Here is a 57,671-nt window from a genome sequence, read left to right as displayed (position 1 = left end):
TCGTAGGGCCAGTCCCTCCGCCTCTCTTTATAAGAAGGTTTCATATTTATTTTTTAATAATAATTTCTTCCCTAACTTTACTCGCTTACAAAACAAAAGTCAATTATTTTTTGTATAGATTTTTTTGGTAATTATACAAAAATTTGAATACAATAATCATTTTAACTTTTTGATTTCTTCTTCCAATATTGAAATCCAATAAAATTCATTATTTTTTATTGCAGCTATAATCCACTTTGTAGTGTACCAAGCTAACTCATACTCTTCTTTTGTAACATCGCCACTTTTATAAGCATCCTCTAACTCATCTTCATCCAATACATAGATTTTACCATTCGGTAATAATACTACATCTAAATATAAATCATCAAAATACGGTAAACCACGCTCGTCTATTTCATAGTCTTTCGCCACATCGATATAATATTGCACTAATTCCTTTTGATCATCTAACATAGCAGTAATCGCAAAGTTTTTCTCGTCTATGAAATATTGAATCCACGTATACTGATTGCCAGCAATACATAGCTCTTTACCGTCATATTCTTTACAACTAGGTTCTCTCACCTTTTTTATTTCCAGTATTCCTAGCATTCCTTCTTCTATTTGCTTAACCGTATAATCCTTCTCTAGTAGTCGCTTCCACGAAGAACCGTCACCATATTTACGTTTCATTACGTCTGCTCCCCTTCTATATAGAAAAGCCCCCACATATTATGTGAGAGCTTGTTCAAATTATAATTAAGCTGCTTGCTTATTAGAAATTTCTTTCAAGTAGGCTTGTCCTTTTTCAGCGTCATATTGACCTTCCCATTTAGACATAACTACAGCTGCTAAAGAGTTACCTACAACGTTAACTGCTGTACGAGCCATATCTAGAATACGGTCAATACCTGCAATAAACGCTAAACCTTCAGGTGGAATACCTACTGTACCAAGTGTCGCTAATAATACAACGAACGATACGCCTGGTACACCTGCGATACCTTTTGATGTAACCATTAATACAAGCAATAATGTAATTTGTTGTGTAATGGATAAATCAATACCGTACATTTGCGCTAAGAAAATAGCCGCAATTGCTTGATATAAAGTTGATCCATCTAAGTTAAATGAATAACCTGTCGGAATAACGAAAGATGTAATTGCTTTCGGACAACCGAACTTCTCCATCTTCTCCATGATTTTCGGTAAAACTGTTTCTGAACTCGCTGTAGAATATGCTAAGATCAGCTCGTCTTTTAAAATCTTAAAGAATTGGAAAATGTTAATTCCAAATATTTTCGCTGTAAGTCCTAAGACAACTACAACGAAGAAAATCATTGCCCCGTATACTACAATTAATAATTTCCCTAATGGAATTAACGAAGCAAGACCAAATGTAGAAACTGTAACTCCAATTAGTGCAAACACACCAAATGGTGCAAATTTCATAACTTGATTTGTTACGTAAAACATCGCATCAGCTACACCTTGGAAAAATTGAAGAACCGGTCTTCCTCTTTCACCAATTGCTGCTACACCTAAACCAAATAATACAGAGAAGAAGATAATAGCAAGCATATCTCCGTCAGCTAATGACTTTACAATGTTTGTTGGAACAATATTTACAAATGTATCTGCAAACGAATGACTTTGTACTTGCTCTGTCGTATGTGTATATTTTGAAATATCTGTCTTTGTTAACTGCTCCATATTTACGCCTTTTCCTGGTTGGAAAATATTCGCAATTAATAGACCGACAATAATTGCAATTGTTGTAATAATTTCAAAGTAAATAATTGTTTTTCCGCCTAGTCGACCTAATTTTTTAACATCGCCAACACCAGCAACCCCAACAACAATACTTGCTACAACAATCGGTACTACAATCATTTTAATTAGTCGGATGAAAATATCACCAATTGGTTGTAAGTAACTCACCACTGCTGGATTGCCAAAGAAAATCGCACCAACCGCAATACCAAGCACAAGTCCTATTAATATTTGCCATGCAAGTCCTATTCTTTTCATATTTGTTGTAACCCCCTCTTCGATGTGTCACTCTACCTCTCATTCTATATCTATAAAACTTGAAATTAAGAGTATTACATATTATTCGACAATTCACTACATTTTGTCCCTGTTAAAAATCATAAATCAAAATTTAAAATCTGACAACAAAATAAGTTTGCCCGAACGCAAATAATTTTCTTGACAAAAATAAAACCCATGTCAGAAAACCTAACATGAGAACGATTCCTTACTAGTATTTTATTGAGTTTCCAAATTAAATTTCACTACATAAAATAGACCTATTTATTCCTTTATTTAACAAAACGTAATCCAGAACACACCTTTGTTACACAAATTAAGAAAGAGAATCACCATTACAATTACCGTAAAAAAATGATAAATTCCGACAAAACTTAGTAATTTTATAAAATTTTCTTTACATTATGGTTACAACGATAGACACTCTTCTTCTTATGATATATAACATTCATAGGGAAAGGAGCCAGACAACCATGAAAAAGAAATTTGTAGCGTTCAGCGTTTTAGCAGCAGGAACGATTTTTGCTTCCCCGTTACTTTCACCCGCATACGCTGAAACGAATCAAGATAAATTATCTAATATTCAATCTGAATTAGAAGGAAAACAAAATGACTTACAAAATAAATCAGCCGAGAAAGAACAAATAGAAAAAGAAATTCAAGAATTACAAAAGAAAATCGACGATTTAACTACTTCTATTAATAAAAACGAAGCTGAATTAAACGATACAAAAAAAGAAATTAGTAAGACACAACAAGTAATTACTGAAAAAAAGAAACATATAGAGCAATTACAAACAAACATAGATACGCGTCAGGAAGTTATTAAGCAACGACTGCAATCTATGCAAGAAAAACCTCGCACAAATATCATTACGGAAGTATTAACAAATTCTGCAAACATTGCTGATCTTGTTGATAATATGTACTCTGTCAGTTTAATTTTAAATAATGATACTGATATTGTGAAAAAACAAACAAATGACCAAGATGCTGTGACGAAAGAAAAAGAGGCTGTTGAGAAAAAAGAGCAACAACTGAAAGAATCCGAGCAAAAATTAGAACAAAAACAACAAGAATTACAAAACAACCAACAACAGCAACAAACTCTTATTAGCGATCTACATACGAAAGTAGCAAAAGTAGATTCAGAGATTGAAGGATTAGAAGAATCTAAAGGCATTTTAGAAAATCAGCGTCAAGCTGTTCAAAAGGCAATTGAAGAAGAAAAACGCGCAGAAGAAGCTCGTAAAGCTGAGGAAGCTCGCAAGGCGGAAGAAGCTCGTAAACAAGCTGCTACATCTGCTCAAACAGCTCAAGCGGCCCCAACACCACACGATACAAACATCGGAGGATTTATTAAACCAGCAGCTGGATCAAAAACTTCTGGTTTTGGCGTACGCTCTATAGATAACCATAAAGGAATCGATATCGCTGCTTCAGGAACTGTTCCAATTATTGCCGCTGCAGATGGCGTTGTTATTCGCTCAGAATTATCATCTAGTTACGGAAATGTTGTGTACTTATCTCACCGTATTAACGGAAAAACATATACAACAGTATATGCTCATATGAGTAGCCGTTCTGTATCAAATGGACAAACTGTAAAACAAGGAACTCAACTTGGATTTATGGGGAATACTGGCCAATCATACGGACAACATTTACACTTCGAACTTCATCTGGGAGAATGGAATGTCGGCAAGACAAACGCAGTTGATCCATCTCCTTATATAGGATTATAAAAAAAACTCGGTGCATACCGAGTTCTTTTATTTCCACTTCACACACTATAGGCATTCTACATAGACTATAACTAAATGCCTATAGTTTACGGGGTGAATTATATGAATACACAATTACAGCAAGAAATACAAGAAGCTAGAGAGACTTTTATTGGCCGGATATTTACATTTGGTGGCTCAGTTTTATTTTTAATCGGATCATTCCTCGCAGTCATCACAGCCTACAAAGCATATAATCGCTTACTAAATACACCTACAACATAATAAAAAGACGGAGATTTCTCCGTCTTTTTATTATGCAAACATTTTAAATACACCTATCACATTTAAAAATACAATAATTACAGTTACTGGAATAACATAACGAAGTAAGAAGAACCAAATATTAAATAATGTTTTCCCTTTCGTTTCCGTAACTTCTAATTCTTTCATTAACATTTCTTTACTCATTTTATTTGGTACGAATAGCGAAATAGCTAGTACCCCTAACGGCAGCAATACGTTACTTACTGAGAAGTCGACTAAGTCAAAGAATGTTTTCCCAAATATTTTCACATCACTCATAATACCAAACGATAACGCTGACGGAATTCCAACCGCAAAAATTAGAATACCAATTAATAATGATGCTGACGGACGCTTTTTCTCATTATCTTTCGCAACAGATGCTACTACAATTTCAAGCATGGAAATCGCAGATGTTAGCGTTGCAAAGAAGAATAACACCAAAAACATAATGAAGAAAAATTGTCCAAATGGTATTTTCGCAAATACCGCTGGAAGGACGATAAATAGTAACCCCGGTCCTTCAGTCGGCTTAACACCTAATGCGAAAATCGCTGGAAAAATCGCTAATCCTGCAAGTACTGTAATAAAAACAGTTAAACTTACAATAGATGTTGCTGATTTTGCTAAATGTTCTTCTTTCTTCAAATAAGAACTATACGTGACCATTACCGAGGCCCCAACTGTTAGCGAGAAGAATGATTGTCCCATCGCGTATAAAATCGTATCTGCTGTCAGCTTTGAAAAATCTGGTTTTAAGAAGAACTCTACCCCAGCAAAAGCACCATCCAGTGTTAACGCACGAACAATAATTGCAATAAACAAAATAAATAATAGCGGCATCATATACTTACTTGCTTTTTCTATCCCTTTCTCTACACCTTTACTTACAACAAAAATCGTACAAAGCATAAAGACAAATTGCGCTCCAATCGCGCTTACTGGATTTGAAATCGTCTCACCGAATAATTGCCCATAATCAGTCACTCCATTCCAGAAACTTCCTGTCACACTATAGTATAAGTAAAGTAAAATCCATCCACCTACAACACTATAAAAAGATAGTACACTAAAACAAGTAACAACTCCCATACGACCAATCCAAGGATATAACTTGCTATTTGGCACCAATACTTTATACGCTGTAACTGCCTCTTTTTGCGTACTACGTCCAATAACAAATTCAGCTAAAAGGAGTGGCATACCTATAAATAAAGTTAATAGTAAAAATACAAGGAAGAATGCGCCTCCCCCGCCATTACCTGCAACATATGGAAATTTCCATATTGCACCAAGACCTACTGCGGCTCCGGCTGCTGCGAGTACAAAGCCTATTTTCGACGTCCATTGCTGTGTTTCTTTCATCATAAATTCCCCTTTTCTGAATATTTAAACTTTTATCAATTATACACTTTCATTTCATACTCGCACACCTCCTTTAGAAAATAAAAAAGTCCCCTACACGCAAATATGCATGTAGAGGACGATATATGTAATGTTAATACCGTGGTACCACCTCAATTGGATTGATAAATCCCACTTGTTCAAGTACAGGAAAAACTCCGATACTCTATCCTTTTAACGGCGGAACCCGGGTTGCCTACTACAATGTTCAACATACCTCTCGCAAGCCCATTCTGTATATCTTATCGTACCGGGCTCACACCTTACCCCAGCTCTCTGAACGTATCAAATATACATACTCTTCTTGCTCATCGATTTCATCTATTGAAGTTACTTGTGATTATAAATTATATTTTTATAGTTGTAAAGTACAATTTACTCATTATCCTATATGAACTCTTCTCTCTAATTCTTGTAAAAACAATTCTCTTTTTTGTTCATTTTGAACATATATCGACTTCAATACCTCTTGCAACAATATATTTTTCTCTCTTTTCTCTATTTGTAATTCTTTCACCTTTATTCTAACTTCGTATAAAAAATCAAGATACGATTCATACGTCTCATCATATTTATTTGCGATATCATCTCGAATTTTTTTTGCAAGTTTTGGGCTCGCTCCGCCAGTAGAAACAGCCACATTCAGTAATCCACGATGAATCGCTGCCGGAAAATGAACATTACCACTTTCCGGATTCGTAATAACATTTACTAATTGATTCTCTGCGACATCTTCAGCAATTTGTTCATTCAATACAGCATCACTACTCGCTGCAACAACTAAAAAGGCGTCTTTAATATCACTTTTTTCATACTCCCTTTGATACCAACGAATTTTCTTTTCTTCTACAAGTTTCACTAAATTTGCATCCAATTCAGGACTTACCACGACTATATCTGCACCTTGTTTGAGTAAAGGAATAATTTTGAATCCCGCGACTTTCCCTCCACCAATGACAACAACACGTTTCTTCTCAACTCGCACTGTAAGTGGATACATATTGATCTCCCTTCAATAATTTCTTCGTTTTCTGAATTAACATATACTGAAACGCTTCATTCTTCCCTAAATATGGACTTATTTTTATCTCATCTAGCTCATATTGGCGTACTTCTTTTTCAATATGCTTCATAAGCAAACCTGTAAATAACAAGTAAGGCAGTACAACGATATTCTTTTCTTTTCGTTCTACAACTTCCTTTAACTTCTCCTCAAATTTCGGCTCGGCAGCTGCTAAATAACAAACTTCTACTTTTTTAATTTTCTCTTCCGTTTGAAATAAAGAAGCGATCCAGTTTATATCTTTTAGTACTTCAGGATCACTGCTCCCTCTTGCAACGAGAAGTAACGTCACTTCATTCTTATCTTCCTGTTCAATGCCACTTCCGCTATACACCGATTTAACAAGTGTTTCTGATACACCAAACGGATTACCATAGGTCACTTTAACATTCAAAAATTGATTAGTTAACTTTTCCAATTCAAACGGAATATCTTTTTTCACATGACCTGCCGCTAATAAAAAAACTGGAATAACAATAATCTCTGTAGCACCACGCTTCACACATGTACGGAACCCTTCATCAATAGTTGGACTCGCTAACTCTAAAAAACAAATTTCTTGAATACTTGCCTCTACACGGTTCATACATGACGTAATAAATGCAACCGCTTCTTCTTTCGCTGCTTTCAAGCGACTTCCATGACATATATATAAGATGGCTTTCATTTTATAACACTCCACTTACTTGATACGTACCTTCTGTCTGTTTCTCAAACCAATGAATTTTTTCTCTAAAACGGACGACTTCTCCAATTACAATCATGCTTGGATTTTGGATTTGTTCTTTTTTCGCAACATCTACAATTGTTCCTAACGTCCCAACAACTGTGCGCTGCATAGATGTCGTTCCCCGCTCAATAATAGCAGCAGGCGTACTTTTATCTTTTCCATGCTTTATCAGTTGCTCACATATGTAGGGTAAATTGCTAACCCCCATATATACAGCTAAAGTCTCTACACCTTTCGCTAAATTTTCCCACTTCACTTCCTCTTCAGCATCTTCTTTTCTATGCCCTGTCACAATAGCAAAACTTGCACTTGCATCACGATGTGTCACTGGAATACCAGCATAAGCAGGAGCAGCTATTCCAGCTGAAATACCAGGAACGATTTCAAACGGTACACCTTGCTTTGCTAACGCTTCAGCTTCTTCTCCTCCTCTACCAAATACAAATGGATCCCCACCTTTTAGCCTCGTTACAACTTTTCCTTTTTTCGCATATTTAATAAGAAACGTGTTAATTGTCTCTTGCTTCATCGTGTGATAATTTGGTAGTTTTCCGCAATAAATTAAATCCGCTTCAGGCTTTGCATAAGAAAGCAATTCTTTATTCACGAGACGGTCGTATAAAATAACATCTGCTTTCTCAATGCATTTCAATCCTTTTACAGTAATTAAATCTGGATCACCAGGGCCCGCTCCAACGATATATACTTTTCCCATCATCTCTCCTCATTTCTACTATTAAAGTGAAACTTCCATCCTTATATAGGAATGGAAGTTTTCATTTCTTCATATTTCAATGTTCCTTACTCATGAATAACAAAGGCTGCGCTTTTTCGAATCTTCTTTTTTTCAAATAAAGCAATCTCCTTTACTTCTGGTAACGGTAAAAAATGTTTTTCAAGTTCAATCTCCGCCATCTTAAATGCCTTTTCTTCACTTTCAGCAACAACAACAATTGGAACAATACTATTCTCTAATACAGCTTCAAATCGATATAAATCCATATTGTCCCTCCTAAGACGCTATTACTTCTTCTAACACGTTATTTAACGCTGTTTGTAATGTCTCTACACCAACACGGCCTACAAAATCATAAAACGTTTCAGCTGGTAATTTATTTTCTTTGAAATAACTTATAAATGATGCGAGTACATCAGGTAGATCCTCGCCATCTATTTTTCCTTTTAACTTTTGATTATAAGCACCACCATCTAACAACGTTCCACCTACATATATTTCAAAGGCTTCAACAATTCCTTTTTCCTTCGTTTTCATTTTTACACCTTGTAATCCAATGTCAGCAATTTGACGTTGACCACATGAATTCGGGCATCCTACCATATGAATACGAATCGGAACATCGAGTGCAATTTGCGTATCTAAGTATTCGGCAATTTTTCGTAATCTTTCTTTCGTTTCTACTAAAGCAAGATTGCAATATTCAATACCAGTACAAGAAACCGCGTGACCAATAAACGATTTCGGATTTGCTGATATCGCTTCAAACAACGGCTCATTTAGCAAGCCAGTTACATTTTCTGGCGGAACATTCGGAATAATGAAGTTTTGTGAATTACATGTACGAATTTGTCCATTTCCATATTGTTTAGCAATTCTTGCAATCTCAAACATTTCTTCTGCATGTAGGCGTCCTACCGGCACATTAAAACCTACATATTTTAGTCCTTCTTGTTTTTGGTCTTGGACACCATAAAAGTATCCCGCATTCCAGCCTTTAAGAGCACTTTCTCCTTTACTTTGTAATGGTCCTGTATATTCTATTAGTTTCTCTTTAAACTTCTCTGCTCCCCAGTCTGCAACAAGAAATTTCAAACGAGCTAAATGACGTTTTTCACGATATCCAAAATCACGGAATATCGTAGCAATTGCAATCGCTACCGCTTTGACTTCTTCTGGCAAAACGAATACATCTAATTCATCAGCTAAATATGGACGAGCCGATAACCCACCGCCTACTTTTATATGAAAACCAACTTTTTTCTCACCATCTATTTCTTTCGTAGCAGGTGTAAATGCAACACAGTTAATCTCTGCGTTTGCTGCGTTATAAATGTTAGAACTAATAGACATTTTAAATTTACGTGGTAAGTTAGAAAACTCTTCATTATGTTGGAAGTAGTCATATACCTCTTTCACAATATGCGTTGTATCAAATAATTCATTTGCATCAATGCCAGCAAGTGGATTTCCCGTAATATTACGCGTTATATCACCACACGCCCCAGCTGAAGATAACCCAACTCTTGCTAACCTTTTAAAAATATCTGGAATTTGATGAATTTCTAACCAATGAAACTGAATCGCCTGTCTTGTCGTAATATCGATTACGTCACGTCCATAATCCTCAGCGATAGAAGCAAGCACTTCTGCCTGTGCATTCGTAATAATTCCAGAAGGAATATTTACGCGCATCATAAAATAACCCGCTTCTTTCGGTCTTTGTAAATACAACCCTGCCCATTTGAATGCGTCCCACTCTTCTTTCGGAATAGATTCGAAGCCATTCTCTGCATAGTAAGGAATATCATTAAAGATTTCCAATCCATCTTTTTTTAATTTATTTTTCTCAGTTTGATTTAATTTTTCATTGTTAGCCCATACTTTTTCATAACTCATTTTTTATCCCCCTATATAAAACTACGCTCTTGTAAGTATTTCACGATTTGTTCTGCACATTCTTCAATAGAATACTTATTCGTTTCTACAATTAATTCCGCTTTTTCTGGTTCCTCATACGGTGAATCGATACCTGTAAAGTCTTTAATATCACCTTTTCTTGCTTTTTTATAAAGCCCTTTCGGATCACGTTTCTCACACTCTTCAATTGGACATTTTACAAACACTTCTATAAATTCATCTGCAGCTAATAGATCTCTAACTTGTTTTCGGTCTACTCGAAACGGTGAAATAAACGCTGTAAGAACAACAGTCCCTTGATCTACAAATAACTTCGCCACTTCGCCAATCCGTCTTATATTTTCCATACGATCACTTTCAGAAAAGCCTAAGTCTTTATTTAAACCGTGGCGTATATTATCTCCATCAAGTACATAGTTTCCAATATTCTTTTCAAATAGTTTACGAGCAACCGCGTTCGCTACTGTAGATTTACCCGAAGCTGATAAACCAGTAAACCAAATTACAAAACTATGATGCCCATTCTTCACTCTTCTCTCATCTTTTGAAACAGAAGTTGTATGCCAAGTAATATTCGTATCCATCTCATTCTCTCCCTATTCTGTTACTACTTCTTTTTTCAAACCTTTAATTAGTACCTCTACTACCTCTTTACGACTAAATGTACTTGGCGGAATCTCACCGTTTCTTAATAGTTCTCTTACTTTCGTACCCGATAAAATAACATGATCTTCTTTTCCATGCGGGCATGTTTTTGTCGAAGCCATCGCTTCACATTTCGTACAGTAAAAACTATGTTCAAAAAATAACGGTGTAATCCCTAACTCTTCCACTGTAAAGTTTGTAAAAATTTCTTGTGCTTCATAAGTTCCGTAATAATCTCCTACCCCAGCATGATCGCGCCCTACGATAAAGTGGGTACATCCAAAATTCTTTCTAACTAACGCATGGAATATTGCTTCCCTCGGTCCTGCGTAACGCATTGCCGCAGGAAATACACTTAAAAAGACACGATCTTTCGGATAATAGTTTTGAAGTAATACTTCATAGCTTTCCATCCTTACATCAGCTGGAATATCATCCGACTTCGTTTCCCCAACGAGTGGATTTAAAAAGAGTCCATCTACAATTTCAAGGGCAGATTTTTGAATGTATTCATGGGCACGATGCACCGGGTTCCTCGTTTGAAATCCTACTACTGTTTTCCAACCACGTTTTTTAAATTCTTCTCTCGTTTCAATTGGGTCTAAATGATAAGCAGGAAACGGATTATTTTCAAAGCGTTTCGTAAGAACAATAGCCCCACCGACATAAACGTTCGGTCGTTCATATAATTTTTTCACTCCCGGATGAGCCTCATCCGTCGTTTTATATACTAGTAACGCTTCTTTTTCCTTATCAGGCACAAAAATATCTTCTATTTGAATGACACCATATACATTTCCACCGTTAACAAGTTTTACTTCCTCTCCAACTTTTAGCGTCTCTGCTACTTCTTCTGTTACTGGTAATGTAATGGGTATACTCCAAACGCTCCCATTAGCTAAACGAAGCGTTTCTACAACCGAATCATAATCTTTCTTTCCTAAAAAACCAGTAAGCGGGCTATATCCCCCTGTCGCTAATAGTTCTAAATCACTTAACGCAATGTTATCTAGCCCAATTTCTTTTTCAATTTGTAATACGTCATATGTCTCGTCTACACGGTTTACTAATTCGTTTACTGTACTCATGTTCTATATCCCCTCTTAGTTTTATTTCAAGATTCATCTTATTGATAATGAAGACCACATTCAGTTTTCACTTTCCCAGCCCATCTACCATCTCTTGAATCGCCACCCTCTCCTACAGGCAACGTACACTTCTCACACCCAATACTTGGATATCCAATATCATGTAATGGGTTATACGGCAAGCTATGCTTGTATACATATCGCCATACCTCTTTCCACGTCCAATGAATGAGCGGACAAACTTTAATAGATTGAAAGCGATGATCTTGATTTATAAACTTTGTATGCTTACGCGTTTCTGATTGTTCCCTCCTCAACCCCGAGATCCACGCTTTTTCATTCGCTAATGATTCTTCTAACGGTAAAATTTTCCTGATCTTACAACAAAGATTAGGATTGCTTTCCCATAGCTTGTTACCATGCAAGTTAGCTTGTTCATCAAGTGTAAGTTTTGGCTGTTTTTCTATAATATTTAATGAAGGAAATCGTTCCCGCACTTTTTGAATTAATTCATACGTTTCTTGAAAATGTACGTTAGTATCTAAAAAAACAACTTTAGCAGATGGATTTACTTGGTTAATAAGATGCAGCAGTACCATCCCTTCCACTCCGAAGCTACATGCGTATACAATTTCATTTTCATATTCTTTATACGCCCAACTTAATACTGATAGCGCGCCTTTCGTTTCATCTTCTTCTGAAAATGAAACATCATTTTCTTCCCACGTTTCATACGTCAACATGTTTTTTCCCCCTGTAAAAGCAAAAAGACGGTTTTAACCTAAAAAAATAGGTTAAAACCGCCTCTAGTTTTTCTAGTCAGCGCTTTTTACTTTAAACGTACTTTTTCACTTTTCTCTAATTGAATGACTTTTCCATCTTGCACAACAATTGTAATTGAACCATATTTCATATCAGCAAGCATCGCTTCAATTTTCTCAGATACTTCCTCAAAATGTTCCCGTACGCTCACGCGAACAGCCCCCCTTTTTATTCATAAAAAAAATCTTTCCCATTTCGAAAAGACTGTTCGGTAATATATTTTACCTTATCTTTCAAAATGGATTCCATTTTGCTGGATTTAGCACCTTGCTTTCTATAAGCAGGTTGCCGAGCTTCGCCGGGCCAGTTCCCTCCGCTTCTCTTGATAAGCTTTGTATTTGTATTTTATCACAATTCTGATTTTTTTCAATCCTAGTTTTCCGATATATTTTAATTATTTTATTTTACAAAAAAGGAATTGCCCATCCGAACAACTCCTTTTTCCTCATTTAAACAAGTTCTTTAATACGTATGCGATCGTTCCCAATAATATTTTCATATGTTTCGCGCTCTACAACAATTTGTGATGTACCGCCTTTCACGAAGACGACAGCTGGTCTACGAATCCGATTATAATTATTCGCCATCGAGTACCCATATGCCCCTGTACAAGAAATCGCTAGTAAATCGGCAGAGGCAACTTTCGGTAAAGTAATATCCCAAATTAACATATCTCCACTCTCACAGCATTTCCCTGCAATCGAAACAACTTCCTCGTTCTCATCATTCCCTCGATTCGCTAACATCGCTTCATAACGAGCGTTATATAAAGCAGGTCTTAAATTATCAGTCATCCCACCATCCACTGATACATATTTCCGAATACCCGGAATGTCCTTCACAGATCCGACTGTATAAAGTGTCGTTCCAGCATCACCTACAATGCTACGACCTGGTTCAACCCATATTTCCGGTAGTGGATATTCACATACTGTAAATTGTTCTCTCACCGCACTTGTTACCGCTCGCACATATGTCTCAAGAGTTAATGGTGTATCGGACTCTGTGTAGCGTATTCCGAATCCTCCCCCTACATTTAGCACTTTTACTACATAGTTTGTTCGCTCTCTCACTGCTTCTAAAAATTGACGAAGAACTTCAATCGCTCGCACAAAGCCAGCCGTTTCAAATATTTGTGATCCGATATGTGAATGAATTCCTAACACGTTATAATTTGATTTTTGCAAAGCAAGCTCAATTGCCTGCATCGCTTGACCATTTGACACGCCAAATCCAAATTTTGAATCATCTTGACCTGTTGTAATATATTCATGTGTGTGCGCCTCTACTCCGGGCGTTACACGAATTAATATGTTCACAAATTTCCCATGTTGCACTGCTAAATCATGCAAAATTTCTAATTCTAAGAAGTTATCTACGACAAAACAACCAATATTCGCCTGAAGAGCCATCACAATTTCTTCATCTGTTTTGTTATTGCCATGAAAATGAATGCGCGATGCAGGAAATCCTGCTTGTAGTGCAGTATATAATTCTCCTCCAGAAACAACATCTAATGACATATTCTCTTCACGAGCTACTCGGCACATCTCCATGCACAAGAACGCCTTGCTTGCATATGCTACTTGATAAGAGAACCCACTTTCTTTAAAAGCACGATGAAACGCGCGGCACTTTCCTCGAATTGACTCTTCATCGTATACATAAAGTGGTGTTCCATATTGTTTTGCTAGCTGCGTCGTGTCGCACCCTCCAATTTCTAAGTGTCCTTGCCCATTGATTCGGCTTGTGCCGTGTAAATACATTTGAATTCCTCCCTTATTTCCTCTAAAACTCATAACCCCAATCTTCTATTCATTGCAGCACGCTTTTAGATAGACAAAAAACGCGCGGAACAATGTTCACACGCGTTTCTTATTAGGAAAAATATATATTGAAAAAATAAACGAGTTGTTATCTCCTCAAAATAAGAAACCGCATCAACATCTCCAAATAGCTCTCCATAAAATAAATCTTATGACAGTACTACATTTATTCAATGCAGTCCCAATATATGAATAAGATGGTTATTCTTATATTTCGGCAATAGTCCCTTTCAACCTATGATCACAGATTCCATTAAATCTCCCATAGCTTACTCTTTCCTATCGCGGCCTCTACCTTTGAGAGTAGATGAGGTAAGTCTATTTAATTTTCAAACATCTAATTGTTGCTATTAACAATACCAAAGGACCATTTTATTTGTCAAACAATTTTTTATATTGCTTTTTGACAGTTTAGTTTCGTATCGTTTGGTAAGCGCTTTACTGAAACCTTTGTCACTTCCCATTCACCTTCTTCGTTATTAAATGTAATCGTTACCTTCTCAAATGGTGGCGCAATTTTCCCTGCAACACGTTCATACTTAGTCACTTCAATACTCGCTTGAAATAAATATGTACCGCTATACACTTTTTTTAAACTAATAATTTTCGGGCATTGATAAGGCTTCAAGCTCCCATATTGTTTTTCGATTGCTTTATTTATTTTCGGAAATAACACAGAATAAAGGGCATCTTCCATAAGAGGTGCATCATACTCTGCTACCGACACACTTGGTGAAGCAAAAAGTATAACACTACTGCATACTATAAAATATAATAATTTTCGCATTATAACCTCCGTATTGTTACACGATTCTTTCCGCGCACGATAATAATCATACATAGACACTCCATTTTATTGTCTCCTACTGCCCTTTTTCTACTCAATTGTTATAAAAAAGTCCACAACTCTCTTTTATTTTCGTATAATGATACTCATAGTATAATAAACATAATAATAAAGGACTGTTCGTATATATAAAATGAGGCGCTAATCAAATAGGCCCACAAGAACCGTCATGCTTTTTAGGAGAGGAGTATATTATGCTACAACGTCTGTTTCCAAAACTGCGATTCGCACTCGTTGCAGTCGTTTTATTATGGATAAAAACATATATTGTGTACAAGCTAGCGTTTGATATTAAAATTGATAATTTCTTTGAAGAATTTATGCTTTTTATGAATCCACTAGCTGCGTTACTTTTATTTTTCGGTTTTGCATTATTTGCATCTAAACACCGAAATCGCATTATAGTTGGAATTAGTTTTATACTGTCATTCATTTTATTTGGAAATGCAATGTTTTATGGGTTTTATAACGATTTCGTTACGTTCCCAGTATTATTTCAAACAAATAATATGGCTGATTTAGGGACGAGTATAAAAGAACTCTTTACGTATAAAACATTACTGTTATTCGCAGATGCGATCATCTTAATGTTTCTTTCGCGTAAATTCCCATCATTTTGCGACAAAACGCCGCTTTCTCGCTCTGAGAAGAGAACTTTCTTTAGCGGTGTAACAGCTCTATTAGCACTACAAATTGTTGTTTCTGTTATTTATAAACCACAAATGTTCTCACGCTCATTCGATCGTCAAACTGTCGTGAAAAATTTAGGTTTATACACATATCATCTATTTGATATTACACTGCAATCAAAATCTTCAGCTGAACGTGTATTTGCAAGTGGGGACGGGTTCTCTGAAATTAAAAACTATACAGACTCAAAAGATAAGCAAGTTGATAAGAACTTATTTGGATCTGCAAAAGGTAAAAATGTCATTTTGATTTCAATGGAATCTACACAAAGTTTTGTTATTAATAAAAAAATAAATGGAAAAGAAATTACTCCATTTTTAAACGAATTTATTAAAGATAGTTTTTATTTCGATAACTTCTATCATCAAACAGGACAAGGTAAAACTTCTGATGCTGAATTTATCGTTGAAAATTCACTTTATCCGTTAGATCGCGGTTCTGTATTCTTTACTCACGCAACAAATGAATATACAGCTACACCCGAACAATTAAAAAAATACGGATATTCTTCTGCTGTCTTCCATTCAAACGATAAAGCGTTTTGGAATCGTGATGTAATGTATCCTGCACTTGGATATGATCGTTACTTTAATTTGAATGATTACGTAGGCACAGAACAAATGTCTGTCGGTTGGGGATTAAAAGATAAAGAGTTCTTTGAACAATCTATTCCAAAGTTAAAATCCTTACCACAGCCGTTCTATACAAAATTCATTACTTTAACAAATCATTTTCCATTTCTTCTAAATCCAGAAGATCAATATGTTGATGAGTTTAATTCGGAAAGTGGCGTTGTAAACCGTTACTTCCCAACCGTTCGTTATACGGATGAAGCTCTTAAACAATTTATTAAACAATTAAAAGCAGAAGGACTGTATGACAACTCTGTTATTGTCATTTACGGAGATCATTACGGTATTTCTGAAAACCATAACGCAGCTATGGCTCAGTTCCTTGGGAAAGACGCTATTACACCATTTGATTCTATGCAATTACAACGCGTCCCTCTCATTATTCATGTACCTGGCCAAGAAGGAAAAGTCATTTCTAAAGTGTCTGGTCAAATTGATATTAAACCAACGCTACTTCATTTACTTGGTATTAAAACAAATAAATCAGTTGAATTTGGAACTGACTTATTTATTAAAGAAGAAGATCCACTTATGGTAATGCGTGATGGTAGCTTCGTTTCGGAAGATTATGTGTATACAAAAAACATGTGCTATAAACGAAACACAGGTGAAGAAGCAGACATCTCATTATGTCAACCGAATATTGAAAAAGCAAAAACAGAATTGAAACTTTCCGACAAACTCATTTATGGAGATTTGTTACGTTTCGATCCTAACAATCGGTATAAAACTGGAACTATGATAACGAACTTTGAATAATACAAGAAGAGGCTGTCCCAAAAAGTGCTTTTTAGCCAAAATCGAATAAAAAGTGAAGGGCAGAAATGTTAATTTTATAACGTTTCTGCCTTTTCAATTTCATGTGATCTTACTTCGAAAGAGACTTATGAGACAGCCCCTTCTTTTTTCACTTATTTTTCAAATCATTCTGATATGAAATCTTTCACAAATTGGGAATTTCTTTCGTGTGAAGAAGAAATTTATGGTATGATAAAATAAGTAAACTTTCATACACTAATTAAGAATTTATTACAGAAAGCAAGGGATCAGATTTTGTATAGAGCAGCTATTCCAAACTTATTTACGCTCGGAAATTTATATAGTGGATTCTTGTCAATCGGCTATGCATCTTTAGGATATTATAAATCAGCTGCTATTTTAGTACTTATCGGGATGATGTTAGATAGTCTTGATGGGCGTGTTGCTCGTTTATTACGTGTTGATTCACAAATGGGAAAAGAGCTTGACTCGCTTGCGGATGTCGTAACATTTGGTGCAGCACCTGCTGTTCTCATGTATTACACATCTTTCTCTAATTATGGAATCATCGGACTATACATAGCGGGGCTATTCCCTCTTTTCGGAGCATATCGTTTAGCACGATTTAATGTAACACCATCTTCTACTTCAATGAAATATTTCACTGGGGTACCGATTACAGCAGCGGGAGGGCTTGTTGCTTTCTTAACATTATTTTCACATACCATTCCAAAAATCGTTCTTATTACAGTATTTGTAACGTTCGCATTTTTAATGGTGAGCCGCATTCGTATCCCAAGTTTAAAAGATGTACCAATTCCACGATATAGCATCATTATTACACTATTTTTAGTGGGCATCATTATCACAATGTACCAAACAGGGTTCGGTAATTTTTCTGTTTTCTTATTCATTGCTATTCCACTATATATTTTGTACATGCTATCTCAATTCCTTAGACAAAGACCATCAAAAAGAGCAAATAAAGAAAAATAAAAAGAAACCTTCCGATTCCGGAAGGTTTCTTTTTATTTTGTAACGAATACTTTTTGATTGACAGGCGTTACAGCTTCTTCGCCATTTAATACAGCTAAAATATTTCTTACCGCCGTTTCGGCCATCGCATCACGCGTTTCGAATGTTGCATTTCCTACGTGAGGAGCAAGTACCACATTCTTTAATCCTTTTAGCTCTTCAGTAATTTTCGGCTCAAATTCAAACACGTCAAGAGCTGCCCCTTCAATTTCATTTGTTTTTAAAGCATGAGCAAGTGCCGCTTCATGCATAATTGGTCCGCGTGAAGCATTTATAATATACGCTGTTTTCTTCATCATTTTGAACTGTTCTTCATCAATCATATGGTGCAATTTCGGATTATACGCACAGTTAATTGTAATAAAGTCTGCTGTTTGTAATAATTCTTCCAATGTTACATATGTTGCTTCCAGTTCACTTTCAGCTTCAGGCTTTCGATTTGGTCCTGTATATAAAACATTCATTCCAAACGCTTTCGCACGCTTTGCAACTGCCTTTCCGATTTCTCCAAGGCCGATAATTCCAATTGTCTTACCATGTACTTCGCGGCCTAAGAAAAATAACGGTGCCCATCCGTTAAATCCAGTTGTACGACATAGCGTATCACCTTCAGGAATTCTACGTGCCGCTGCTAAAAGAAGTGCAAATGTTAGTTCTGCAGTAGCTTCCGTTGATACTTTCGGTGTATTCGTTACCGCAATCCCTTTTTTTTCGGCATATGAGTAATCAATATTATCGTAACCAGCACCGTAGTTTGCAACAATCTTCAAATTAGGTGCCGCATCAATCACTTCTTTTGTCACCTTTGTAGAAAGTAGGCTTAACAATGCATCTTTGTCTTTTACACGCTCTGTTAATTCATCTAAAGAAATTAACTCCTCTTTATCGTACATTTCTACATCATGATCCTTTAATAGTTCTAATCCGATTGCTGGAATTTTCCCTGCTACTAATATTTTTGCCACTACTAACACCTCTTCTATAGAAAATAAGATCTCTCTTATCTTTCATTGTAAGAAATCCACATATAAAAACCAAGGAATTTGATTATAGTTTTGAAAATCGACACTTTTCCACAAAAAAAGAGGAGATGCAAGTCTCCCCCTCTTCTTATGCTTTTTCTTGCGATTGTTTTCCAAGCTTCACATCGATCGTTCCTTCTGCAACTGTATCACTAATTTGTTCCTCAATAACGGATTGAGATGTAGCATTCGTTTCAGAAGTATACGCTTGTTGCTGTGCACCTTGTACATTTTGTTTATTTTGCTGTTTCGACATTTCTTACCCTCCTTTTTATTCTTTCTTATTTTGAACAAAAAGATGGGTTTTCATCAAAAAATCGTGATCATTTTGAAATTGTTACTTCTTCTAGTAATCTCATCGTTCTAACTCGTTTCGTAAATGTAGCTAAGTGAGCAATATCATGATTACGTAACGTCTTTATATTCTCTTCCACATATTTTCCTAAATCATTCGGATAATGAGCATCTGAAGAGAGTGTAATCGGAACTTCGTGTTTAGCTAATACTTGTAAATATAGCGGACTCGGACACATTTCGCGCACAGGATAGCGATAGTACAATCCCGCATTTATTTCCGTTGCTGTATTTGTTTCTACTAATGCACGCGCAATTTTCTTATAATAAGAAAGTTGTTCATTCTCATCTAATCGATAATTAAATACTTTTATGTTGTCAAGATGAGCAATAATATCAAATAACTCAGAACGAACTGCGCACTCAACCGTTTTGAAAAACGTATCATATAAAACATATAAGTCATGTTCCTTAAAATATTCTTTCGTATCTGGATTATCAAATCCCCAGCCATTTAAAAAATGAACAGAACCAATTACATAATCAAAATCTCCTAATGCGAGTAAAGATTGTAATTGTTGTTCACCACCAATAAAATAATCTGCTTCAATTCCAAGTTTAAGCGTAACACCTCTTTTACTCCACCGTTCTTTCGCCTCTTCAATTGCCTTTGTAAAATCATGTAGTGAAGCTACCCTTACTTGGTCTAACCATTCCTTTTGTAAACGTCCAAGCCCCGAATCACTAATATCAACATATGTTTCATAGTATTCTTTCGCTTCATAAAAACGATATAAATGATCGACAATACCAACTTCTTTTATCCCTTTTCGCAAAGCTTCTTCTAAATATAAATCAATCCATTTCATTGTAAATGGCCCTTCATTCACACGTCTTTGCAGGCGTTCTTGTGTTTTCACAAGCCATTCCATAGAATGTTTTTCTTCTTTTAGCGGTTCATAATGTTGTAATGATTCATTTATTTTAGCTAGCCATCCTATTGAATATGGCCCTTCTTCTAAATGAATGTGATAATCCACCTTCATACATATTCCCCCTATAATGTATCTATTTCTCTTCTGTCCCCTACTCTCGAAAGCTTCCCATTTCTTTCTGTCACTTCCTCCATAATATCTTCTAATGATATATTTTTTTCGGCTAATAAAACGAAGCAGTGATACATTACATCAACCATTTCTTTCACTAGCTCTTCGTTATCATTATTTTTGGATGCAATAATTACTTCCGTACATTCCTCACCAATTTTCTTTAAAATTTTATCTTCTCCTTTTGAAAACAAGTAATTTGTATATGATTCAGAAAGTGGATTTCTCTTTCGTTCTTTAATTGTTTCGAATAGTAATGTAAAGGCGTTTTTCATATGTATCCCCCTATATAATTTTGTAATGAAAACATGTTTTTTCTCCCGTATGACATGCAGGCCCTACTTGCTTTACGACAACAACAATTGCATCTTGATCACAATCTAAATAAAGAGATTGCACATGTTGGACATTACCTGATGTTTCTCCTTTATTCCATAACGACCTTCTTGAACGAGAATAAAACCACGTTCTTTTCGTTTCTATTGTTTTTTCATACGCTTCTTCATTCATATAAGCTAGCATTAAAACTTCTTTTGTACCTTCTTCAATTACAATTGCTGGTAATAGTCCTTTTGAAAAGTTAGGTTTCATAGCCGCACCTCAACGTTTGCACTTCTTAACTTTCTCTTTACGTCCCCTATTGTCGCCTCACCGTAATGAAAGATTGATGCCGCTAATGCTGCATCAACTGTTGTCTTTTGAAATACTTCTATAATGTGATTAGCATGACCACATCCACCTGACGCGATGACTGGTACGGAAACACTTTTTGAAATTTCTTCTGTTAAACGAAGGTCATATCCGTTTTTCGTTCCGTCTGCATCCATACTCGTTAATAAAATTTCGCCTGCGCCTAGCTCTGTAACGCGCTTTGCCCACCTGATTGCATCCATTCCCGTATCAACTCTTCCGCCGTTCACATATACATTCCACTTATCCTCTGCTACTTTTCTAGCATCAATTGCTACAACAATACATTGTGAGCCAAAATGCTCTGCCCCTTCTTCGATTAATTTTGGATTTCGCACTGCTGCTGAGTTAATTGAAACTTTATCTGCTCCAGCTCTTAGTAAATTGTACATATCTTTCACACTTGAAATTCCTCCGCCAACTGTAAGAGGAATAAATACTTTTGAAGCCGTTTTTTCTACAACATCTATAATTGTTTTTCGTCCTTCATGCGTTGCCGTAATATCTAAAAATACTATTTCATCTGCTCCTGCATCATTATATAAAGCTGCTATTTCAACAGGATCCCCGACATCTTGTAGTCCTATAAAATTTACACCCTTTACGACTCGCCCTTCTTTCACATCTAGACATGGAATAATGCGTTTCGCTAACATAACTTTGTTACCTCTAGCACTTCTTCTAAATCAATCGTTTTCTCGTAAAGAGCCTTACCAATTATGACGCCGTATATGTTCATATCATTTAACTTTTTCACATCTTGTATAGATGCAATTCCTCCAGAAGCAATCAGTCGAGTAGAAACGCTTTTTTGTAGTAACTCCAATTGTTCTATATTCGGTCCTGCAAGTGTCCCGTCTTTCGAAATGTCTGTAAACACAATCGTTTGAACACCTATCTTCTCCATTTGTTTTGCTAAATCAATGTAAGAAATTTCAGACACATCAAGCCAGCCTCTCGTTGCTACGAAACCATTTTTCGCATCAATTCCGACGATGATTTTTTCTTTATATAGACGAACTGTCTCTTCTAAAAATGGCTTATCATAAAGAGCGGCTGTTCCTAAAATCACTTTATCTACCCCTACTGAAAATAATTTCTCTACGGATACAAGTGATCGAATTCCTCCGCCAACTTGCACTGGAATACGTACTGCCTTGCAAATTCTTTCAATGACGGACAAGTTTAACGACTCACCAGCAACTGCACCATCTAAATCAACAATGTGCAACCGTTTCGCTCCAAATGTTTCAAATATAATCGCTTGCGCAACTGGGTCTTCATTCATTACTGTTTCTTTACTAAATTCTCCTTGATACAGTCTAACGCATCTCCCTTCTTTTAAATCGATAGCTGGGAAGATTTCCATGTTTCTACCACTCCTTTAAAATTTTTCAACATTTGCATGCCAATGTCACCACTTTTTTCAGGATGAAACTGCGCACCGTATATATTTCCTTTTGCTACAAAACCAGGTACTTTCACTCCATATTCACTTATTCCATATACAATTTCATTTGGACAATCTGCGTAATAAGAGTGGACATAATATACGAAAGAACCGTCCTCTACTCCATTCCAAAGCGCTATTTCTCCTTCTTTCTTTAACTCATTCCATCCCATATGAGGAATTTTATAAGGAACCTTTAACTTTCGAATAACGCCTGGCAATAAACTTAACCCGTTACAGTCTTGTAGTTCCTCACTTTTTTCAAATAAAAGCTGCATTCCTAGGCAAATACCTAGAAGTGGTTTTCTGGAACGCCCAATTTCTTGTAACACACGTACTAAATCTTTTTCTTCCAATACATCCATCGCTTTTGGAAATGCACCTACTCCTGGTAAAATCACTCCATCACTTCTAAAAATCTCTTCTTTATCACTCGTTACGATATACGCTGCTCCAATATGCTTTAATGCTTGTTCTACACTACGAATGTTTCCCATTCCATAATCTATAATGGCAATCAATTACAACATCCCTTTCGTTGAATTTACACCAGTAATATTGGCATTTCTTTCGACTGCTTCTCTAAGCGCTCTACCAAACGCTTTAAATAACGCTTCAATTTTGTGATGTGTATTGCTTCCGTATAAAATACGAGCATGTAATGTAATATTGGCAGCATGAGCAACTGCTCTAAAAAATTCTTCCGTTAGTTCTGTATCAAAATCCCCAAGCTTCGGATTCGTTAATTCTCCTTGAAATACAATATATGAGCGTCCACTTATATCAATTGCAACAAAGCCTAAAGACTCATCCATCGGTACATATGCTGAGCCGTACCTGTTAATCCCCTCTTTACTGTGCAATGCTTCTTTCAAACAATTTCCGAGTACAATCCCAACATCCTCAACTGTATGATGTGCATCAACGAATACATCCCCTTCTGCCTCCACTTGCAAACCGAATCTTCCATGCCTTGCAAATAAAGTTAGCATATGATCAAAAAAACCAACTCCCGTTCGTACAGAAACGTTCTTCCCATCATCAAGCTGTAAACTTAATTTTATTTTTGTCTCTGTCGTCTCACGTATTTGACTAGACTCACGCATTATTCTTCCTCCTCAAATCTTATTTGAATTGCTCTCGCATGCGCATGTAACCCTTCTTTATTGGCAAGCTCTACAATATGATGTTGGACATCTCTTAATGCTTCCTCTGTATAAGACAGAAAGCTTGATTTTTTCACAAAATCATCGACTGATAACGGTGAGAAAAACCTTGCCGTTCCACTTGTCGGTAACACGTGATTCGGTCCTGCTAAATAATCCCCGAGCGGTTCTGGTGCATATGGTCCAAGAAAGATAGATCCTGCATGTTTCACATAAGCTAGAGCATTCATCGGTTCTTTTATATGTAACTCTAAATGTTCCGGGGCAATTTCATTCGATAACTTTAGCGCCTCCTCTAAAGAAGGAACGATAAAAATGGCCCCATTTCTCTTTATTGATTCACGTGCAATTTCGCTTCTTGGTAATGTTTCTAACTGCCTTTCTATCTCTTTTTCTACTTCTTTTGCTAACTCTATATTTGTTGTAATACAAATTGCTGTCGCTCTCTCGTCATGTTCTGCTTGTGATAATAAATCAGCAGCAATATATTTTGCATTGCCGGTTTCATCTGCAATAACTACAATTTCTGACGGTCCAGCAATCATATCAATATTTACTATTCCATATACTTCTCGTTTCGCTAGAGCGACGTACAAATTTCCTGGTCCAACTATTTTATCCACTTTCGGAATCGATTCCGTCCCGTATGCTAAAGCAGCAATTGCTTGCGCACCACCTATCGTATAAATTTCATCTACTCCTGCAAGACTTGCAGCAACTAAAATATGTGGATCAATTCCTCCTTCTCTTGGCGGTGTTGCCATTACAATCTTTTTCACACCAGCGAGTTTTGCTGGCAATACATTCATTAATACTGACGAAGGATACGAAGCAGTTCCGCCTGGCACATATACGCCTACATTCTCTAATGGCCGAATGATTTGTCCTCTCATGATGCCTTTACTCGCGCAATCGAACATCGATTGTCTTTTTTGCTTTTCATGGTACGAAATAATGTTTTTCTTCGCCTCTTGTAACGCTTCTAAAAATGAATTCTCTACAAACATACTCGCTCGTTTTATTTCTTCTTCACTTACACGAAACTCTTTCATCTTTACACCATCAAACTTTTTTGTATAAAAAGATAAGGCCTCATCCCTACTCTCCCTTACATTTTGAACGATTTCACTTACATTTCTTTGAACAGTTTCTTCTATTATATTAGCGTTTTCTCGTAGCAATTTTATTTTCGATAACGCCTTTTGAAAATCTTCAAAAACGATCTCCATTACAAGTCCCCCTATTTTCCTGACAAAATTTCTTGCTCCATCATATTTATAATACTGAATATTTCGTCTTTTTTAGTTTTTAATGCAGCCTTATTTACAATCATTCGAGCAGATATAGAATACATTTCCTCAAATACAATGAGTCCATTTTCTTGTAATGTTTTTCCTGTTTCAACAATATCAACAATCGCATCTGCCAATCCAAGAATAGGAGCAATTTCTACAGAACCTTCTATTTTAATAATTTCTACATCCTCTCCTTTATCATGAAAATAGTTAGAAGTAATATGTGGATATTTCGTCGCAATGCATTTCTTCCGGTAGCTCTTCGGATTATAAGTAGGAATAGAAGCGACACAAAACTTACACACGCCTACTCCTAAATCTAACATTTCATAAATATCTTTCTCGTTTTCCATTAAAATATCTTTTCCAACGACTCCGATATCCGCTACTCCATGTTCTACATAAGTAGCAACATCTACTGCTTTCACTAAAATAAATGAGATATCCGTATTTTTACTTTGAAAGACAAGTTTTCTTCCTTTATTTTTGAGCTCTGAACAATCAATTCCAATCTGCTCAAAGAGCGGAATCACATGTTTTTCTAATCTCCCTTTCGTTAACGCAATTTGAATGTTACGCATGAAGTTTCTCCTTCTTTCTGGACGACCCATTTCTCTTTCCATACATATTCCACTAATGATTCGTTCTTTGCCTCAACGACCGTTACAATTTGATTTTTTCTAGCAAATTGAAAAGTATCATTTAAATTAGAGAATAAAGATAGCGCTACTTTTTTCCCGTCCTTTTGAAGTAAATTTCGTAATCGTTCCGCTTCTGCTAATCTATTTAACTCGTAATGAATCATAATATCTATTCTCTTTCGTTCATATGGCTCTTGCTGCTCTTGCAGCGCCTTTACAATTTGATTAACTTGCACCGCGAGTCCAACAGCCGGTAACATTTCTCCAAAATTTCCAATTAACTCATCATATCTTCCGCCACTAACAATTTCTTCCCCAATTTCATATATATACCCTTTGAAAATAACACCTGTATAATAGTCCAAATGTTGAATCATACCTAAATCAATGGATATGTACAATCCATAGCCTAGTTTTTCAATTGCTTCATATATTTCTTTCACTCTTGTAATAGCCATTTTCATTTCATTACTTGAGGCGAGTTTTTCTGCTTCCTCAATCACTTCTAAATTCCCAAATAACCTCGGTAATTTCTCCAGTAACTTTACTGTTTCATCACATCGATCTAATTTCTTATCTCTAATAAAATTGGATAAAGCGGCATAATTTTTACTTTCAATATATGTTCTAAGAACTTTCTCTTCTTCCTCATGAATGGAGAGCTTTTTGACAATACATTTATATAACTGTACTTGCCCAATCTCTATTGTAAAAGATTGCACCTTCAACTTTTGAAGTGATTGAATGACGCTTATAACACATTCAATTTCAGCTCTTACATTATCAATACCGATAATTTCAATACCACTTTGCACGATCTCATTATATTTTCCAGTAAGGGACTCATTCGCTCGAAATACATTTCCGCTATACGTCACTTTAAGTGGTGTATCACACCTCTGCGTTCCGATCACTCTCGCTAAAGGAATTGTCATATCTGGACGCAATACGATAATCCTTCCCTTTTCATCAAAAAATTTATACATCTTTTCTTCATCTATCGGCCTGCTTTGAAAGGCGAACACATCATAAAATTCAATTGTTGGTGTCCTTATTTCTTCATAACCTCTCTCTAAAAAAGTACGCCTTAATTTTTGCTCCACTTCTTCAATTAACGTACATTCTTCGAATAAATAATCTCTCGTTCCATTTGGATTTGCCCGTTTCCATTTTGTCATCGAAATTCTCACACCTTTCCCTTTCTAATGTATGCTTATTTCATGCACCTAAACCGAAAATAAAAAGAGCCTTGTAGATAAAATATACCTACAAGGCTCTTTAGTAGCATGTAGGTACAACGGGAATAACCCTTGCACCTACACGTTTTCACGCTAGGTTCAAGGGCTTTATGTATGATGATGTAGTTGTGTAAGCATTTTAATAGATTGCATTGTTTTCATAATACTTACTCCCTTTCTCCTCTAATTTTTACATAGTATATAATACTTAATTCTGAATGTAAATACATTTTAAATATTCCGTTATCTTTTAATATGCAGCTATCCTTCTTTCATACTCTTTTATTTCTTGTTCATATTGCATTGTAATACTAATTTCATCTAAACCATTTAATAATTTCTCTTTCCACATTTTCTCGATTGTAAAATGAAACCTGTGCGTACTTGTTGTAATTACTTCATTCTCTAAATCTACTTCTATTTGTTCTCTTGCATCCGTTTTGGCAAGCTTTTCTCGCATTTCTTTATCCATTACAATTGGTAACATACCGTTCTTCATACAATTCATATAAAAGATATCTGCAAACCCTCCCGCGATAATTACGCGGAAACCATAATCAGCAAGTGCCCACGGTGCGTGTTCTCTTGAAGAACCACATCCAAAATTATCACCTGTAATTAATATACTTGCTCCTTTTCTATCTGGTGCATTTAGTGGGAAATTAGGGTTTTCGTGTCGTTCATTATCATATCGCCACTCATCAAATAAAAACTTTCCAAACCCAGTTCTTTCAATTCTCTTTAAATATTGCTTCGGAATAATTTGATCCGTATCAATGTTATTATTCATAAGTACTGCGGCAGTACCTTTATGAATACGAAATGGCTCCATCATAACTCTCCTTTCTTGTATCAACAAAATGACCATATAACGCAGCTGCTGCCGCCATTGCTGGGCTAACTAAATGCGTTCGTGCTCCTTTTCCTTGTCTTCCTTCAAAATTACGATTTGAAGTTGAAGCGCAATGCTCTCCTTCAGGTACTTGATCTGGATTCATTCCAAGACACATGGAACATCCAGGTTCTCTCCATTCAAATCCTGCTTCTTCAAATATGTGATGTAGTCCTTTTTGCATCGCCGCGTCCCTTACTCTTTTCGATCCAGGTACAACGAGTGCTCGCACACCTTCTTTTACCTTTCTCCCTTTCACAACAGCTGCAGCAATTTCTAAATCAGAGAGCCTGGAATTTGTACAAGATCCAATGAAAACATGCTGAACTGGAATATCATACGTACTTTGTCCAGGGCTTAATCCCATATAAGAAAATGCTCTTTCGTCATTTACATCATGTTTTTCTGGCAATTTCTCATCAATACGAACTCCCATACTCGGATTTGTTCCCCACGTAACGTATGGCGCTAAATCTGTAACATCTATCGAAATATGTAAATCATAAATTGCATCTGCATCTGTATAAAGTTCAAACCATTTCTTCTCGAAAGTTTCATAGTCTCTCGGTGCATATTTACGTCCTTTTACATAAGCAACTGTTTTTTCATCCGGCGCGATAATACCCGCTTTTGCTCCTCCTTCAATCGCCATATTACAAAGCGTCATTCTCTCTTCCATCTCCATAGCCTGAATCGTCTCTCCGTAAAATTCCATTACGTATCCAGTTCCAACTGCTACACCGTACTTTGAAAGGAGATGCAAAATAATATCTTTTGCGTAAACGCCTTTCTGTAATTTTCCTTTTAACTCAATTCCCATCGCTTTCGGTTTTCTTTGCCATAACGTTTGCGTTGCCAATACATGTTCCACTTCACTCGTACCAATACCAAATGCTAGCGCGCCAAACGCACCGTGCGTTGCTGTATGACTATCACCACAAACAATTGTTTTTCCTGGCTGCGTGAGCCCAAGTTCTGGTCCGATAACATGAACGATCCCTTGCTCTTCATCTCCGATATCTGCTAACGGCACCTGAAATTGTTTACAATTTTCCCGAAGTGTATCTAATTGCTGCTTCGCAATGCGATCGGTAATATTCCAAACATCTTTCGTTGGAATATTATGATCCATCGTTGCGAATGTTAAATCTGGTCTGCGTACCGTTCGATTTGTAAGCCGCAAGCCTTCAAAGGCTTGCGGTGACGTTACTTCATGAACAAGGTGCAGATCGATATATAATAAATCTAATCCATTTTCATTTGTCGCAACTACGTGTCTTTCCCAAAGTTTATCTAGCAACCTTTTCCCCATTATCTTCCTCTCCCTACTAGCGCTTGCTCTTCCATTTCTTGCATTACTGCCTTCGTAAATGAAGTTGTCGTTTCAGTCCCCCCGATATCTGCTGTACATTTTCCTAATTTAAGGACTGCTGAAATCGCTTCTTCAATTGCACACCCTTCTCTCGTTAATCCGAACGATTGTCCAAGCATCATGGCAACAGAGCGCATCATCGCAATTGGATTCGCCTTATTTTTCCCGGCAATATCCGGTGCCGATCCGTGAATAGGCTCGTATAATGAAGGACCCTTTTCCGCGTGACTTGCTGACGGAAGCATTCCTAATGATCCAGCTAATACGGAAGCTTCGTCACTTAAAATATCCCCAAATAAATTTTCTGTTACAATTACATCAAACCGTCCTGGATTCCGAATTAACTCCATAGCAGCTGCATCTACTAAAATATGTTCTAGTTCAACATCTGGATAACGAAGTGCTACTTCTTCTGTTACAGTTCTCCATAGTTTACTAGATTCTAAAACATTCGCCTTATCAATAGATGTTACTTTTTTCTTCCGTTTACTCGCTAATTGAAAAGCATAAGAAACGATACGTTCAATTTCATGGCGATGATACGTAAGTGTATCCGTTGCTACTTCGTCGGTTCGTTCTTTCGGATAAGAAAAATAAATCCCACCTGTTAATTCACGAACGACAACGAAATCAATTTCATCAGCCTTTTTTAATGGCGATAAATGTGCCGTTGCACTTTCTACCGTTACAGGGCGAACGTTCGCAAATACACCGAGCCCTTTTCTTAAAGCTAATAATCCTTTCTCTGGTCTTTCTTTCGCACTATCCCACCTTGGTCCACCAACTGCTCCTAGTAAAACCGCATCACTTGCTAAACAAGCGGCAAGCGTTCGTTGTGGTAATGGTTGCCCATTTAAATCGATAGCACTCCCGCCGAAGTACTCATCTTGCAAATGAAAATGATGACCATATAACCTTTCTACCATATGCAATACTTCCTTCGCACTTTCCATAACTTCCGGTCCAACCCCATCACCAGCTAAACAAACGATACGTTTTTCCAATTTCAACACTCCTTTTAACTGAATTTTCAGAACTTTAATTTGATAGGTGAGAATAGCCCCTCTCACCTATCAAACACTTATTTCACCAGCTGGATAAAAGATTTCAATTTCCCCGCTGCGTGGACATATGCTCTCGCCGACGCTTCCAATACGTCTTGCGCAACACCAAAACCTGATACTTGATGTGTTCCTTCTTTTAATTCAACATGAACATGAGCCAGTGCATCTTGACCTTGTGTAATAGATTGTATGCGATAATCCGCCAATTCACATTCTAATCCTAAAATTCTTTGGATTGCATTATAAATTGCTTCAATACTACCAGAGCCAGTAGCTGCATCTTCGAATACATTTCCTTCCTCATCTTTTAGTACAACTGTCGCACATTGTGTACTATTTGATACGAAATGTACTTGCAGTTGCGTAATATTAAATTGCTGAGCCGCAAATGCTGCTTCACCAAGCATAAGTGCTCGTAAATCTTCCTCCGTAATTTCCTTCTTACGATCAGCTAATTTTTTAAACGCTTCAAACACTGCATCTCGTTCTTCCGTTGTAAATTCATAGCCAAGCTCTTTCATTTTTTCTGTAAACGCGTGACGTCCAGAATGTTTTCCAAGTACAAATAGGTTTTGAGATTCGCCTACTAACTCTGGTTCAATAATTTCATACGTTGTCACTTCTTTTAGAACGCCGTCTTGATGAATTCCGGATTCATGAGCGAATGCATTCGCTCCCACGATTGCTTTATTCTTCGGTACAACCATACCTGTTAATCTGCTTACTAATGTACTTGTCGCTTTAATTTCTTTTAGCGTCATAGAAGGCTCTGCTTTATAGAAATCTTTTCTAATATGAAGAGCAACTGCAACCTCTTCTAACGCCGCATTCCCTGCTCTCTCTCCAATTCCATTAATTGTTCCTTCTACTTGCAATGCTCCCCCTTCAACTGCAGCTAACGAATTTGCTACAGCCATTCCAAGGTCATCGTGACAATGACAAGAGAAAATTGCTTTTTCATATGAAGGAACGGATTCTTGTAAGTACTTAAAAAGAGAATAATATTCTTCTGGATTCGTATATCCAACTGTATCTGGAATGTTAATTACATTGGCTCCTGCACGAATCGCAACTTCTACTGCCTCAGCTAAAAAATCTCTTGCTGTTCTTGTCGCATCTTCTGCAGAAAATTGTACTGTTGGAAATAATGATTTTCCAAGTGTAACAGAACGATGAATACTATCTAACACATCCTCTTTTGACATACAAAGTTTATATTTCATATGAATATCACTCGTAGCTAAAAATACGTGTAAACGAGGAGATACCGCACCTTTCACAGCTTCATATGCTCTTCGAATATCGCTTTCTTTCGCTCTAGCTAAACTCATAACTGTAGCATTTTGAATTGTATTCGCGATACGTTTTACCGATTGAAAATCCCCTTCGGAAGCTGCTGCAAAGCCAGCTTCCATAACATGAATTCCTAGTCTTTCTAATTGCCTTGCAATTTGCAATTTCTCTTGTTCATTTAAATTCACTCCTGGTGATTGTTCGCCATCACGTAGCGTCGTATCCATGAACAAAATCTGCTTCATATTATTTCATCCCTACCTTTACTCGCGGCTGTACGAAAGGCATCATTTCACGTAATTTACGTCCAACTACTTCGATTTCGTGTTCATTCTCTTTCTCATTTGTCGCATGGAAATTCGGTCTTCCTGCTTTATGCTCTGCAATCCAACCTCTTGCAAATGTACCATCTTGAATTTCTGCTAGTACTGTACCCATCGCTTTCTTCGTATCTTCCGTTACAACACGTGGTCCTGATACGAAGTCGCCCCACTGCGCTGTATCTGAAACTGAATATCTCATATTTTCGAGTCCACCTTCATACATAAGGTCAACAATAAGTTTCAGTTCATGTAAACATTCAAAATATGCAAGTTCCGGCTGATATCCGGCATCAACTAACGTTTCAAATCCAGCTTTCACCAGCGCAGTTACTCCGCCGCAAAGTACAGCTTGCTCTCCAAATAAATCTGTTTCCGTTTCTTCTTTAAATGTCGTTTCTAATACACCAGCTCTCGTCGCTCCAATTCCATCAGCATAAGAAAGTGCCTTTTCAGTCGCAACTCCTGTTGCATCTTGGTATACTGCAAATAATGCAGGAACAGCTCCGCCTTCAACAAATGTACGGCGTACAAGATGTCCTGGACCTTTTGGCGCTACTAGAAATACATCTACATTCGCTGGTGGTTTCACTTGATCAAAGTGAACATTAAATCCGTGTGCAAAAACGAGAGAATTTCCTGCCTGTAAATTTGGCGCAATTTCCGCTTCATATACTTCTGGTTGCAGTTCATCTGGCAGCAAAATCATTACTACATCAGCCTGCTTTGCTGCTTCTGCTACTGTATATACAGAAAATCCATCTTCTTTCGCTTTATCCCAAGACTTCCCTTTTCTTAAACCTACTACTACATCAAATCCGTTATCACGTAAATTTTGCGCATGTGCATGACCTTGCGAGCCATATCCAATGATTGCTACTTTTTTTTCCTTTAATACATTTACCGTTACATCTTTTTCATAATAAACTTTTGCCATTTTCATTTCCCCCTATATTTAAATGATTATTGAATTAACATTACTTGCTTATCTTGCTTTTTCATACTACGCGTAAAGGCTGTTACACCTGTTCTTGCAATTTCTTTCAAACCGTATGGACGAAGTAATTCAATTAATGCTTCTACTTTTTCCTGCGTACCTGTTACTTGCACAACTATGGAATCCTTCCCAACATCTATTACAGCGGCTCGAAACGGTTCAATTAAACTGTATAATTCTGCTCTTGCTACTGATGTTGCTACTTTAATAAGTGCGAGTTCTCTTGCAATCATCGCTTCTTCTGTAATATCTGATACTTTCAAAACATCAATTTGCTTATGAAGTTGTTTAATTAACTGCTCTACTTGCTGTTCATTTTCAACGTGTACAACAATCGTCATCCGCGATATGTCCGATGATTCCGTATGACCTACTGAAATACTTTCAATATTAAAATGTCTTCGTGTCATAACACCTGTAATTCGGTTTAACACACCACTTTGATTTCGAACTGTTGCTGTAACAATTCTCTTCACCTTTTTTCCACTCCCTCCATTTGGTGAACACCTTTCCCTGGCGCAACCATCGGCATTACCTTTTCTGATTGAAGTACACGGCAATCAATTACAACTGGCTCTTGTAATTGAATTGCATGCTGCAATTGTTTCTTCGCAAGAAGTGGATCATCTATGCGAACCCCTTTTATGCCATACGCATTCGCAAGAGCAACGAAATCTGGTTGACACGATAGTAAAGAGTGCGAATATCTTTTGTTATAAAATTCATCTTGCCATTGTCTTACCATTCCTAAAGCTTCATTATTTAAAATAAATACTTTAACAGGTAAAGAGTGTTCTTTTAACACACTTAATTCTTGCAGAGTCATTTGAAATCCAGCGTCACCAACAATTGCAATAACTAATTCATCAGGCTTTGCAATTTGGGCACCAATTGCTGCTGGAAATCCGAAGCCCATCGTTCCTAGTCCTCCTGAAGTTACCCATTTATCTGGAGTTTTCAGCGGATAATATTGGGCTGCCCACATTTGATGTTGCCCCACATCTGTTGTTACAATCGCTTCTCCCTTCGTAATTTCATATAACATATCAATTGCATATTGAGGCTTAATACTTTCAGAATTTCGTTTATAAGAGAATGGATACTTTTCTTTTCTATTCTTTAATAAAGAGATCCACTCATGATGATTTTCTTTCCTTCCTTCTGGTTGAAGTAATACTTGGAGCGCTTGCTTAGCACTTGCAACAATAGGAATTTCAGTCGGTACATTTTTTCCGATTTCTGCTGGATCAATATCGATATGCGCGACAGTCGCCTCTTTCGCAAAATAAGCTAAATTTCCAGTAAGACGATCATCGAATCTAGCGCCTATATTAATGAGTAAGTCGCATTCATATAATGCCATATTAGCTGTGTAAGAACCATGCATTCCTCCCATCCCTAGAAATAGTTCATCATCTGGTGGAAACCCACCGAGACCAAGTAATGTATGCACAACAGGAATTTCATATTTACGAGCAAAACTTGTTAATTCCTTTGAAGCTTTCGCATGCAATACACCTGCTCCAGCTAAAATTAATGGCTTGTTTGCAACCTGAATTGCTTGTAATAATTTGTTTATTTGCAGTAGATTCGGTTCATAATTAGGGTTGTATCCTGGTAAATCCATTTGCACATCGCTACATCGTTCGCCTTGCTCTACTACCATATCTTTCGGAAGGTCAATAACGACTGGGCCTGGTCTTCCTGTTCTAGCAATATGAAATGCCTCTTTAATAATTCGAGGTAAATCTGAAGCCTTTCGCACTTGATAGTTATGTTTTGTCACTGGCATCGTAAGCCCCATAATATCCGCTTCTTGGAAAGCATCACTTCCAATTAACGTTGTTGCTACTTGCCCTGTAAATACAACAAGTGGCAATGAATCAATCATCGCATCTGCTAGACCAGTAATCACATTTGTAGCACCTGGTCCACTCGTTGCTATGACAACCCCTGGATTGCCAGTAATTCTGGCATACCCTTCAGCAGCGTGAATAGCACCTTGTTCATGCCTTGTTAAAATATGCGGAATTTCACAGTCATAGAGTGCATCATAAAGAGGTAAAACAGCACCACCAGGATAACCGAAAATCACTTCTACTCCTTCCTTTTCTAGCGCTTCTAACAATAGCTGTGCACCAGTTGCCAGTTTCTCTTCCGTTTTTGAAGACATTGTTCTTATAAGCCCCCTTTTAAAAACTTTTATCAATAAAAAAAATCCTACGTCCACACTCCAGCTATGTGCTGAAGGGACGAAAGATTTCGCGGTACCACCCTTCTTTGCAAGAATACTCTTGCCTCAGTGACCCATAAAATGAGTCTAGCTAATAACGGAGCTACCGTCTAAGCCTAGACAAATGCTTCAGCTTAGCACTCAAGGGCGATGTTCGTCGACGTGAACCATCGGTTTCCAGCAACCACCGACTCTCTGTGAGGCTTCACAATCAACTACTCCTCCCTATCAACGCTTTCTTATGTTATAAAAAGTTGTTATCCAACTTTATTTTCTTCGTAAATTTTCTCTCCATCTTCTATAACTAACTTTCGGAATTCTTCTAATAAACGATTCGTATGTGGACCCGTTTGCCCTAAACCAATCGTTCTACCATCTACTGTCGTAACAGCAATTACTTCCGCTGCTGTTCCTGTTAAAAATACTTCATCAGCTACATATACGTCATGTCTTGTAAATAACTCTTCTCTAACGTCATATCCAAGTTTTTCACCAATTTCTAAAATAGCATTTCGTGTAATGCCTTCTAACGCTCCAGCAGAACTTGGTGGTGTAATTAATTTATTTCCTTTTACAATAAATACGTTATCCCCTGAGCCTTCAGCTACGTATCCTTGATCATTTAACATAAGCGCTTCTTGTACTCCAGCCAATTTCGCTTCGATGCGAACTAAAATATTGTTTAAGTAATTTAAAGATTTTACTTGAGGCGACAATACATCTGGACGGTTTCGGCGCGTTGCAACTGTTACAACTGGAATCCCTTTTTCATAATATTCTTGTGGGAATAAAGATAGTTGCTCTGCAATTACTACTACATTCGGTTTTTTACAAGAATCAGGATCTAACCCAAGATTTCCTGCTCCTCTCGATACAACTAGGCGAATGTATCCATTAGATAATTTATTTTGTCGAATCGTCTCAACAACAATATTCGTTACTTCATCTAAAGAATATGGAATTTCTAACATGATGGATTTTGCTGATTCATATAACCGGACAAGATGCTCTCTCAAACGGAAAACATTACCGCTATAAACTCTAATTCCTTCAAATACTCCATCTCCATATAAATAACCATGATCATATACTGATACTTTTGCCTCGTCTTTTGGAACAAATTCTCCATTTAAGAAAATCCATTGCTCGTTCACTGGAAAGCGCCTCCTATGTTCTATGAATTTTTTATTGTTTCCTAGTTTACTCTCCTTTCTAAATAAATCAAGTGAATTTTTAGAAAATTTATAATTTTTATTCGTACGTACATCTTTAATTATATTGATTTAACAACATTGTTAACGTTTACAAAAAGTCAAAAAATTTTTTTCGTCAATTTCCATTAAAAAAATATTTGTTTAAAAGAAGGATTTTCGTCAATTGATACGAATCTATTGTATTCAATAAACGGACGTCCGTTTTTATAAATTCGGGAATATACAACGACTTTTGCTGAAAAAGGGGGAAAATAACAAAAATAACGCTGTCTAAAAATAACATTCATATTTTTCATTTCGGAATCATAATCCTATTTTTAAAAAACAATTTGTCAAAATGAAGGAGGAAATCAATATGGCGTGTGTACAAATTAAAGGAACGAGACAAGAGGTAGTAGAGATGCTTCAACTATTTGATCTAATGGATACGAAAGGTTTTTGTAAATTTGATAATTATGTAGAGGTAGAACCAAATAATAAAGAATATAACAATTTCATTGCTTCAATCGACATTCATTCAAATACTTCTTCCGCCCAAGATACTCTAAACGATCAATTCGTAAGTCAAATGCTTACTGGTGTATATAACGACTAAATAAAGTCGTACTTTAATCAGACTACCCGTAAATAACAGATAAATATATGCTTCCTACCGTCTTTATATAAATATATACGATGAACTTGAGCATACTAACAACTAGATGGTAGGAGGTGAGAATTATGGCTAAAATTGGTGTTGAAAATTCGTTAACAGATGTCCAACAAGCTCTTCAGCAACAGGGGCATGAAGTCATTACAATTAACTCGGAACATGACGCACAAGGATGCGACTGTTGCGTTGTAACTGGGCAAGATTCTAATATGATGGGTATTGCAGATACATCAATAAAAGGATCGGTAATTAACGCCCACGGTTTAACAACAGATGAAATTTGCCAGCAAGTTGAGAGCCGCATTTAAATTCAATACAAAAAAGAAAGAGGACCCCTTTTGAAAAGGAGTCCTCTTTTTTATATTCACCTAACGGGAAAGTAACATATACTGGATGAAAGCCCTACCTCTCTCTCATCATTACGGTTCCACTGACCGCTCCTTGATTCACTAGTATACCTATAAAGCCTATAATTATAATTTATAGGGTTTGTTCACAAAAGTTGTTGGTAAAACTACCCGATCTTTCGCAAACTTTTCGTATTATATTTATAAGATTTATTTACTTTACACTAGCTGTAACCGAGACACGAATTAAAATTTTAACATCAATATAGCAACTTGTCAACATTTTTCACAAATTTAAAACAGACAATAACGGTTTGTCTGTTTTAGAATGGAGCTTTTTCTTTTATTACATATACAACAAAACCGCTTACTAACATACATAAGCCAACTACTAAGTTTTTGATATTAATCATAAATTCCTCTCCCTTATTCCACACATCATATATATTTACAGTTCAATTATTCCGATCATCCTAAAGCGCACTTTTTCTAATATATCATAATTCCTAAAAAATGCAAGTTCACCTTTAGCGACCATTTACAAATTTATCTACAGTGCTTGGTACGGTATTTAAAGCTTTTTCAATTAAATGTGTACTACTATTGAGATGCAATACTTGCACACCGTTAGAACCAACTACTAAAAAAGCAACTGGGCTAATAGAAACCCCAGCCCCGCTTCCGCCTCCAAATGGATGACTTTGCTTATTCTCTTTATGCTGCCCTTGTCCATTATTATGTTTTTCAGAAATAAATTCACCTTTAAAGTCACTTCCTCCAGCTCCAAAACCAAAGGCCACTTGAGATACTGTTAATACTACATTTCCGTCAGCTGTTGAAACTGGACTTCCAACAATCGTATTTACATCTACCATCTCTTTTAAATTTGTCATTGCTGTTTTCATTAAATTTTCAATTGGATGTTCCATTATGTATTGCACCCTTTCCTCATTATTCTTTTTTATACTTTCCAAAATAGAGGAAGTCATACTAACTTTTCCTATTTCAAAAAAACAATCTTCACCTTTTAAATGGATATTACTCCCTGTACATACTCGGATAAAAAGGAAAAAGAGATACATACTACTATTGAACCTTGTTATGAAAGGAGTCATGACTTTGACTGAGAAATTTGATGAGTATAAAAAAAGAGATAGAATAGATAGTGATTATAGTGACTATAAAGAAGAATATGCAGCTGAGGTTGCACCACAGCGCATTGATTATGATTACGATGAGAAGGAACATAAAGATGATGTAAGATCGTCCGCTGCTGGATCAACGGCTGGCTTTATCGCTCTTGCCTTATCTATCTTATCACTTTTCACCTTCCCAACATTATTCGGTCTTGTTTCTGTACTACTAGGTATTTACGCTTATAACCGCGGAGCTACTGTAACTGGTGGTATCGCTGCGATTGTCGGTGGAATTGCAGCACTCATTGCAATTTTATTCCGAGTAGCGCTTATCGGCTTATTGTTCTCCCTCTTTTAAAAAGAAAAAGGTATCTCGCTTATGCGGGATACCTTATCCTGTAAATACATCTTCTGACGGATATTTAATTTTTTGTTTTGCTGGTCGCGCTAAAGAAAATACAAGTGTTAACGGTCCGATTAATCCACAAAACATAACAAACATAATCATACATTTTCCAAACGCTGATAACTTTGCAGTAATTCCCATCGTTAATCCTACTGTTCCAAACGCTGAAATTGTTTCAAATAGTAACTGAATAAAACTGAAGTCTTCTGTAAGCATTAACATAAATACTGCTGCAAAAATAAGGATTTGACTAGCAACGGCAATTGCTAATGCTCTCGTTACTGTCGACATTTTAATTGTGCGCTGAAATAATACGATTTCCTCTTTCTTTCTAAAGAAAGAAAGAACAGATGTAACTAAAATAACAAACGTTGTTAATTTAATCCCTCCACCTGTTGATACACTTCCTGCACCAATAAACATTAAAACCATCGTAAATAATATAGATGATTCTTCCATTCCCCCGTAGTCAACTGTATTAAATCCAGCCGTACGAGGAGTAATCCCTTGGAAAAAAGAAGCCCATAACTTTTCATTTAACGGTAAATTCCCTAACGTCTTCACATTATTATATTCCAATACAAAAATCACAATCATCGCTATCACATTTAGCGCTACCGTTCCAATAATCATGATTTTGGAATGAAGCGATAGTTTTCGAAAACTACGGCTATACCATATATCAATTAGTACGGTAAATCCGAGACCGCCTATTACGATTAAAGAGCAAATCCCAATATTAATAATCGGATCGCCTACATACCTTGTTAAATTATCCGGCCATAGAGCAAATCCAGCATTATTATAAGATGCGATTACGTGAAAAATACTATAGTATACACCTTTTCCAAAGCCAAACTCTGGAATAAAACGAAATGATAAAAAGATGACTCCAATAAACTCAATACAAATTGAAAATATAAAGACACGTTTTACTAATTTTACAAGACCACCTATATTTGTCTGATTAAATGCCTCTCCAATTAATAAGCGATGACGTAATCCGATTTTTTTACCTAATACCCAAACAATTAAAATGGCAATTGTCATAAGACCTAGACCGCCTGTTTGAATTAAAAACATAATTACAATTTCGCCGAACATTGTAAACGTACTTGCAGTATCTACTACTCCCAATCCCGTTACAGTCGCTGCTGACGTTGCGGTAAAGAAAGCATCTACCCAACTAATATGTACTTTCGTTGCGAATGGTAACTTTAATAACAAACCGCCAACCACAATTAAGCAGAAAAAACCTAATGCTAATATTTGTGGTGGATTTAATCGTATAAAACGATTATACAGTCTTTGTCTTTTTGTTACTTCCATATTCACTAACTCCCTTTTTGCCCCTCATAACTAAAGGCTTATAAAAAACCTTAAATAGCAGGATAAACCTTATATTCTTATAATATAGTTGAGCATAATCCTTTTTTTCATAGTTTTCAACTTTTATTTATACTCGAACTTCACTTCATTTTATGACAAGACTCTTTCTATTATATTTATCCTTACTCTACAACTCTCGCAACAATCATTTTATATGTATCATTTCTTAAATCCTCATACCTTTCACTCTATGTTCACATAGGGGTCACATCTATCTTTTATAGTATATGTATCGGAGCTGTTCCTCCCTAATTTATAAGACATTCCCCAGTGTCTTTGAACAGCTTTCCATCCCTAATTAAATTGACATAAATTGTCCCCTTCCTTTGGCCATCATATGTGATGGTCTTATTTTTTGTCTTTTTATCTTCTATTTAAAACTCCCTCTCTCTTTCACTCTATGTTCACACCCCGGTCACATCTATCTTTTATAGTATATGTATCGAAGTTGTTCCTCCCTAATTTATAAGACATTCCCCAGTGTCTTGAACAACTTCCATCCCTAATTAAATTGACATAAATTTGTCCCCTTCCTTTGGCCATCCTGCGTGATGGTCTTATTTTTTGTCTTTCTATCTTCTATTTAAAACTCCCTCTCTCTTTCACTCTATGTTCACACCCCGGTCACATCTATCTTTTATAGTATATGTATCGAAGTTGTTCCTCCCTAATTTATAAGACATTCCCCAGTGTCTTGAACAACTTCCATCCCTAATTAAATTGACATAAATTGTCCCCTTCCCTAGACCATCCTATGTGATGGTCTATTTTGTTTTCTAAATAGTTTATTTAGCTTTTTCTGCTTACTTTAGTAAAAGCAATCTATATTTAAATAGATACTTTTTGTACGAAATATTCAGAAAATATTGTCAAAATAGGTAGTTTTTCGGTACAATTAATGTAGAAAGCTATTTTACAAAAAATAAGGGGGGATTTTATTGAAACAAACAAAGGCAATCTTAATTGCATTATTTCTCGGTTTAGTTGTCGGACTCACTTTAAATTTAGCTGCACCATCCATTTTTGAACCATTAAATCAATATGTGTTCAATCCACTTGGTCAATTGTTTATTCGCCTCATTAAAATGCTAGTTGTCCCTGTTGTATTCATTTCTATCGTACTTGGAGCTGCTGGTCTTGGAGATCCGAAGCAACTTGGAAGAATTGGTTTAAAATCAATTTCATTCTTTCTTGTAACTACAGCCGTTGCCATCTCTATTGCAGTTACATTTGCACTGATTATACAACCAGGATCTGGTGGTAATTTTAAAACCGAAGGGCTTAAATATGAAGGTGCAAAAACCGAAACATCTTTCGTCGATACATTGCTAAATATCGTACCAGATAATCCAGCAAAAGCGATGGCTGATGGAAACATGTTACAAATTATTGCCTTTGCCGTATTAATTGGACTTGGTATAGCTATTTTAGGAAAACGTGTCCAAGGTATTCATTCATTACTTGAACAGGGCAACGAATTAATGATGTATCTCGTTAATCTCGTTATGAAATTAGCTCCAATCGGAACATTTGGGTTGCTTGCTTCATCCGTCGGTAAAATGGGTCTTGCAGGCGTCGCTGCGATGTTCAAGTATATGATTGTCGTTATGCTAGTACTTATTATTCACGGTGTCTTCGTATATGGTGGCTTATTAAAAGTATTGGCAAAAGAAAGCATTGTCCGTTTCTTTAAACATTTCGGACCAGTAATGGCGATTGGATTTAGTACATCTAGCTCTAATGCATCTCTTCCATTTGCAATGAAAACCGCACAAGAGAAGCTTGGTGTTCCAAAAGCAATTAGCTCTTTTGTACAACCACTAGGTGCAACAATTAATATGGATGGTACTGCCATTATGCAAGGTGTAGCAACTGTATTTATCGCTCAAGTATACGGCGTTGAACTTACTATTTCCCAACTAGCTGTAGTCGTATTAACTGCTGTACTAGCTAGTATCGGCACTGCTGGTGTACCAGGTGTTGGGCTTGTAATGCTGACGATGGTTTTAAATCAAGTAAATCTACCGGTAGAAGGTATTGCCTTAATTATCGGTATTGACCGCATTCTAGATATGTCAAGAACAGCTGTAAATATTTCTGGTGATGCAATTTGCGCAATGATTGTCGCAAAATCAGAAGAAAAATATAATACAGATCAATCTGCCGCATCTTAAATCAAAAAAGGAGTGAAATGATTCACTCCTTTTTTGATTTACTTCCCTTTTTCGAACGATATTCTTTTCCTTTATTATCGTTACCAGTTTCAAATTCTGCACTAAACTCTTGTTGAAATTGCCCTGATTTCGGTGAGCCTTGATTTCCGCTCCCTTTACTACCATTTCGATTTGTCATATTTCTGCCCCCTTCCTTTATTAGTAGTATGTTACATATTTTCTTTTTTATAATCTTTTACATACGAAAAAAGACCTTCCTCATATAAGGAAAGTCTTCTTTTTTTGAAGTGTAAGCGTTTTCTTACTTATAATGACTTAAATAAGTTTTTTCGAAATAGATATCATTATATTCATTTCTTCTTCTGAGAGCGTAGAAAATCTTTCTTGCAAATATTGTTTTTTTGCACCTTCCATTTTTGCAACTAAATCTTTTCCTTGTTCAGTAATCTCCAAATATACAACTCGGCGATCTGACGTAGAACGTGAACGAGTTACAAAACCTTTATTAATTAATTTTTCTGTAACAGCTGTAATATGACTATTCGACACATTTAACTCATTCGCCACACGTGATACCATTTCTTTATTCGTACGATTCAATATTCTAAGGACGATGAACTCATTCCACGGTATGTAACCACCAAATATTTTTCCAATATCATTACGCAACGTGCGGAACATAGCAAAAACATTTGTCGATAGTTCTTCCATTAATTGCTCTCGATTTTGAGACAACTTTGACAGCCCCTTTTATTTCATTTGATTAAATAAAAACCTTATTAATAATTTTACATGAAATCTTACTTTTTGTCACCTTATTTTCCCATAATTCGTAGTTTTTTAATAGATATTTCATGATAAAATGAAGTTAAATTTCCAAAAAAAGGAGTTGGGATAGTGGGTGAAGAAGACAAATTTTCGAATTTCAATCTAAAAGATAAAACTTTGATCATTGGTTTTGTTATTCTGTTCCTCATTGTAATTTTTGCATTTATATTTTTTATATATGTAGGAATCTTTCATATTACTGGTGTAGAGTATCGATCGCGCACTGCCTTACTTCTATTTTTTTTATTAATTACTTTCTTAGATGGTATTATATTTTTCATCTTCGTTTTCTTCAAGGCACTGCTATATCCAATGACACAAAACATGCCAAATTGGCTTTCTATTACTCTTTTCGCAATCATTGAAATTACGCTAGATTGGTTCGTCATTCATACCGCTGACGATTGGATAGAGAGCGTGCAACTATCCAACATAGCTGAATTATGTGTCGTACTATTCTTTTTCCTATTAAGTAAATTATTAAGTGACAAGAAAGAGTAAGAATACAAGCTTTTCTATATAAAAATTGGTACAATGAAAACAAATCATACTAAAGAGGTGTTACTTATGAACTTACAAAAATGGGCTGATAAAGGTATGTCCTTTGATACATATGTGAATGAAATGAAAGTAAATCAATACGAGCTACTGCACATTTACAATAATTTTTTAATTCCAAATGAATTACTTCCTGTATTAGAAGAACGTCAAAATGATGGCTGGCGTGTTATCGTATTAACAGCTGATTGGTGTGGCGATGCTCTTTTATGCGTACCTGTTATGAAACGAATTTCTGAAGTTGCAAATATTGATATGTCATTATTAATTCGCGATGAAAACTTAGAATTAATGGATCAATATTTAACAAACGGAACAGCACGTGCGATTCCAATCTTTATTTTCATTGATAAAGATGGAAACGAACAAGCCGTTTGGGGACCACGTGCTCCAAAAGTACAAGAGTTAGTAACTTCAATGCGCGCTACATTGCCTGAAAAAGAAGATCCAACATTCGAAGAGAAACAAAAAGAAATGTACGCTAATTTCCGTGCCACATTAGCTGATGACACTTCTCTTTGGGAACATGTAATGGAAAGCATGATGGAAAAAGTAGTAAAATAAAAAAAAAACTGCCGAACTCGGCAGTTTTTTTTTACATAATGAAGAAATAGAATACCGCAGCTAAAATGAAACGGTAGTAAGCAAACGGTGTTAGTTTTACACGAGATAATAATTTTAAGAATGAAACAATTGCAAGCATTGCAACAACGAACGCCGTAATAAATCCTGTTGCAAATAGCGGTATATCAGCCGCACTTAATATATCCCAGCTTTTAATTAAATCTAAGCCACTTGCAGCTACCATCATTGGTACTGCTAAAATGAATGTATATTCAGCTGCCGCTGTATGTGACACGCGAGCTAATAAACCACCACTTATTGTAGAACCAGAACGAGAAAATCCTGGCCAAAGTGCTAAACATTGGAACATTCCGATTGTAAATGCTTGCTTATATGTGATTTCATCTAATGTTCTTGCTGTACTTGGTTTTGAAAACTTCTCAGCAACAATCATTAAAATACCACCAGCCACTAAGCTAATGACAACTGGGCCTGGCCCAAATAAAACTTCTTTAATCGCACTATGGAACAATACGCCAAGTACGCCGGCAGGAATCATTCCGATAATAATATGTAATAAATTTAACGATGGTCCGTCTGTTACTTTCCCTATACCTACTAAAGACCATAGACGCTTCCAAAATATAACTACAACTGCTAAAATCGATCCCAATTGAATAACAACTTCGAAAACTTTCGCTCTCTCATCGTCAAATCCAAGTAAATGACCTGTTAAAATCATATGCCCTGTTGATGAAACTGGTAAAAACTCTGTTAAACCTTCAACAGCACCCATGATTATTCCAATTAACCAATCAGCCACGAGTAGTGCCTCCTTAATAACTAATAATATGTAATTTTTTCATACCTTACCATAATACCTTATCCCCTTTCAAAGTGCATCCTTTTTTATAGTCAAACCGTAGTTTTAATAAGCTTATTCCTTTTCTATTTTTTGATTAAATTGTATGATAGTAAGAGTTTTCTTTTTTACGTAGAAAGGGGATTTTATGAAAGAAACTAGTACATTCTCACAAAAATTAAAGCAATTTGTATTACTATTTTTCCCGATTTTTGTTACGCAAATGTCATTATTTGCAATGAGCTTTTTTGATACAACAATGTCAGGACATGCAAGCCCTATTGATTTAGCAGGGGTTGCTATCGGAACGAGTATATGGATTCCAGTTAGTACGGGATTAACAGGTATTTTGATGGCTACAACTCCAATTGTTGCGCAACTCGTTGGATCCAAGAAAAAAGAAGATGTTCCCCAAGTCATCATACAAGCAGTCTATTTAGCAATTTGCGCTAGCTTCGTCGTTATGCTTATTGGATTTTTCGCTGTTACACCCATTTTAAATGGCATGCGATTAGAAGAACCGGTAGAACGTATTGCAGCACAATTTTTAAGTATTATTGCAATGGGAATTATTCCTTTATTTACTTACACTGTTTTACGTGGATTTATTGATGCATTAGGAAAAACTCGCACAACGATGATTATTACGTTACTATCATTACCTATTAACGTAATATTAAATTATGTATTAATTTTTGGGCATTTCGGTTTTCCAAAACTCGGTGGTGTCGGAGCAGCAATTGCTTCTACAGCAACCTATTGGTGCATTTTAATTATTACCGTTATGATTATTCGTACGAGAGAGCCTTTTGCATCTTTCCATATTTTTAAACAGTTATATCGCCCTTCTCTTTCTAGTTGGAAAGAGTTCTTAAAACTTGGCGTCCCTATCGGATTTGCTATCTTTTTTGAAACGAGTATTTTCGCTGCAGTAACACTTATGATGAGTAATTTTAGTACGACAACAATCGCAGCTCATCAAGCAGCTATGAACTTCGCTTCCTTGCTATATATGACTCCTTTAAGTTTAGCAATGGCCATGACCATCTCTGTTGGATTTGAAGTTGGAGCGAAACGATATAATAATGCAAAACAATATGGATTTATCGGGATTGGCTTAGCACTTGCATTCGCCCTATTATATTCCATTCTTCTTTACTTCTTTGATGATGAAATTGCTTCTATTTATACGACAGATATACAAGTTCATCATTTAGCAAAAGAATTTCTTATATTTGCGATTTTATTTCAAATCTCAGATGCAATTGCAACTCCTGTACAAGGGGCACTACGTGGTTATAAAGATGTAAATGTCGCCTTAATTATGACATTAATCGCCTATTGGGTAATTGGTCTCCCTCTCGGTTACATATTAGCAACCTATACTGATTGGGCAGCAAAAGGATATTGGATCGGTCTTATTATCGGTCTAGCATTTGGAGCAACCTTCCTCCTTATCCGTCTCTTTCAAGTTCAGAGAAAATATACAACGCAAAACAGCCGCTCATAATATAGCGGTTGTTTTCTTTATGCATATTTTTTCTTGTAACGTATAATATAATGAAAAAGAAAGGTGGATACATATGGACGAAAAAGAAAAAAAGCAATCATTCGACGAAGAATTCGCCCCTGAAATTTCACCTGGATATCGGCAAGATGTACATAAACAACCTAAATATAAAAACACTTCGTTTTTAATGGGGATTACCATTTTTGCCGCTGTATTGCTTGTGCTTATCATTTTCGTTTATTTTTGATGGAAGGTGATTTATTATATGAAGAAACAAAATTCCAATCGTTCAAAAAGAACTGTAAAAACACAAAAAGGGTATGCAGGTGATTCTGTTCTTACTCAGAAACAAGTCGAGCAAGGAAATTTATATATTGCTCAAAAAGAACTTGGTCAACAAAATGAAAATCTTTAAAATCCCTCAAAGAACTGGGGGATTTTTTATTCCGCTATTTATGGTACTGGTTCATATTTCTCTTTATTGTACGTACTGTTTTTGTTCTAACACCTTTAATGCATGATTAACCTTTACAATTTTCATTTCATAATTCAATTTCATTTCGCTTCTCTTACCATTTTCAGTACCCGCCACGTACGCTACAGTTTGATAGAGAAAACTTCCATCCGTCACTTCACGTATCTCCTCGTTTATAAATTTATACTCTAAATCCTGAAAACGATTTGGATAATAATTTTTCATTAATTGTTCATACCCTCTATTTAAAAATAGTTCTTCACCTTTTCGTTTCACATCTTCTTTATTAGTAAACTCAAAAACTGATAGTTGCTCGGTCACAAAATGTTCTCCTACCTTTTTCATTTCATTATGAGTTAAAGTTTCTATACCTTTGTTTTTTAATTCCTTATTTAATCCGTACTGATCAATCGGTTTATAGCCCGCAAAAACCTCTTCTTTATATGACCAAAACAATCCAAAAACGATACAGAGAGAAGTGATTAATAGTCTTTTCTTTATAACACTCCCGCCCCTCTTCATAATGATAATTATATTTTAACATATAGAAAGAAAATTCTGATATCATAAAGTGGAATAACTTAGAAACGAGGAACAATTATGGACTCTTACAAACAATATATAAAAGAAGCTTTGCCTAATCTTTCTATACATTCCTATAAACAAAATGAAGAAGGATGGGATAATGTAGCGATTATAGTAAATGATGAGCTACTGTTTCGTTTCCCGCGAAAACAGGAATATGCAATGCGAATTCCGTTAGAAAAAGAACTGTGCACAATTCTCACTCAATCACTACAAGAAATCGAAGTTCCACAATATCACCTAATTTATACAAATGAATCTGATGAGGTTCCTCTTTGTAGCTACTATACTCTCATTCATGGTGAACCATTAAAAACAGAAATAGTTGCGAACTTAGATGAAAAAGAACGAAAAATAATTATTACACAATTAGCTACTTTCCTTGCGGCTCTACATAGCATTCCTCTAAAAAGTGTTACAGCGTTAGGGTTCCCTACCGAAAAAACACTTACCTACTGGAAAGAGCTACAAACTAAATTAAATGAGTATGTTACTAACAGTCTAACTTCGTTCCAGAAATCAACCTTAAACCGTTTATTCGAGAATTTCTTTGCCTGTCTAGCTACATCCAAATTTCAAAATACAATCATTCACGCTGATTTTACACATCATCACATTTTATTTGATAAACAAAATAAAACCATTTCAGGAATCATTGATTTTGGTGATGCTCAAATTGGAGATCCTGCCTTTGACTTTGCTGGGCTATATGATGATTTCGGACATGAATTTACTACATCAGTATATGAACAATACTGTACACTTACTTCACACCATGATCCATTACTCACTCACCGTATCACAAATTTTTATCAATACAGTCCTTTACTACATAATATAATTTATAACCTTGAAACAAAGAATGAACTTGAATTTTTAGCTGGTATAGAACAACTGAAAGCAATACTACAGGGATGAGATTACATTCTCTCCCTATATTCTCTCTCCTCATATAACATTAACTTTTTATCCATTTCAACAATGACTTTATACAGTTGAAATGCCTGTAAAATTTGCAGTTGAATTCCAAAAGGGGCATTCTGTTCTTTTAACCATTGAAATACTTTCGTTTCATCTTTCATTGATTATTCCTCCCTTTATTAAAATCTGCTACAAATATACGATACATGATGAAAAGCTTTTCATGTCAACAACAAAAAAGGATGCAAATTTGCATCCTTTAATGTACGATATTTTTCTTCTGTTTCGCTTCTTTCTTTACTTCTTCCCCTTGGCATTCACTACGAAATGCACAACTTATACACTCAGAACGAAAATGACGCTCTGTATAATGCTCAGGTTGCTGTAACATTTCTTTCATTCTAGATAAATGAGCCATTCCAGTTATAATATCTTCCTGTTTCGGAGTGTAGTCATACTTAGTTCCTTCTATTAAATTAATAACTTCAATTTTCCCTGGAAGAATGCCGAAAGCTTTATAACTAAATACTGTCATTAGCTTTTGACAAAGAGCAAGCATTTCCTCATCCGCATCGACAACATACTTTTTAATTACAAACGACTCAGTACTCCACTCACCAACTTCTAATGTCAATGACATGTGGACATCTAACTCTTCCATATATGTTTGAAATTTTTCATATAAAAATAACGGTGGTGTCTGACTATCATCTCTTTCAACAAACTGTAATAAGTGATCCGTTAGCTTCGCTAACACAATGTAATACTCCATCTTCGAAGCAAACATATTAACTCTTACTTTTTTCCAATACTTTTCTATTAATATTAAAAGTACAATTTTCGTTTGTTGGCCTGCCGGTAATGTGTAATATTCGTTAATAATTCGATTCACAATCATTTGTGCGATTTGTTGCCATTCAAACGAAGAAGGTTCTCTTCTTTTGATATGACGAAAATAAAATTTATGTGGACAACGCATAAAATCATACAAATGATAATCTGTCATCGTTTTAATTGCGATTTTCTCATGCACTTGCTCTTCATCTCCCTTCTGCCATTAAGAAAGGTGTTTTACAAATTCAGCTCCAAACTGTAAACATTTTTCTACATCTTCATCTTCTGGCGTTAATTCTACTTTTAATCCTTCTAACACAACTTCTGCCCCGCGTTCTTTTAGCTTTTCTATTAAAATGTCAACTGCCACGCCATATTTTGGATAAGCCGAATCACATGATCCGAATACTGCCGCTTTTTTCCCAGTTAAATCAATAGAATCCATTGCGTCATAAAAATCTAAGAAATCATCCGGAAGGTCACCATCTCCCCAAGTGTATGCACCTAAAATAATTCCATCATACTGTTCTAATATAGAAGCTTCTGGTGAATCCATAATATCAATCACTTCAATTTCATTTTCAGTTTCACGAATCACGCCGGCAATATGATCAGCCATTTCCTCTGTATTTCCACTCATACTTGCAAAAATCATTACTAACTTACTCAACTGAACCTCTCCCCTTACTTTGTATCTCTTTTTCTGTTTGAATGCTCTTCTTCTCATCTACATATTCAGAACGAATTACATTTCGTTGCCATTCCATATGCTGATCAACTTCTTTAGTTTTATCTTTTAATCCCCTCCGTAGAAGGTGAAATTTTTTTCTCATTAACATGTCGCATCCATCCTATTGATAATAATTATCAATTTCAACTATTTTTAGATTAATTGATATTGATTATCACTGTCAACAACTTTTTTTTAAAAATGATTAAAATGTACAAGCTTGTCCGTTAGCTATTCATATACTATAAATGAGCATAGTTCTTTCTCAGCCCTCTCTGACGGAAAGAAATAAAAGCAACTGCGATAGAGCGCAGTTGCCTTTTTTTATACTTTTCTATGATTTCAGTAACCTCATCGTTGTTTCTAAAAATAATTCCACTCCATAAATGAGAGCTGATTCATCTACATCAAATTTTGGATGATGATGAGGATAGCAAGTATCTATCTTTTCACTCCCCGTCCCCAATTTAATGAAGCAACCCGGTGCTTTTCTTAAATATGCTGAAAAATCTTCTCCTCCCATAGAAGGTTCAAGCTTCACAACACGCTCATTTCCAAACAAATGTAGTGCACTTTCCTCTACTACTTTCGTAATATATTCATCATTAATAACCGGATCATATCCATATCGATACGAATATGTATACGACCCTCCATGTGCTTCTGTAATTCCTTTCACGATTTTCTCAATTTTCTCTTCTGCTTCCAACCTTAATGCTTGATTAAATGAACGAACAGTGCCCATTAAAGTTGCTGCACTAGGAATAATATTATCAGCCATTCCCCCATGAAACTGCGTAACTGAAACGACTCTTTGCATAAAAGCACTTGTATTTCTTGATACAATATGTTGTAGATTTGTAATAATCTGCGCTCCGATAGCAATAGGATCTATCGTTTCCTCCGGCCTCGCCGCATGTCCCCCTTTCCCTTGAATTTCAACTGTAAATACGTCTGGTGCCGCCATCATCGGCCCATACGCAATGCCTATCTTTCCGCTCTCAAGTCCTGACATAACATGTAAACCTATTACATAATCAACACCGTCCATTACACCTGCCTCAACCATTTCTTGTCCCCCGCCGGGATATACCTCTTCTGCGTGCTGAAAAAATAGACGAATCTCTCCTGCAAAATCTTCCTTTATATTTGACAGTACTTCTGCTGTCCCCAACAAAATAGCTGCGTGAGCATCATGTCCACATGCATGCATCATTCCTTTATTCACAGACGTATAAGATTTACTCGTCTCCTCTTGAATTGGCAGAGCATCTATATCAGCTCGAATCGCAACTACTTTCCCTTGTTCCGTTCCTCTTTTAATTGCTAGTACACTATACTTCGTCGGTCTCGTTACTTCAAAAGAAGAAAATGTGCATAATGTATCATATATAAATTGTGAAGTTTCTTTTTCATGAAACGATAATTCTGGATACTTATGGAAATATCTTCTCCATTTCACGATATTTTCTTCCGAAATTAGATTCTTCCACACTCTATCCATGATAATTTCCTCCTTTTTAAAAGGGCTAGAAATGTAAAAGTTTACTTTGTCTCGAATGACTCATAAGCACAAATACTATATTTTACGTATTCTTCTAGTCCACTTTTATGTATTCACACAATCCACTTCCCATTTACATATCAAATCCATTACAAATTGATGCTGAATGTAATATAATTGCTAAGTTAGGGATTTTCTTTTTTAGTATTTAGTGCTAATATCAGAAAAGAGCCTTTTGACTTATTTTTACCTAAAATGTGGAATTTTGTTTTTTTCACAATAATGTAGGACATGATACCTACAAAGAGCTATTATTTCATTAAGAGAGGGAAAGACATGGAAAGATTAAAAGAGATATGGTCTCGACCACTCACACAATGGGTTGCAAAGACGGTTTATTACCTTGCAATTTTATTTGCATTACTTTGGTTGTATGGATTCCATGATACAAACACAAGTACATTTATTTACAATGAATTCTAGGGTGGGAACGTTATGAAGTTATTAGAACAAATTGAAAAGTGGGCTATTGAAACGCCTGATCAAACTGCTTTTGTTTGGCGAGATGCGAAAATTACGTACAAACAATTAAAGGAAGATTCCGATGCGTTAGCACATTGGATTTCTTCTGAGTATCCAGATGATCGTTCACCAATTATGGTGTATGGCCATATGCAACCTGAAATGATTATTAACTTTTTAGGATGTGTAAAAGCTGGACATGCTTATATTCCTGTAGATTTATCTATCCCAGCTGATCGTGTACAACGTATCGCTGAAAATTCTGGTGCGAAACTACTTTTATCAGGAACTGAAGTAACTGTAACTGATTTACCAGTTCGCATTGTAAGTGAGGACAACTTAAAAGATATTTTCTTTACTCATAAAGGGAAAACTCCAAATCCTGAACATGCGGTAACAGGTGATGAAAACTTCTACATTATTTACACATCAGGAAGCACAGGTAATCCGAAAGGGGTTCAGATTACTTATAACTGCCTTGTAAGTTTTACAAAATGGGCTGTAGAAGATTTCAACTTACAAACGGGGCAAGTATTCTTAAACCAAGCACCTTTCTCATTTGATTTATCTGTCATGGATATTTACCCATCATTAGTAACAGGTGGTACACTTTGGGCAATTGATAAAGATATGATTGCACGTCCAAAAGACTTGTTTGCTTCTTTAGAGCAATCGGATATACAAGTATGGACTTCCACACCATCTTTCGCAGAAATGTGTTTAATGGAAGCATCTTTCTCTGAGAGTATGCTACCAAACATGAAAACATTCTTATTCTGCGGTGAAGTGTTACCAAATGAAGTAGCTAGAAAATTAATTGAGCGTTTCCCAAAAGCAACAATTATGAATACGTACGGTCCAACTGAAGCTACTGTCGCTGTAACAGGTATTCACGTTACAGAAGAAGTGCTTAATCAATACAAATCACTTCCAGTTGGCTACTGTAAATCAGACTGCCGCCTTCTTATTATGAAAGAAGATGGTACGATTGCGCCTGATGGTGAAAAAGGTGAAATCGTAATTGTTGGTCCAAGCGTAAGCGTTGGATATTTAGGAAGCCCTGAATTAACAGAAAAAGCATTTACTATGATTGACGGTGAGCGCGCCTATAAAACAGGCGATGCTGGCTATGTTGAAAATGGTCTTCTATTCTATAATGGTCGTCTTGATTTCCAAATTAAGCTGCATGGTTATCGAATGGAATTAGAAGAAATTGAGCATCACCTTCGTGCGTGTTCTTACGTAGAAGGAGCAGTTATCGTTCCAATTAAAAAAGGTGAGAAATACGATTATTTATTAGCGGTTGTTGTTCCTGGAGAACATTCATTTGAAAAAGAATTCAAATTAACATCTGCAATCAAAAAAGAACTCAATGAGCGATTACCAAACTACATGATTCCACGTAAATTCATGTATCAATCTTCTATTCCAATGACACCAAATGGAAAGGTAGATCGCAAAAAATTATTGAGTGAGGTTACAGCATGACCGCATATGGATCATTTTATTTTTTCGCTATAGTGGGCATTTTGTTAATACCTACTATCATAGCTGGATTAAAAGGTAAAATGTTGCGTAAATATAATGCCGTTTTAACATTAGTCATGCTTGCTATTATCTTCTCAGATAAACCGAAGCAAGCGATTATGTTAGCCGCATTTATTATTTGGCAATATGCCCTAATTAAAGGCTATTTACTTTTAAGAAAACAAAATAATAGTACATTCACGTTTTGTATAGCTGTTATTTTATCAATTTTGCCACTTATTTTGGCAAAAATCGCACCATTTGCACCTGACCTAAAGTTTATTGTATTTTTAGGTATGTCTTATGTAACATTTAGGGCAGTACAAATGGTATTTGAAGTTCGTGATGGTTTAATTAAAGAACTATCCTTCTTTAATTTTTGGGAATTCGTTTTATTCTTCCCAGCAATTTCAACAGGACCTATCGATCGTTACCGTAGATTCCAAAAAGATATTCAAAAGCCACCTAGTGCAGAAGAATATCAAAATTTACTATATACTGGATTAAACCGTATTTTCCAAGGTTTCTTGTATAAATTTATTATCGCTTACTTAATAAAGCAATATTTTATGGATCCGGCATTTGCACAGCAAGATACAATCCTATCCAATATGATTTACATGTATAGCTATAGCTTATATTTATTCTTCGACTTTGCTGGTTATAGCTCATTTGTAATTGGTGTGAGTTATATGATGGGTATTAAAACGCCAGAAAACTTTAATAAACCGTTCATTAGTCGTAATATTAAAGACTTCTGGAACCGCTGGCACATGAGTTTATCATTCTGGTTCCGTGATTTTATTTACATGCGTTTCGTCTTTTTTGCAACGAAGAAAAAGTTAATTAAGAACCGTTACACTATTTCGTATATCGGGGCGTTTTTAAACTTCTTCATTATGGGAATTTGGCATATTACTGGTGAGCATGTGTATCAATACATTATTTATGGTCTTTATCATGCCGCACTGTTTATTCTATTCGATATTTTCGAACGAAAAAACAAAAAGCATAAGTTTTGGCCAAACAACAAATTTACACACGTCCTTGCGATCGTAATTACGTTCCACGTTGTATGTTTCGGTTTCCTAATTTTCTCTGGACACCTTAACAGATACTTTTAATGCACCCTTCTTATACCATTAAGAAGTTGCACATATAATATATTTCGGATATAAAGGAGATTTTAAAAATGGCAGAATTTAAAGAGCAAGTATTAGATATTTTAGAAGAAGTATGTGAAAACGATATTGTAAAAGAAAACTTAGATGTTCAATTATTTGAAGAAGGTATTCTTGATTCTTTCGCTGTAGTATCTTTATTAGTTGAATTCCAAGAGCGTTTAGATATTGAAGTTTCTATTTCTGATTTTGATCGTGACGAGTGGGCTACTCCAAACATGGTTATTAAGAAGTTGGAAGAAATCCGATGAACAAAGCAAAATTTGGTCCGATGCTTTTAGCATTGGCCCTTTTTTCTGTATTCCTACTTATTCCGACGCGCTTTCTACTCCCGCTTTTAAGTGACGAAAAAGTAGAACAAGCTGCAACTTCTTTAAAAGAAGAAAAGATTCAAAGTATGATTTTACAGCAAAAGATGTTAGCAGACTCGAAATACCTTCCGATGTATGGTTCATCGGAATTCGCACGTATGGATGCTTACCATCCATCAAATTATTTCAAAGTAAAGCCTGAAGGATTCACACCATTCCTACTTGGACGTGGCGGAACACAAGACCTTGTACATGTATTAAACTTTGCATCTACGATGGATCAATTGAAGGATAAGAAAATGGTATTCGTTCTTTCTCCGCAATGGTTTGTGCCACAAGGTATTGATGAAACACACTTTGCACCTAACTTTTCAAAGCAACAAGGTTACCACTTCATTTTCAACGATGATGTAAAACCTGAAATGAAAAAGCAAATTGCAAAGCGTTTATTAAACTTTGAGATCGTTAAGAAAGAAACTTTATTAAAAATTTCGCTTGAAGGTATCGTTTACGATGATACAAAGCATAAAGTAAAAGCACTTGCTGCTAAACCTTTCGCTTATATTTATCGTAACATTTTAGATCGTAAAGATTTATTTACAGCTATGTTTAATATTAAACCGCATAAAGAAAAACTTGACCCTTCATTAAAACAAATGAGCTGGGAAGAGGCTCGTAAACATGCAGATCAAACAGGTGCAGCAGAATCTGGATCTAACAATTACGGTATTGAAGATGGTTACTTCAACAGCAAAATCAAGAAGAAATTAAAGCAACGTGAAGGCTACTTAAAAAATGATGCTTATGATCAATCGCCAGAATATGAAGATTTACAAATTGCACTTGATTTATTAAAACAATCTGGTGCAAAACCACTCTTCATTTCTGTTCCTGTAAAAGGTCCTTGGTACGATTACGCTGGCTTCCCGAAAGAACGCCGAGAATTGTACTATAAGAAAGTTCATGAGCAAATTGAGAAAGCTGGCTATCCAATTGCCGACTTCTCAAATCATGAGTATGATAAATACTTCTTAAAAGATCATATGCACTTAGGTTGGAAAGGCTGGGTTTATATTGATGAAGCCATCCAACAATTTTATAAAGCAAACTAAAGAAAAGACCGCTTGAATTATTCAAGTGGTCTTTTTCTATATACATTTTGCAATTGTTCAATTACATTATCTGCTTCTTTCATCACTCTCTCCACTACATGCTGAGCTGATTCTATTCGTGCTAATGATGACGCTTGTCCTGCCCAAAGTGACATATATTCTCCATTATTTTGCTTTGCTGCTTGTTGGCGTATTTTAGAGGTTAATACATTTTGCACCGGATACATCGGAAGGTCTTCTTCTTTCCCTTCATGCTTCTCTATAAATTCATTACGAATACCTCGTGCATATTTCCCGGAAAACGCACGAGTCACAGTTGTACTCGTATCTGTACTACGTAAAACCGCTTTTTTATACACGTCATGCGTAATACTTTCTTCACTCGTTAAAAAGGCTGATCCCATTTGAACAGCTTCTGCTCCCAGTGTAAATGCAGCAACAAGCCCTTGCCCGTTCATTACACCACCTGCTGCAACAATCGGGATATGCGGAACTGCTGCTACTAGCTGCGGAATTAATGCAAACGTACCAATCATAGCGTCCTGTTCTTTCCCGATAAACGTTCCTCTATGCCCTCCTGCCTCGCTACCTTGACCGACAATAATGTCTACTCCTAATTCAGCAAGCACTTTCGCCTCTGCCACATGAGTAGCTGTGCCGATGACTTTTATTCCACTTCTTTTCAAATCATTTATCTCTTCTTTTTCTAACGTTTGAAACGCAAAGCTAACGACTGGTACTTTTTCTTCTACTAACACTTGTAATTGTTCTTTATAACTTTTTGGAAGCTTTACCTGCTCTTCTTCCTCTATACCGAATTCTCTATTCACTCCGCTAAGTAATCTCTTTGCCAAGTTTATCTTCTCTTCTTCTATCTGTATCTCTTTTGTTAAAAGTAAATTAACACCGAAGGGCTTATCTGTTAGCTCCCTTATTGTATAAATTGCTTCACGAATTTGTTCTGGGCTCATATAGCCTGCTCCAAGCGTTCCTAA

The 57,671-nt window shown here is 36.0% G+C and carries 66 protein-coding genes, 3 riboswitches and 2 other annotated features (1 of these 71 running past the window's edge); of the genes, 19 read left to right on the top strand and 47 right to left on the bottom strand.

What is annotated here, in order from left to right; all coding sequences use genetic code 11:
* Window positions 1-36, bottom strand: a riboswitch (SAM riboswitch); it reaches 70 nt to the left of the window's first position.
* Window positions 37-156: 120 nt separating this feature from the next.
* Both BAQ46_RS03655 and gltP read right to left on the bottom strand, forming a co-directional pair.
* Window positions 157-675 carry a ribonuclease FAU-1 family protein gene (locus BAQ46_RS03655; RefSeq protein ID WP_000824677.1) on the bottom strand — a complete coding sequence of 173 codons (519 nt, stop codon included), beginning with the start codon at window positions 673-675 and terminating at the stop codon, window positions 157-159.
* A 66-nt stretch (window positions 676-741) separates the two neighbouring features.
* Window positions 742-2,013, bottom strand: a complete 1,272-nt coding sequence (gltP, locus tag BAQ46_RS03650) for a glutamate/aspartate:proton symporter GltP (protein WP_000821149.1) — start codon at window positions 2,011-2,013, stop codon at window positions 742-744.
* 494 nt (window positions 2,014-2,507) lie between these two features.
* On the opposite strand from gltP, the gene BAQ46_RS03645 reads away from it, so the two are divergent.
* Together BAQ46_RS03645 and BAQ46_RS30570 are read left to right on the top strand one after the other, a co-directional pair.
* Window positions 2,508-3,779, top strand: coding sequence for a murein hydrolase activator EnvC family protein (locus BAQ46_RS03645; RefSeq protein ID WP_000726431.1), 1,272 nt, complete (start codon window positions 2,508-2,510; stop codon window positions 3,777-3,779).
* 102 nt (window positions 3,780-3,881) lie between these two features.
* Window positions 3,882-4,043: a hypothetical protein gene (locus tag BAQ46_RS30570; RefSeq protein ID WP_001095993.1), complete on the top strand. Its 162-nt coding sequence runs from the start codon at window positions 3,882-3,884 to the stop codon at window positions 4,041-4,043.
* A gap of 30 nt (window positions 4,044-4,073) precedes the next feature.
* On the opposite strand, the gene BAQ46_RS03640 is transcribed toward BAQ46_RS30570, so the two are convergent.
* From BAQ46_RS03640 to BAQ46_RS03585, 12 genes are all read right to left on the bottom strand, one after another.
* Window positions 4,074-5,429: a sodium-dependent transporter gene (locus BAQ46_RS03640; RefSeq protein WP_000665448.1), complete on the bottom strand. Its 1,356-nt coding sequence runs from the start codon at window positions 5,427-5,429 to the stop codon at window positions 4,074-4,076.
* 111 nt (window positions 5,430-5,540) lie between these two features.
* Window positions 5,541-5,789: a binding site (T-box leader), on the bottom strand.
* A gap of 61 nt (window positions 5,790-5,850) precedes the next feature.
* The gene (locus BAQ46_RS03635) at window positions 5,851-6,468 is read right to left on the bottom strand and encodes an NAD(P)-binding protein (RefSeq protein ID WP_000283343.1); all 618 of its coding nucleotides are present in this window, start codon (window positions 6,466-6,468) and stop codon (window positions 5,851-5,853) included.
* The gene (locus tag BAQ46_RS03630) at window positions 6,443-7,198 is read right to left on the bottom strand and encodes a sirohydrochlorin chelatase (protein ID WP_000644366.1); all 756 of its coding nucleotides are present in this window, start codon (window positions 7,196-7,198) and stop codon (window positions 6,443-6,445) included. The genes BAQ46_RS03635 and BAQ46_RS03630 overlap by 26 nt, the downstream gene beginning before the upstream one ends.
* A gap of 1 nt (window position 7,199) precedes the next feature.
* The gene (gene cobA / locus BAQ46_RS03625) at window positions 7,200-7,976 is read right to left on the bottom strand and encodes a uroporphyrinogen-III C-methyltransferase (protein ID WP_071741632.1); all 777 of its coding nucleotides are present in this window, start codon (window positions 7,974-7,976) and stop codon (window positions 7,200-7,202) included.
* A gap of 86 nt (window positions 7,977-8,062) precedes the next feature.
* Entirely contained in the window at window positions 8,063-8,263 is a 201-nt protein-coding gene (locus BAQ46_RS03620; RefSeq protein WP_000366909.1) for a DUF3906 family protein, read from the bottom strand.
* Window positions 8,264-8,273: 10 nt separating this feature from the next.
* Window positions 8,274-9,896: a nitrite/sulfite reductase gene (locus tag BAQ46_RS03615; RefSeq protein WP_000119641.1), complete on the bottom strand. Its 1,623-nt coding sequence runs from the start codon at window positions 9,894-9,896 to the stop codon at window positions 8,274-8,276.
* Between the two features lie 11 nt (window positions 9,897-9,907).
* Window positions 9,908-10,501, bottom strand: a complete 594-nt coding sequence (cysC, locus tag BAQ46_RS03610) for an adenylyl-sulfate kinase (RefSeq protein ID WP_000380525.1) — start codon at window positions 10,499-10,501, stop codon at window positions 9,908-9,910.
* A 12-nt stretch (window positions 10,502-10,513) separates the two neighbouring features.
* A complete protein-coding gene (gene sat / locus BAQ46_RS03605) occupies window positions 10,514-11,650 on the bottom strand; it encodes a sulfate adenylyltransferase (RefSeq protein ID WP_000108787.1) in 1,137 nt (378 codons plus the stop codon).
* 38 nt (window positions 11,651-11,688) lie between these two features.
* Window positions 11,689-12,393, bottom strand: a complete 705-nt coding sequence (locus BAQ46_RS03600) for a phosphoadenylyl-sulfate reductase (RefSeq protein ID WP_061131229.1) — start codon at window positions 12,391-12,393, stop codon at window positions 11,689-11,691.
* 86 nt (window positions 12,394-12,479) lie between these two features.
* Window positions 12,480-12,623: a YezD family protein gene (locus BAQ46_RS03595; protein ID WP_000116161.1), complete on the bottom strand. Its 144-nt coding sequence runs from the start codon at window positions 12,621-12,623 to the stop codon at window positions 12,480-12,482.
* A 72-nt stretch (window positions 12,624-12,695) separates the two neighbouring features.
* Window positions 12,696-12,804: riboswitch (SAM riboswitch) on the bottom strand.
* Window positions 12,805-12,921: 117 nt separating this feature from the next.
* Window positions 12,922-14,238: a diaminopimelate decarboxylase gene (gene lysA / locus BAQ46_RS03590; RefSeq protein ID WP_071741631.1), complete on the bottom strand. Its 1,317-nt coding sequence runs from the start codon at window positions 14,236-14,238 to the stop codon at window positions 12,922-12,924.
* Window positions 14,239-14,418: 180 nt separating this feature from the next.
* A riboswitch (Lysine riboswitch) is annotated at window positions 14,419-14,600 on the bottom strand.
* Window positions 14,601-14,689: 89 nt separating this feature from the next.
* The gene (locus BAQ46_RS03585) at window positions 14,690-15,139 is read right to left on the bottom strand and encodes a DUF3888 domain-containing protein (RefSeq protein ID WP_002091837.1); all 450 of its coding nucleotides are present in this window, start codon (window positions 15,137-15,139) and stop codon (window positions 14,690-14,692) included.
* Between the two features lie 200 nt (window positions 15,140-15,339).
* On the opposite strand from BAQ46_RS03585, the gene BAQ46_RS03580 reads away from it, so the two are divergent.
* Together BAQ46_RS03580 and pssA are read left to right on the top strand one after the other, a co-directional pair.
* On the top strand, window positions 15,340-17,226 hold the full coding sequence (locus BAQ46_RS03580; protein ID WP_000941733.1) for an LTA synthase family protein: 1,887 nt from the start codon (window positions 15,340-15,342) through the stop codon (window positions 17,224-17,226).
* Window positions 17,227-17,520: 294 nt separating this feature from the next.
* On the top strand, window positions 17,521-18,222 hold the full coding sequence (gene pssA, locus BAQ46_RS03575) for a CDP-diacylglycerol--serine O-phosphatidyltransferase (RefSeq protein WP_000285422.1): 702 nt from the start codon (window positions 17,521-17,523) through the stop codon (window positions 18,220-18,222).
* A 32-nt stretch (window positions 18,223-18,254) separates the two neighbouring features.
* On the opposite strand, the gene BAQ46_RS03570 is transcribed toward pssA, so the two are convergent.
* The 20 genes from BAQ46_RS03570 to ilvE form a co-directional block, all read right to left on the bottom strand.
* A complete protein-coding gene (locus BAQ46_RS03570) occupies window positions 18,255-19,226 on the bottom strand; it encodes an NAD(P)-dependent oxidoreductase (RefSeq protein WP_001062823.1) in 972 nt (323 codons plus the stop codon).
* Window positions 19,227-19,371: 145 nt separating this feature from the next.
* The gene (locus tag BAQ46_RS03565) at window positions 19,372-19,539 is read right to left on the bottom strand and encodes a YozQ family protein (RefSeq protein ID WP_000043572.1); all 168 of its coding nucleotides are present in this window, start codon (window positions 19,537-19,539) and stop codon (window positions 19,372-19,374) included.
* 67 nt (window positions 19,540-19,606) lie between these two features.
* Complete coding sequence (locus BAQ46_RS03560) at window positions 19,607-20,623, bottom strand: histidinol phosphate phosphatase domain-containing protein (protein WP_061185661.1); 1,017 nt, start codon at window positions 20,621-20,623, stop codon at window positions 19,607-19,609.
* An 11-nt stretch (window positions 20,624-20,634) separates the two neighbouring features.
* Window positions 20,635-20,958 carry a phosphoribosyl-ATP diphosphatase gene (gene hisE, locus BAQ46_RS03555; RefSeq protein ID WP_000786132.1) on the bottom strand — a complete coding sequence of 108 codons (324 nt, stop codon included), beginning with the start codon at window positions 20,956-20,958 and terminating at the stop codon, window positions 20,635-20,637.
* A 10-nt stretch (window positions 20,959-20,968) separates the two neighbouring features.
* A complete protein-coding gene (gene hisI, locus BAQ46_RS03550; protein WP_071741630.1) occupies window positions 20,969-21,274 on the bottom strand; it encodes a phosphoribosyl-AMP cyclohydrolase in 306 nt (101 codons plus the stop codon).
* Entirely contained in the window at window positions 21,271-22,029 is a 759-nt protein-coding gene (gene hisF / locus BAQ46_RS03545; protein WP_071741629.1) for an imidazoleglycerol phosphate synthase cyclase subunit, read from the bottom strand. The genes hisI and hisF overlap by 4 nt, the downstream gene beginning before the upstream one ends.
* On the bottom strand, window positions 22,023-22,742 hold the full coding sequence (gene hisA, locus BAQ46_RS03540) for a 1-(5-phosphoribosyl)-5-[(5-phosphoribosylamino)methylideneamino]imidazole-4-carboxamide isomerase (protein ID WP_000402309.1): 720 nt from the start codon (window positions 22,740-22,742) through the stop codon (window positions 22,023-22,025). Before hisA ends, hisF begins: the two co-directional genes overlap by 7 nt.
* Window positions 22,715-23,344, bottom strand: coding sequence for an imidazole glycerol phosphate synthase subunit HisH (hisH, locus tag BAQ46_RS03535; RefSeq protein ID WP_000560333.1), 630 nt, complete (start codon window positions 23,342-23,344; stop codon window positions 22,715-22,717). Before hisH ends, hisA begins: the two co-directional genes overlap by 28 nt.
* Window positions 23,345-23,929: an imidazoleglycerol-phosphate dehydratase HisB gene (hisB, locus tag BAQ46_RS03530; protein WP_001209290.1), complete on the bottom strand. Its 585-nt coding sequence runs from the start codon at window positions 23,927-23,929 to the stop codon at window positions 23,345-23,347.
* Window positions 23,929-25,218: a histidinol dehydrogenase gene (gene hisD / locus BAQ46_RS03525; RefSeq protein ID WP_071741628.1), complete on the bottom strand. Its 1,290-nt coding sequence runs from the start codon at window positions 25,216-25,218 to the stop codon at window positions 23,929-23,931. The genes hisB and hisD overlap by 1 nt, the downstream gene beginning before the upstream one ends.
* Before the next feature lie 11 nt (window positions 25,219-25,229).
* Window positions 25,230-25,865, bottom strand: a complete 636-nt coding sequence (gene hisG / locus BAQ46_RS03520; protein ID WP_001244470.1) for an ATP phosphoribosyltransferase — start codon at window positions 25,863-25,865, stop codon at window positions 25,230-25,232.
* A complete protein-coding gene (hisZ, locus tag BAQ46_RS03515; protein ID WP_071741627.1) occupies window positions 25,841-27,103 on the bottom strand; it encodes an ATP phosphoribosyltransferase regulatory subunit in 1,263 nt (420 codons plus the stop codon). The genes hisG and hisZ overlap by 25 nt, the downstream gene beginning before the upstream one ends.
* A gap of 310 nt (window positions 27,104-27,413) precedes the next feature.
* Window positions 27,414-27,995 (bottom strand): 3-isopropylmalate dehydratase small subunit, encoded by a 582-nt coding sequence (gene leuD / locus BAQ46_RS03510; RefSeq protein ID WP_071741626.1) that lies wholly within the window; start codon window positions 27,993-27,995, stop codon window positions 27,414-27,416.
* On the bottom strand, window positions 27,973-29,367 hold the full coding sequence (gene leuC, locus BAQ46_RS03505; RefSeq protein ID WP_000518108.1) for a 3-isopropylmalate dehydratase large subunit: 1,395 nt from the start codon (window positions 29,365-29,367) through the stop codon (window positions 27,973-27,975). The genes leuD and leuC overlap by 23 nt, the downstream gene beginning before the upstream one ends.
* The gene (leuB, locus tag BAQ46_RS03500; protein ID WP_000415369.1) at window positions 29,367-30,431 is read right to left on the bottom strand and encodes a 3-isopropylmalate dehydrogenase; all 1,065 of its coding nucleotides are present in this window, start codon (window positions 30,429-30,431) and stop codon (window positions 29,367-29,369) included. Before leuB ends, leuC begins: the two co-directional genes overlap by 1 nt.
* Window positions 30,432-30,508: 77 nt before the next feature.
* Window positions 30,509-32,029, bottom strand: coding sequence for a 2-isopropylmalate synthase (gene leuA / locus BAQ46_RS03495; RefSeq protein ID WP_071741625.1), 1,521 nt, complete (start codon window positions 32,027-32,029; stop codon window positions 30,509-30,511).
* A gap of 1 nt (window position 32,030) precedes the next feature.
* Window positions 32,031-33,041 (bottom strand): ketol-acid reductoisomerase, encoded by a 1,011-nt coding sequence (gene ilvC, locus BAQ46_RS03490; RefSeq protein WP_001151736.1) that lies wholly within the window; start codon window positions 33,039-33,041, stop codon window positions 32,031-32,033.
* Between the two features lie 26 nt (window positions 33,042-33,067).
* Entirely contained in the window at window positions 33,068-33,577 is a 510-nt protein-coding gene (gene ilvN / locus BAQ46_RS03485; RefSeq protein ID WP_000822948.1) for an acetolactate synthase small subunit, read from the bottom strand.
* On the bottom strand, window positions 33,574-35,274 hold the full coding sequence (ilvB, locus tag BAQ46_RS03480) for an acetolactate synthase large subunit (RefSeq protein ID WP_000095855.1): 1,701 nt from the start codon (window positions 35,272-35,274) through the stop codon (window positions 33,574-33,576). Before ilvB ends, ilvN begins: the two co-directional genes overlap by 4 nt.
* 72 nt (window positions 35,275-35,346) lie before the next feature.
* Window positions 35,347-35,575, bottom strand: a binding site (T-box leader).
* A gap of 16 nt (window positions 35,576-35,591) precedes the next feature.
* On the bottom strand, window positions 35,592-36,488 hold the full coding sequence (gene ilvE, locus BAQ46_RS03475) for a branched-chain-amino-acid transaminase (RefSeq protein ID WP_001005497.1): 897 nt from the start codon (window positions 36,486-36,488) through the stop codon (window positions 35,592-35,594).
* A gap of 415 nt (window positions 36,489-36,903) precedes the next feature.
* Here ilvE and BAQ46_RS03465 point away from each other — a divergent pair, with 415 nt between their 5' ends.
* Entirely contained in the window at window positions 36,904-37,143 is a 240-nt protein-coding gene (locus BAQ46_RS03465) for a DUF3911 family protein (RefSeq protein ID WP_000752508.1), read from the top strand.
* A gap of 125 nt (window positions 37,144-37,268) precedes the next feature.
* A complete protein-coding gene (locus BAQ46_RS03460; protein ID WP_001062580.1) occupies window positions 37,269-37,508 on the top strand; it encodes a YkuS family protein in 240 nt (79 codons plus the stop codon).
* A 362-nt stretch (window positions 37,509-37,870) separates the two neighbouring features.
* Here BAQ46_RS03460 and BAQ46_RS03450 read toward each other — a convergent pair whose 3' ends face one another.
* Window positions 37,871-37,960, bottom strand: a complete 90-nt coding sequence (locus BAQ46_RS03450) for a hypothetical protein (protein WP_000608225.1) — start codon at window positions 37,958-37,960, stop codon at window positions 37,871-37,873.
* Window positions 37,961-38,074: 114 nt separating this feature from the next.
* A complete protein-coding gene (gene ytfJ, locus BAQ46_RS03445; protein ID WP_001997038.1) occupies window positions 38,075-38,536 on the bottom strand; it encodes a GerW family sporulation protein in 462 nt (153 codons plus the stop codon).
* A gap of 112 nt (window positions 38,537-38,648) precedes the next feature.
* Here ytfJ and BAQ46_RS03440 point away from each other — a divergent pair, with 112 nt between their 5' ends.
* Window positions 38,649-39,041, top strand: coding sequence for an imidazole glycerol phosphate synthase (locus BAQ46_RS03440; protein ID WP_001997037.1), 393 nt, complete (start codon window positions 38,649-38,651; stop codon window positions 39,039-39,041).
* 33 nt (window positions 39,042-39,074) lie between these two features.
* On the opposite strand, the gene BAQ46_RS03435 is transcribed toward BAQ46_RS03440, so the two are convergent.
* Window positions 39,075-40,418: a TrkH family potassium uptake protein gene (locus tag BAQ46_RS03435; RefSeq protein ID WP_000454130.1), complete on the bottom strand. Its 1,344-nt coding sequence runs from the start codon at window positions 40,416-40,418 to the stop codon at window positions 39,075-39,077.
* A 998-nt stretch (window positions 40,419-41,416) separates the two neighbouring features.
* Here BAQ46_RS03435 and BAQ46_RS03430 point away from each other — a divergent pair.
* The gene (locus tag BAQ46_RS03430) at window positions 41,417-42,652 is read left to right on the top strand and encodes a dicarboxylate/amino acid:cation symporter (protein ID WP_000814817.1); all 1,236 of its coding nucleotides are present in this window, start codon (window positions 41,417-41,419) and stop codon (window positions 42,650-42,652) included.
* Window positions 42,653-42,674: 22 nt separating this feature from the next.
* Here BAQ46_RS03430 and BAQ46_RS03425 read toward each other — a convergent pair whose 3' ends face one another.
* Together BAQ46_RS03425 and BAQ46_RS03420 are read right to left on the bottom strand one after the other, a co-directional pair.
* Window positions 42,675-42,830: a hypothetical protein gene (locus BAQ46_RS03425; RefSeq protein WP_000184931.1), complete on the bottom strand. Its 156-nt coding sequence runs from the start codon at window positions 42,828-42,830 to the stop codon at window positions 42,675-42,677.
* Between the two features lie 137 nt (window positions 42,831-42,967).
* Window positions 42,968-43,387, bottom strand: coding sequence for a MarR family winged helix-turn-helix transcriptional regulator (locus BAQ46_RS03420; RefSeq protein ID WP_000081439.1), 420 nt, complete (start codon window positions 43,385-43,387; stop codon window positions 42,968-42,970).
* A 162-nt stretch (window positions 43,388-43,549) separates the two neighbouring features.
* Here BAQ46_RS03420 and BAQ46_RS03415 point away from each other — a divergent pair, with 162 nt between their 5' ends.
* Together BAQ46_RS03415 and BAQ46_RS03410 are read left to right on the top strand one after the other, a co-directional pair.
* A complete protein-coding gene (locus BAQ46_RS03415) occupies window positions 43,550-43,981 on the top strand; it encodes a YrvL family regulatory protein (RefSeq protein WP_000503434.1) in 432 nt (143 codons plus the stop codon).
* 33 nt (window positions 43,982-44,014) lie between these two features.
* Entirely contained in the window at window positions 44,015-44,602 is a 588-nt protein-coding gene (locus tag BAQ46_RS03410; RefSeq protein ID WP_001997033.1) for a thioredoxin family protein, read from the top strand.
* A 31-nt stretch (window positions 44,603-44,633) separates the two neighbouring features.
* Here the strand turns inward: BAQ46_RS03410 and uppP are convergent, their stop codons facing one another.
* Window positions 44,634-45,425: a bacitracin resistance undecaprenyl-diphosphatase gene (gene uppP / locus BAQ46_RS03405; protein ID WP_000796248.1), complete on the bottom strand. Its 792-nt coding sequence runs from the start codon at window positions 45,423-45,425 to the stop codon at window positions 44,634-44,636.
* Window positions 45,426-45,612: 187 nt separating this feature from the next.
* On the opposite strand from uppP, the gene BAQ46_RS03400 reads away from it, so the two are divergent.
* From BAQ46_RS03400 to BAQ46_RS30565, 3 genes are all read left to right on the top strand, one after another.
* On the top strand, window positions 45,613-46,974 hold the full coding sequence (locus BAQ46_RS03400) for an MATE family efflux transporter (protein WP_061131215.1): 1,362 nt from the start codon (window positions 45,613-45,615) through the stop codon (window positions 46,972-46,974).
* Window positions 46,975-47,047: 73 nt separating this feature from the next.
* Window positions 47,048-47,221 carry a hypothetical protein gene (locus tag BAQ46_RS03395; protein ID WP_000343560.1) on the top strand — a complete coding sequence of 58 codons (174 nt, stop codon included), beginning with the start codon at window positions 47,048-47,050 and terminating at the stop codon, window positions 47,219-47,221.
* An 18-nt stretch (window positions 47,222-47,239) separates the two neighbouring features.
* A complete protein-coding gene (locus BAQ46_RS30565; RefSeq protein WP_071741624.1) occupies window positions 47,240-47,389 on the top strand; it encodes a hypothetical protein in 150 nt (49 codons plus the stop codon).
* 63 nt (window positions 47,390-47,452) lie between these two features.
* Here the strand turns inward: BAQ46_RS30565 and BAQ46_RS03385 are convergent, their stop codons facing one another.
* Window positions 47,453-47,971 (bottom strand): hypothetical protein, encoded by a 519-nt coding sequence (locus tag BAQ46_RS03385; protein WP_061131214.1) that lies wholly within the window; start codon window positions 47,969-47,971, stop codon window positions 47,453-47,455.
* Window positions 47,972-48,049: 78 nt separating this feature from the next.
* Here BAQ46_RS03385 and BAQ46_RS03380 point away from each other — a divergent pair, with 78 nt between their 5' ends.
* Window positions 48,050-48,952: an aminoglycoside phosphotransferase family protein gene (locus tag BAQ46_RS03380; protein WP_071741623.1), complete on the top strand. Its 903-nt coding sequence runs from the start codon at window positions 48,050-48,052 to the stop codon at window positions 48,950-48,952.
* 2 nt (window positions 48,953-48,954) lie between these two features.
* Here BAQ46_RS03380 and BAQ46_RS30560 read toward each other — a convergent pair whose 3' ends face one another.
* The 5 genes from BAQ46_RS30560 to amaA all read right to left on the bottom strand — a co-directional run bounded on the left by BAQ46_RS30560 (window position 48,955) and on the right by amaA (window position 52,023).
* Complete coding sequence (locus BAQ46_RS30560; RefSeq protein ID WP_000651089.1) at window positions 48,955-49,116, bottom strand: hypothetical protein; 162 nt, start codon at window positions 49,114-49,116, stop codon at window positions 48,955-48,957.
* A 98-nt stretch (window positions 49,117-49,214) separates the two neighbouring features.
* Window positions 49,215-49,988: a hypothetical protein gene (locus tag BAQ46_RS03370; RefSeq protein WP_071741622.1), complete on the bottom strand. Its 774-nt coding sequence runs from the start codon at window positions 49,986-49,988 to the stop codon at window positions 49,215-49,217.
* Between the two features lie 24 nt (window positions 49,989-50,012).
* The gene (locus BAQ46_RS03365; protein WP_000041150.1) at window positions 50,013-50,459 is read right to left on the bottom strand and encodes a flavodoxin; all 447 of its coding nucleotides are present in this window, start codon (window positions 50,457-50,459) and stop codon (window positions 50,013-50,015) included.
* A complete protein-coding gene (locus BAQ46_RS30555; RefSeq protein ID WP_000929014.1) occupies window positions 50,452-50,628 on the bottom strand; it encodes a hypothetical protein in 177 nt (58 codons plus the stop codon). The genes BAQ46_RS03365 and BAQ46_RS30555 overlap by 8 nt, the downstream gene beginning before the upstream one ends.
* 225 nt (window positions 50,629-50,853) lie before the next feature.
* The gene (gene amaA / locus BAQ46_RS03355) at window positions 50,854-52,023 is read right to left on the bottom strand and encodes an N-acyl-aliphatic-L-amino acid amidohydrolase (RefSeq protein ID WP_071741621.1); all 1,170 of its coding nucleotides are present in this window, start codon (window positions 52,021-52,023) and stop codon (window positions 50,854-50,856) included.
* Window positions 52,024-52,359: 336 nt separating this feature from the next.
* On the opposite strand from amaA, the gene BAQ46_RS03350 reads away from it, so the two are divergent.
* The 5 genes from BAQ46_RS03350 to dltD all read left to right on the top strand — a co-directional run bounded on the left by BAQ46_RS03350 (window position 52,360) and on the right by dltD (window position 56,676).
* Window positions 52,360-52,506 (top strand): teichoic acid D-Ala incorporation-associated protein DltX, encoded by a 147-nt coding sequence (locus tag BAQ46_RS03350; protein ID WP_000440293.1) that lies wholly within the window; start codon window positions 52,360-52,362, stop codon window positions 52,504-52,506.
* Between the two features lie 12 nt (window positions 52,507-52,518).
* On the top strand, window positions 52,519-54,033 hold the full coding sequence (gene dltA, locus BAQ46_RS03345; RefSeq protein WP_071741620.1) for a D-alanine--poly(phosphoribitol) ligase subunit DltA: 1,515 nt from the start codon (window positions 52,519-52,521) through the stop codon (window positions 54,031-54,033).
* Window positions 54,030-55,196 (top strand): D-alanyl-lipoteichoic acid biosynthesis protein DltB, encoded by a 1,167-nt coding sequence (gene dltB, locus BAQ46_RS03340; protein ID WP_000127947.1) that lies wholly within the window; start codon window positions 54,030-54,032, stop codon window positions 55,194-55,196. Before dltA ends, dltB begins: the two co-directional genes overlap by 4 nt.
* A gap of 68 nt (window positions 55,197-55,264) precedes the next feature.
* A complete protein-coding gene (gene dltC / locus BAQ46_RS03335; protein ID WP_000807310.1) occupies window positions 55,265-55,504 on the top strand; it encodes a D-alanine--poly(phosphoribitol) ligase subunit DltC in 240 nt (79 codons plus the stop codon).
* A complete protein-coding gene (gene dltD, locus BAQ46_RS03330; protein WP_071741619.1) occupies window positions 55,501-56,676 on the top strand; it encodes a D-alanyl-lipoteichoic acid biosynthesis protein DltD in 1,176 nt (391 codons plus the stop codon). The genes dltC and dltD overlap by 4 nt, the downstream gene beginning before the upstream one ends.
* A 17-nt stretch (window positions 56,677-56,693) precedes the next feature.
* Here the strand turns inward: dltD and BAQ46_RS03325 are convergent.
* A partial coding sequence (locus tag BAQ46_RS03325) for an NAD(P)H-dependent flavin oxidoreductase (protein ID WP_071741618.1) occupies window positions 56,694-57,671 on the bottom strand: 978 nt, incomplete at its 5' end.

This window comes from Bacillus paranthracis (assembly GCF_001883995.1).
GTDB classification, from domain to species: Bacteria; Bacillota; Bacilli; order Bacillales; family Bacillaceae_G; genus Bacillus_A; species Bacillus_A paranthracis.
Note: the sequence above shows the minus strand (reverse complement) of the source record. Positions and strands in the feature narration are given on the sequence as shown.

Coding starts and splice junctions, on each gene's coding strand:
- BAQ46_RS03655 (WP_000824677.1), bottom strand. CDS start 675: ATGAAACGTAAATATGGTGACGGTTCTTCGTGGAAGCGACTACTAGAG.
- gltP (WP_000821149.1), bottom strand. CDS start 2,013: ATGAAAAGAATAGGACTTGCATGGCAAATATTAATAGGACTTGTGCTT.
- BAQ46_RS03645 (WP_000726431.1), top strand. CDS start 2,508: ATGAAAAAGAAATTTGTAGCGTTCAGCGTTTTAGCAGCAGGAACGATT.
- BAQ46_RS30570 (WP_001095993.1), top strand. CDS start 3,882: ATGAATACACAATTACAGCAAGAAATACAAGAAGCTAGAGAGACTTTT.
- BAQ46_RS03640 (WP_000665448.1), bottom strand. CDS start 5,429: ATGAAAGAAACACAGCAATGGACGTCGAAAATAGGCTTTGTACTCGCA.
- BAQ46_RS03635 (WP_000283343.1), bottom strand. CDS start 6,468: ATGTATCCACTTACAGTGCGAGTTGAGAAGAAACGTGTTGTTGTCATT.
- BAQ46_RS03630 (WP_000644366.1), bottom strand. CDS start 7,198: ATGAAAGCCATCTTATATATATGTCATGGAAGTCGCTTGAAAGCAGCG.
- cobA (WP_071741632.1), bottom strand. CDS start 7,976: ATGGGAAAAGTATATATCGTTGGAGCGGGCCCTGGTGATCCAGATTTA.
- BAQ46_RS03620 (WP_000366909.1), bottom strand. CDS start 8,263: ATGGATTTATATCGATTTGAAGCTGTATTAGAGAATAGTATTGTTCCA.
- BAQ46_RS03615 (WP_000119641.1), bottom strand. CDS start 9,896: ATGAGTTATGAAAAAGTATGGGCTAACAATGAAAAATTAAATCAAACT.
- cysC (WP_000380525.1), bottom strand. CDS start 10,501: ATGGATACGAATATTACTTGGCATACAACTTCTGTTTCAAAAGATGAG.
- sat (WP_000108787.1), bottom strand. CDS start 11,650: ATGAGTACAGTAAACGAATTAGTAAACCGTGTAGACGAGACATATGAC.
- BAQ46_RS03600 (WP_061131229.1), bottom strand. CDS start 12,393: ATGTTGACGTATGAAACGTGGGAAGAAAATGATGTTTCATTTTCAGAA.
- lysA (WP_071741631.1), bottom strand. CDS start 14,238: ATGTATTTACACGGCACAAGCCGAATCAATGGGCAAGGACACTTAGAA.
- BAQ46_RS03585 (WP_002091837.1), bottom strand. CDS start 15,139: ATGTATGATTATTATCGTGCGCGGAAAGAATCGTGTAACAATACGGAG.
- BAQ46_RS03580 (WP_000941733.1), top strand. CDS start 15,340: ATGCTACAACGTCTGTTTCCAAAACTGCGATTCGCACTCGTTGCAGTC.
- BAQ46_RS03565 (WP_000043572.1), bottom strand. CDS start 19,539: ATGTCGAAACAGCAAAATAAACAAAATGTACAAGGTGCACAGCAACAA.
- BAQ46_RS03560 (WP_061185661.1), bottom strand. CDS start 20,623: ATGAAGGTGGATTATCACATTCATTTAGAAGAAGGGCCATATTCAATA.
- hisE (WP_000786132.1), bottom strand. CDS start 20,958: ATGAAAAACGCCTTTACATTACTATTCGAAACAATTAAAGAACGAAAG.
- hisI (WP_071741630.1), bottom strand. CDS start 21,274: ATGAAACCTAACTTTTCAAAAGGACTATTACCAGCAATTGTAATTGAA.
- hisF (WP_071741629.1), bottom strand. CDS start 22,029: ATGTTAGCGAAACGCATTATTCCATGTCTAGATGTGAAAGAAGGGCGA.
- hisA (WP_000402309.1), bottom strand. CDS start 22,742: ATGGAAATCTTCCCAGCTATCGATTTAAAAGAAGGGAGATGCGTTAGA.
- hisB (WP_001209290.1), bottom strand. CDS start 23,929: ATGCGTGAGTCTAGTCAAATACGTGAGACGACAGAGACAAAAATAAAA.
- hisD (WP_071741628.1), bottom strand. CDS start 25,218: ATGGAGATCGTTTTTGAAGATTTTCAAAAGGCGTTATCGAAAATAAAA.
- hisG (WP_001244470.1), bottom strand. CDS start 25,865: ATGCGTAACATTCAAATTGCGTTAACGAAAGGGAGATTAGAAAAACAT.
- hisZ (WP_071741627.1), bottom strand. CDS start 27,103: ATGACAAAATGGAAACGGGCAAATCCAAATGGAACGAGAGATTATTTA.
- leuD (WP_071741626.1), bottom strand. CDS start 27,995: ATGGAGCCATTTCGTATTCATAAAGGTACTGCCGCAGTACTTATGAAT.
- leuC (WP_000518108.1), bottom strand. CDS start 29,367: ATGGGGAAAAGGTTGCTAGATAAACTTTGGGAAAGACACGTAGTTGCG.
- leuA (WP_071741625.1), bottom strand. CDS start 32,029: ATGAAGCAGATTTTGTTCATGGATACGACGCTACGTGATGGCGAACAA.
- ilvC (WP_001151736.1), bottom strand. CDS start 33,041: ATGGCAAAAGTTTATTATGAAAAAGATGTAACGGTAAATGTATTAAAG.
- ilvB (WP_000095855.1), bottom strand. CDS start 35,274: ATGTCTTCAAAAACGGAAGAGAAACTGGCAACTGGTGCACAGCTATTG.
- BAQ46_RS03465 (WP_000752508.1), top strand. CDS start 36,904: ATGGCGTGTGTACAAATTAAAGGAACGAGACAAGAGGTAGTAGAGATG.
- BAQ46_RS03460 (WP_001062580.1), top strand. CDS start 37,269: ATGGCTAAAATTGGTGTTGAAAATTCGTTAACAGATGTCCAACAAGCT.
- BAQ46_RS03450 (WP_000608225.1), bottom strand. CDS start 37,960: ATGATTAATATCAAAAACTTAGTAGTTGGCTTATGTATGTTAGTAAGC.
- ytfJ (WP_001997038.1), bottom strand. CDS start 38,536: ATGACTTCCTCTATTTTGGAAAGTATAAAAAAGAATAATGAGGAAAGG.
- BAQ46_RS03440 (WP_001997037.1), top strand. CDS start 38,649: ATGAAAGGAGTCATGACTTTGACTGAGAAATTTGATGAGTATAAAAAA.
- BAQ46_RS03435 (WP_000454130.1), bottom strand. CDS start 40,418: ATGGAAGTAACAAAAAGACAAAGACTGTATAATCGTTTTATACGATTA.
- BAQ46_RS03425 (WP_000184931.1), bottom strand. CDS start 42,830: ATGACAAATCGAAATGGTAGTAAAGGGAGCGGAAATCAAGGCTCACCG.
- BAQ46_RS03410 (WP_001997033.1), top strand. CDS start 44,015: ATGAAAACAAATCATACTAAAGAGGTGTTACTTATGAACTTACAAAAA.
- BAQ46_RS03400 (WP_061131215.1), top strand. CDS start 45,613: ATGAAAGAAACTAGTACATTCTCACAAAAATTAAAGCAATTTGTATTA.
- BAQ46_RS03395 (WP_000343560.1), top strand. CDS start 47,048: ATGGACGAAAAAGAAAAAAAGCAATCATTCGACGAAGAATTCGCCCCT.
- BAQ46_RS30565 (WP_071741624.1), top strand. CDS start 47,240: ATGAAGAAACAAAATTCCAATCGTTCAAAAAGAACTGTAAAAACACAA.
- BAQ46_RS03385 (WP_061131214.1), bottom strand. CDS start 47,971: ATGAAGAGGGGCGGGAGTGTTATAAAGAAAAGACTATTAATCACTTCT.
- BAQ46_RS03380 (WP_071741623.1), top strand. CDS start 48,050: ATGGACTCTTACAAACAATATATAAAAGAAGCTTTGCCTAATCTTTCT.
- BAQ46_RS30560 (WP_000651089.1), bottom strand. CDS start 49,116: ATGAAAGATGAAACGAAAGTATTTCAATGGTTAAAAGAACAGAATGCC.
- BAQ46_RS30555 (WP_000929014.1), bottom strand. CDS start 50,628: ATGTTAATGAGAAAAAAATTTCACCTTCTACGGAGGGGATTAAAAGAT.
- amaA (WP_071741621.1), bottom strand. CDS start 52,023: ATGGATAGAGTGTGGAAGAATCTAATTTCGGAAGAAAATATCGTGAAA.
- BAQ46_RS03350 (WP_000440293.1), top strand. CDS start 52,360: ATGGAAAGATTAAAAGAGATATGGTCTCGACCACTCACACAATGGGTT.
- dltA (WP_071741620.1), top strand. CDS start 52,519: ATGAAGTTATTAGAACAAATTGAAAAGTGGGCTATTGAAACGCCTGAT.
- dltB (WP_000127947.1), top strand. CDS start 54,030: ATGACCGCATATGGATCATTTTATTTTTTCGCTATAGTGGGCATTTTG.
- dltC (WP_000807310.1), top strand. CDS start 55,265: ATGGCAGAATTTAAAGAGCAAGTATTAGATATTTTAGAAGAAGTATGT.
- dltD (WP_071741619.1), top strand. CDS start 55,501: ATGAACAAAGCAAAATTTGGTCCGATGCTTTTAGCATTGGCCCTTTTT.